The 56,439-nt window shown below is 35.1% G+C and carries 66 protein-coding genes (1 of these 66 cut by a window edge); 32 read left to right on the top strand and 34 right to left on the bottom strand.

Annotated features, from left to right (window positions below):
* Nucleotides 1-673: the end of a fibronectin type III domain-containing protein gene (locus tag OXQ85_RS19430; RefSeq protein ID WP_267406623.1), read on the top strand. Its footprint begins 3,830 nt before the window's first position; only the last 673 of its 4,503 coding nucleotides appear in the window; its start codon lies off the left edge, out of view; the stop codon is at nt 671-673.
* Nucleotides 674-843: 170 nt separating this feature from the next.
* Complete coding sequence (locus tag OXQ85_RS19425; protein WP_267406621.1) at nt 844-1,257, top strand: VOC family protein; 414 nt, start codon at nt 844-846, stop codon at nt 1,255-1,257.
* A gap of 255 nt (nt 1,258-1,512) precedes the next feature.
* On the opposite strand, the gene pgl is transcribed toward OXQ85_RS19425, so the two are convergent.
* The 3 genes from pgl to gndA are packed head-to-tail and all read right to left on the bottom strand — an operon-like array spanning nt 1,513 to nt 5,155.
* A complete protein-coding gene (gene pgl / locus OXQ85_RS19420) occupies nt 1,513-2,220 on the bottom strand; it encodes a 6-phosphogluconolactonase (protein ID WP_267406619.1) in 708 nt (235 codons plus the stop codon).
* A gap of 21 nt (nt 2,221-2,241) precedes the next feature.
* Entirely contained in the window at nt 2,242-3,723 is a 1,482-nt protein-coding gene (zwf, locus tag OXQ85_RS19415) for a glucose-6-phosphate dehydrogenase (protein ID WP_267406618.1), read from the bottom strand.
* Between the two features lie 13 nt (nt 3,724-3,736).
* On the bottom strand, nt 3,737-5,155 hold the full coding sequence (gene gndA, locus OXQ85_RS19410) for an NADP-dependent phosphogluconate dehydrogenase (RefSeq protein ID WP_267406616.1): 1,419 nt from the start codon (nt 5,153-5,155) through the stop codon (nt 3,737-3,739).
* A gap of 393 nt (nt 5,156-5,548) precedes the next feature.
* On the opposite strand from gndA, the gene OXQ85_RS19405 reads away from it, so the two are divergent.
* The 3 genes from OXQ85_RS19405 (at nt 5,549) to OXQ85_RS19395 (ending at nt 8,478) form a co-directional block, all read left to right on the top strand.
* Nucleotides 5,549-5,905 (top strand): prevent-host-death protein, encoded by a 357-nt coding sequence (locus tag OXQ85_RS19405; protein ID WP_267406615.1) that lies wholly within the window; start codon nt 5,549-5,551, stop codon nt 5,903-5,905.
* A 752-nt stretch (nt 5,906-6,657) separates the two neighbouring features.
* A complete protein-coding gene (locus OXQ85_RS19400; protein ID WP_267406614.1) occupies nt 6,658-7,239 on the top strand; it encodes a TetR/AcrR family transcriptional regulator in 582 nt (193 codons plus the stop codon).
* Between the two features lie 72 nt (nt 7,240-7,311).
* On the top strand, nt 7,312-8,478 hold the full coding sequence (locus OXQ85_RS19395; protein ID WP_267406613.1) for an MFS transporter: 1,167 nt from the start codon (nt 7,312-7,314) through the stop codon (nt 8,476-8,478).
* Nucleotides 8,479-8,714: 236 nt separating this feature from the next.
* Here OXQ85_RS19395 and OXQ85_RS19390 read toward each other — a convergent pair whose 3' ends face one another.
* The 11 genes from OXQ85_RS19390 to OXQ85_RS19345 all read right to left on the bottom strand — a co-directional run bounded on the left by OXQ85_RS19390 (nt 8,715) and on the right by OXQ85_RS19345 (nt 17,235).
* On the bottom strand, nt 8,715-9,362 hold the full coding sequence (locus tag OXQ85_RS19390) for a MarR family transcriptional regulator (protein ID WP_267406612.1): 648 nt from the start codon (nt 9,360-9,362) through the stop codon (nt 8,715-8,717).
* 40 nt (nt 9,363-9,402) lie between these two features.
* Nucleotides 9,403-10,101 (bottom strand): SDR family oxidoreductase, encoded by a 699-nt coding sequence (locus OXQ85_RS19385; protein WP_267406611.1) that lies wholly within the window; start codon nt 10,099-10,101, stop codon nt 9,403-9,405.
* Between the two features lie 12 nt (nt 10,102-10,113).
* Nucleotides 10,114-10,395 (bottom strand): TIGR03643 family protein, encoded by a 282-nt coding sequence (locus tag OXQ85_RS19380; RefSeq protein ID WP_267406610.1) that lies wholly within the window; start codon nt 10,393-10,395, stop codon nt 10,114-10,116.
* Entirely contained in the window at nt 10,395-11,873 is a 1,479-nt protein-coding gene (locus OXQ85_RS19375) for a cryptochrome/photolyase family protein (RefSeq protein ID WP_267406609.1), read from the bottom strand. The genes OXQ85_RS19380 and OXQ85_RS19375 overlap by 1 nt, the downstream gene beginning before the upstream one ends.
* A gap of 19 nt (nt 11,874-11,892) precedes the next feature.
* Entirely contained in the window at nt 11,893-12,036 is a 144-nt protein-coding gene (locus OXQ85_RS19370; protein ID WP_267406608.1) for a DUF2256 domain-containing protein, read from the bottom strand.
* The gene (locus tag OXQ85_RS19365) at nt 12,037-13,359 is read right to left on the bottom strand and encodes an AarF/UbiB family protein (RefSeq protein ID WP_267406607.1); all 1,323 of its coding nucleotides are present in this window, start codon (nt 13,357-13,359) and stop codon (nt 12,037-12,039) included. It lies immediately after the preceding gene.
* Complete coding sequence (locus OXQ85_RS19360) at nt 13,360-14,019, bottom strand: TetR/AcrR family transcriptional regulator (RefSeq protein WP_267406605.1); 660 nt, start codon at nt 14,017-14,019, stop codon at nt 13,360-13,362.
* A gap of 485 nt (nt 14,020-14,504) precedes the next feature.
* Nucleotides 14,505-14,765, bottom strand: coding sequence for a helix-turn-helix domain-containing protein (locus OXQ85_RS19355; protein WP_267406604.1), 261 nt, complete (start codon nt 14,763-14,765; stop codon nt 14,505-14,507).
* Between the two features lie 191 nt (nt 14,766-14,956).
* Nucleotides 14,957-15,328, bottom strand: a complete 372-nt coding sequence (locus tag OXQ85_RS20735) for a hypothetical protein (RefSeq protein ID WP_346659722.1) — start codon at nt 15,326-15,328, stop codon at nt 14,957-14,959.
* A 57-nt stretch (nt 15,329-15,385) separates the two neighbouring features.
* Nucleotides 15,386-16,324, bottom strand: coding sequence for a helicase C-terminal domain-containing protein (locus tag OXQ85_RS19350; RefSeq protein WP_346659721.1), 939 nt, complete (start codon nt 16,322-16,324; stop codon nt 15,386-15,388).
* 314 nt (nt 16,325-16,638) lie between these two features.
* Nucleotides 16,639-17,235: an NAD(P)H-dependent oxidoreductase gene (locus OXQ85_RS19345; RefSeq protein ID WP_267406603.1), complete on the bottom strand. Its 597-nt coding sequence runs from the start codon at nt 17,233-17,235 to the stop codon at nt 16,639-16,641.
* Between the two features lie 125 nt (nt 17,236-17,360).
* Here OXQ85_RS19345 and OXQ85_RS19340 point away from each other — a divergent pair, with 125 nt between their 5' ends.
* The 4 genes from OXQ85_RS19340 to OXQ85_RS19325 all read left to right on the top strand — a co-directional run bounded on the left by OXQ85_RS19340 (nt 17,361) and on the right by OXQ85_RS19325 (nt 19,576).
* A complete protein-coding gene (locus OXQ85_RS19340) occupies nt 17,361-17,534 on the top strand; it encodes a hypothetical protein (RefSeq protein ID WP_267406602.1) in 174 nt (57 codons plus the stop codon).
* Nucleotides 17,503-17,706, top strand: coding sequence for a helix-turn-helix domain-containing protein (locus tag OXQ85_RS19335; protein ID WP_267406601.1), 204 nt, complete (start codon nt 17,503-17,505; stop codon nt 17,704-17,706). Before OXQ85_RS19340 ends, OXQ85_RS19335 begins: the two co-directional genes overlap by 32 nt.
* Nucleotides 17,707-17,828: 122 nt before the next feature.
* Nucleotides 17,829-18,602, top strand: a complete 774-nt coding sequence (locus tag OXQ85_RS19330; protein ID WP_267406600.1) for an SDR family NAD(P)-dependent oxidoreductase — start codon at nt 17,829-17,831, stop codon at nt 18,600-18,602.
* Between the two features lie 53 nt (nt 18,603-18,655).
* Nucleotides 18,656-19,576: a helix-turn-helix domain-containing protein gene (locus tag OXQ85_RS19325; RefSeq protein ID WP_267406599.1), complete on the top strand. Its 921-nt coding sequence runs from the start codon at nt 18,656-18,658 to the stop codon at nt 19,574-19,576.
* A gap of 186 nt (nt 19,577-19,762) precedes the next feature.
* On the opposite strand, the gene OXQ85_RS19320 is transcribed toward OXQ85_RS19325, so the two are convergent.
* Nucleotides 19,763-20,536, bottom strand: coding sequence for an SDR family oxidoreductase (locus OXQ85_RS19320; protein ID WP_267406598.1), 774 nt, complete (start codon nt 20,534-20,536; stop codon nt 19,763-19,765).
* Between the two features lie 118 nt (nt 20,537-20,654).
* On the opposite strand from OXQ85_RS19320, the gene OXQ85_RS19315 reads away from it, so the two are divergent.
* The 3 genes from OXQ85_RS19315 to OXQ85_RS19305 are packed head-to-tail and all read left to right on the top strand — an operon-like array spanning nt 20,655 to nt 22,177.
* Nucleotides 20,655-20,981, top strand: coding sequence for a helix-turn-helix domain-containing protein (locus tag OXQ85_RS19315; RefSeq protein ID WP_259113264.1), 327 nt, complete (start codon nt 20,655-20,657; stop codon nt 20,979-20,981).
* Between the two features lie 14 nt (nt 20,982-20,995).
* Complete coding sequence (locus tag OXQ85_RS19310) at nt 20,996-21,760, top strand: AraC family transcriptional regulator (RefSeq protein ID WP_267406595.1); 765 nt, start codon at nt 20,996-20,998, stop codon at nt 21,758-21,760.
* Between the two features lie 30 nt (nt 21,761-21,790).
* Complete coding sequence (locus OXQ85_RS19305) at nt 21,791-22,177, top strand: VOC family protein (RefSeq protein WP_267406593.1); 387 nt, start codon at nt 21,791-21,793, stop codon at nt 22,175-22,177.
* A 107-nt stretch (nt 22,178-22,284) separates the two neighbouring features.
* Here OXQ85_RS19305 and OXQ85_RS19300 read toward each other — a convergent pair whose 3' ends face one another.
* Nucleotides 22,285-23,064, bottom strand: a complete 780-nt coding sequence (locus tag OXQ85_RS19300) for an AraC family transcriptional regulator (RefSeq protein WP_267406592.1) — start codon at nt 23,062-23,064, stop codon at nt 22,285-22,287.
* A gap of 92 nt (nt 23,065-23,156) precedes the next feature.
* Between OXQ85_RS19300 and OXQ85_RS19295 the strand changes: the two genes are divergently transcribed.
* From OXQ85_RS19295 to OXQ85_RS19270, 6 genes are read left to right on the top strand one after another with little or no spacing between them, the layout of a single operon-like run.
* Nucleotides 23,157-23,414: a hypothetical protein gene (locus OXQ85_RS19295; RefSeq protein WP_267406591.1), complete on the top strand. Its 258-nt coding sequence runs from the start codon at nt 23,157-23,159 to the stop codon at nt 23,412-23,414.
* Between the two features lie 13 nt (nt 23,415-23,427).
* A complete protein-coding gene (locus OXQ85_RS19290) occupies nt 23,428-24,735 on the top strand; it encodes a TolC family protein (protein WP_267406589.1) in 1,308 nt (435 codons plus the stop codon).
* Between the two features lie 10 nt (nt 24,736-24,745).
* Nucleotides 24,746-25,792, top strand: a complete 1,047-nt coding sequence (locus OXQ85_RS19285; protein WP_267406588.1) for an HlyD family secretion protein — start codon at nt 24,746-24,748, stop codon at nt 25,790-25,792.
* A gap of 2 nt (nt 25,793-25,794) precedes the next feature.
* Entirely contained in the window at nt 25,795-27,384 is a 1,590-nt protein-coding gene (locus OXQ85_RS19280; protein WP_267406587.1) for an MFS transporter, read from the top strand.
* Between the two features lie 14 nt (nt 27,385-27,398).
* On the top strand, nt 27,399-27,602 hold the full coding sequence (locus tag OXQ85_RS19275) for a winged helix-turn-helix transcriptional regulator (RefSeq protein WP_346659720.1): 204 nt from the start codon (nt 27,399-27,401) through the stop codon (nt 27,600-27,602).
* Between the two features lie 31 nt (nt 27,603-27,633).
* Complete coding sequence (locus OXQ85_RS19270) at nt 27,634-28,302, top strand: hypothetical protein (RefSeq protein WP_267406584.1); 669 nt, start codon at nt 27,634-27,636, stop codon at nt 28,300-28,302.
* A gap of 12 nt (nt 28,303-28,314) precedes the next feature.
* On the opposite strand, the gene OXQ85_RS19265 is transcribed toward OXQ85_RS19270, so the two are convergent.
* Nucleotides 28,315-28,536 (bottom strand): hypothetical protein, encoded by a 222-nt coding sequence (locus tag OXQ85_RS19265; RefSeq protein ID WP_267406583.1) that lies wholly within the window; start codon nt 28,534-28,536, stop codon nt 28,315-28,317.
* A gap of 265 nt (nt 28,537-28,801) precedes the next feature.
* On the opposite strand from OXQ85_RS19265, the gene OXQ85_RS19260 reads away from it, so the two are divergent.
* From OXQ85_RS19260 to OXQ85_RS19245, 4 genes are all read left to right on the top strand, one after another.
* On the top strand, nt 28,802-29,812 hold the full coding sequence (locus tag OXQ85_RS19260; RefSeq protein ID WP_267406581.1) for a serine hydrolase: 1,011 nt from the start codon (nt 28,802-28,804) through the stop codon (nt 29,810-29,812).
* A 351-nt stretch (nt 29,813-30,163) separates the two neighbouring features.
* Nucleotides 30,164-31,975 (top strand): glycoside hydrolase family 95 protein, encoded by a 1,812-nt coding sequence (locus OXQ85_RS19255; protein WP_267406579.1) that lies wholly within the window; start codon nt 30,164-30,166, stop codon nt 31,973-31,975.
* Nucleotides 31,976-31,999: 24 nt separating this feature from the next.
* On the top strand, nt 32,000-32,245 hold the full coding sequence (locus tag OXQ85_RS19250; protein ID WP_267406578.1) for a hypothetical protein: 246 nt from the start codon (nt 32,000-32,002) through the stop codon (nt 32,243-32,245).
* Nucleotides 32,242-32,559: a glycoside hydrolase family 95-like protein gene (locus OXQ85_RS19245; protein ID WP_267406577.1), complete on the top strand. Its 318-nt coding sequence runs from the start codon at nt 32,242-32,244 to the stop codon at nt 32,557-32,559. Before OXQ85_RS19250 ends, OXQ85_RS19245 begins: the two co-directional genes overlap by 4 nt.
* Before the next feature lie 241 nt (nt 32,560-32,800).
* Here the strand turns inward: OXQ85_RS19245 and OXQ85_RS19240 are convergent, their stop codons facing one another.
* The 3 genes from OXQ85_RS19240 to OXQ85_RS19230 form a co-directional block, all read right to left on the bottom strand.
* Nucleotides 32,801-33,829, bottom strand: a complete 1,029-nt coding sequence (locus OXQ85_RS19240) for a hypothetical protein (RefSeq protein WP_267406575.1) — start codon at nt 33,827-33,829, stop codon at nt 32,801-32,803.
* 1,322 nt (nt 33,830-35,151) lie between these two features.
* Nucleotides 35,152-35,571, bottom strand: coding sequence for a LysR substrate-binding domain-containing protein (locus OXQ85_RS19235; RefSeq protein ID WP_276590742.1), 420 nt, complete (start codon nt 35,569-35,571; stop codon nt 35,152-35,154).
* Nucleotides 35,572-35,614: 43 nt separating this feature from the next.
* Nucleotides 35,615-36,031 (bottom strand): LysR family transcriptional regulator, encoded by a 417-nt coding sequence (locus OXQ85_RS19230; protein WP_267406574.1) that lies wholly within the window; start codon nt 36,029-36,031, stop codon nt 35,615-35,617.
* Nucleotides 36,032-36,147: 116 nt separating this feature from the next.
* Here OXQ85_RS19230 and OXQ85_RS19225 point away from each other — a divergent pair, with 116 nt between their 5' ends.
* From OXQ85_RS19225 to OXQ85_RS19210, 4 genes are all read left to right on the top strand, one after another.
* Nucleotides 36,148-37,218, top strand: a complete 1,071-nt coding sequence (locus OXQ85_RS19225) for a nitronate monooxygenase (RefSeq protein ID WP_267406572.1) — start codon at nt 36,148-36,150, stop codon at nt 37,216-37,218.
* Nucleotides 37,219-37,685: 467 nt separating this feature from the next.
* Nucleotides 37,686-38,030, top strand: coding sequence for a DMT family transporter (locus OXQ85_RS19220; protein WP_267406571.1), 345 nt, complete (start codon nt 37,686-37,688; stop codon nt 38,028-38,030).
* Between the two features lie 225 nt (nt 38,031-38,255).
* Entirely contained in the window at nt 38,256-38,879 is a 624-nt protein-coding gene (locus OXQ85_RS19215; RefSeq protein WP_267406569.1) for an alpha/beta fold hydrolase, read from the top strand.
* Nucleotides 38,876-39,112, top strand: a complete 237-nt coding sequence (locus OXQ85_RS19210) for an alpha/beta hydrolase (protein ID WP_267406568.1) — start codon at nt 38,876-38,878, stop codon at nt 39,110-39,112. The genes OXQ85_RS19215 and OXQ85_RS19210 overlap by 4 nt, the downstream gene beginning before the upstream one ends.
* Nucleotides 39,113-39,292: 180 nt before the next feature.
* On the opposite strand, the gene OXQ85_RS19205 is transcribed toward OXQ85_RS19210, so the two are convergent.
* The gene (locus OXQ85_RS19205) at nt 39,293-39,649 is read right to left on the bottom strand and encodes a hypothetical protein (protein WP_267406567.1); all 357 of its coding nucleotides are present in this window, start codon (nt 39,647-39,649) and stop codon (nt 39,293-39,295) included.
* A gap of 79 nt (nt 39,650-39,728) precedes the next feature.
* Here OXQ85_RS19205 and OXQ85_RS19200 point away from each other — a divergent pair, with 79 nt between their 5' ends.
* Nucleotides 39,729-40,085, top strand: a complete 357-nt coding sequence (locus tag OXQ85_RS19200; protein ID WP_259113298.1) for a helix-turn-helix domain-containing protein — start codon at nt 39,729-39,731, stop codon at nt 40,083-40,085.
* A 96-nt stretch (nt 40,086-40,181) separates the two neighbouring features.
* Here the strand turns inward: OXQ85_RS19200 and OXQ85_RS19195 are convergent, their stop codons facing one another.
* Entirely contained in the window at nt 40,182-40,367 is a 186-nt protein-coding gene (locus tag OXQ85_RS19195; protein WP_267406565.1) for a hypothetical protein, read from the bottom strand.
* Between OXQ85_RS19195 and OXQ85_RS19190 the strand changes: the two genes are divergently transcribed.
* Nucleotides 40,362-40,841: an NmrA family NAD(P)-binding protein gene (locus OXQ85_RS19190; RefSeq protein ID WP_346659723.1), complete on the top strand. Its 480-nt coding sequence runs from the start codon at nt 40,362-40,364 to the stop codon at nt 40,839-40,841. The genes OXQ85_RS19195 and OXQ85_RS19190 overlap by 6 nt on opposite strands.
* A 226-nt stretch (nt 40,842-41,067) precedes the next feature.
* Nucleotides 41,068-41,724, top strand: a complete 657-nt coding sequence (locus OXQ85_RS19185; protein ID WP_267406564.1) for an alpha/beta fold hydrolase — start codon at nt 41,068-41,070, stop codon at nt 41,722-41,724.
* Nucleotides 41,725-41,869: 145 nt separating this feature from the next.
* Here the strand turns inward: OXQ85_RS19185 and OXQ85_RS19180 are convergent, their stop codons facing one another.
* From OXQ85_RS19180 to OXQ85_RS19140, 9 genes are all read right to left on the bottom strand, one after another.
* A complete protein-coding gene (locus tag OXQ85_RS19180) occupies nt 41,870-42,094 on the bottom strand; it encodes a TRIC cation channel family protein (RefSeq protein ID WP_267406563.1) in 225 nt (74 codons plus the stop codon).
* Between the two features lie 42 nt (nt 42,095-42,136).
* The gene (locus tag OXQ85_RS19175; RefSeq protein WP_267406562.1) at nt 42,137-43,267 is read right to left on the bottom strand and encodes an L-dopachrome tautomerase-related protein; all 1,131 of its coding nucleotides are present in this window, start codon (nt 43,265-43,267) and stop codon (nt 42,137-42,139) included.
* Between the two features lie 24 nt (nt 43,268-43,291).
* Nucleotides 43,292-44,227, bottom strand: coding sequence for an NADP-dependent oxidoreductase (locus OXQ85_RS19170; protein ID WP_267406561.1), 936 nt, complete (start codon nt 44,225-44,227; stop codon nt 43,292-43,294).
* A gap of 60 nt (nt 44,228-44,287) precedes the next feature.
* Nucleotides 44,288-45,361 carry an L-dopachrome tautomerase-related protein gene (locus OXQ85_RS19165; protein ID WP_267406559.1) on the bottom strand — a complete coding sequence of 358 codons (1,074 nt, stop codon included), beginning with the start codon at nt 45,359-45,361 and terminating at the stop codon, nt 44,288-44,290.
* A gap of 166 nt (nt 45,362-45,527) precedes the next feature.
* Nucleotides 45,528-46,418: a helix-turn-helix transcriptional regulator gene (locus OXQ85_RS19160; protein ID WP_267406558.1), complete on the bottom strand. Its 891-nt coding sequence runs from the start codon at nt 46,416-46,418 to the stop codon at nt 45,528-45,530.
* Between the two features lie 127 nt (nt 46,419-46,545).
* Nucleotides 46,546-47,190, bottom strand: coding sequence for an alpha/beta hydrolase (locus OXQ85_RS19155; RefSeq protein ID WP_267406557.1), 645 nt, complete (start codon nt 47,188-47,190; stop codon nt 46,546-46,548).
* 254 nt (nt 47,191-47,444) lie between these two features.
* The gene (locus OXQ85_RS19150; protein ID WP_267406555.1) at nt 47,445-48,269 is read right to left on the bottom strand and encodes an SDR family NAD(P)-dependent oxidoreductase; all 825 of its coding nucleotides are present in this window, start codon (nt 48,267-48,269) and stop codon (nt 47,445-47,447) included.
* 189 nt (nt 48,270-48,458) lie between these two features.
* Complete coding sequence (locus tag OXQ85_RS19145; RefSeq protein ID WP_267406553.1) at nt 48,459-48,998, bottom strand: carboxymuconolactone decarboxylase family protein; 540 nt, start codon at nt 48,996-48,998, stop codon at nt 48,459-48,461.
* 31 nt (nt 48,999-49,029) lie between these two features.
* Nucleotides 49,030-49,764 (bottom strand): hypothetical protein, encoded by a 735-nt coding sequence (locus OXQ85_RS19140; protein WP_267406552.1) that lies wholly within the window; start codon nt 49,762-49,764, stop codon nt 49,030-49,032.
* Between the two features lie 213 nt (nt 49,765-49,977).
* Between OXQ85_RS19140 and OXQ85_RS19135 the strand changes: the two genes are divergently transcribed.
* Together OXQ85_RS19135 and OXQ85_RS19130 are read left to right on the top strand one after the other, a co-directional pair.
* A complete protein-coding gene (locus OXQ85_RS19135) occupies nt 49,978-50,781 on the top strand; it encodes an SDR family oxidoreductase (protein WP_267406550.1) in 804 nt (267 codons plus the stop codon).
* A 206-nt stretch (nt 50,782-50,987) separates the two neighbouring features.
* Nucleotides 50,988-51,905 (top strand): helix-turn-helix domain-containing protein, encoded by a 918-nt coding sequence (locus tag OXQ85_RS19130; RefSeq protein WP_267406548.1) that lies wholly within the window; start codon nt 50,988-50,990, stop codon nt 51,903-51,905.
* An 11-nt stretch (nt 51,906-51,916) separates the two neighbouring features.
* Here the strand turns inward: OXQ85_RS19130 and OXQ85_RS19125 are convergent, their stop codons facing one another.
* From OXQ85_RS19125 to OXQ85_RS19115, 3 genes are all read right to left on the bottom strand, one after another.
* Nucleotides 51,917-52,825, bottom strand: coding sequence for a helix-turn-helix domain-containing protein (locus OXQ85_RS19125; protein WP_267406547.1), 909 nt, complete (start codon nt 52,823-52,825; stop codon nt 51,917-51,919).
* Between the two features lie 57 nt (nt 52,826-52,882).
* Entirely contained in the window at nt 52,883-54,109 is a 1,227-nt protein-coding gene (locus OXQ85_RS19120) for an MFS transporter (protein ID WP_267406546.1), read from the bottom strand.
* A gap of 97 nt (nt 54,110-54,206) precedes the next feature.
* Nucleotides 54,207-55,028 carry an SDR family NAD(P)-dependent oxidoreductase gene (locus tag OXQ85_RS19115; protein WP_267406545.1) on the bottom strand — a complete coding sequence of 274 codons (822 nt, stop codon included), beginning with the start codon at nt 55,026-55,028 and terminating at the stop codon, nt 54,207-54,209.
* A gap of 709 nt (nt 55,029-55,737) precedes the next feature.
* Between OXQ85_RS19115 and OXQ85_RS19110 the strand changes: the two genes are divergently transcribed.
* The gene (locus OXQ85_RS19110; RefSeq protein WP_267406544.1) at nt 55,738-56,103 is read left to right on the top strand and encodes a helix-turn-helix domain-containing protein; all 366 of its coding nucleotides are present in this window, start codon (nt 55,738-55,740) and stop codon (nt 56,101-56,103) included.
* Nucleotides 56,104-56,439: the final 336 nt, after the last annotated feature.

Here is a 56,439-nt window from a genome sequence, read left to right as displayed (position 1 = left end):
ATTTATTTCTAAAGTAACGGCAAAGCCAAATGGCAAACCAGAAATGATTAATGAATCTGTGGCATCAACTTATTCTGATTACACCGGAAACAATTTGAAATTTATTGAATTAATTCAAGGTTCAACAGGAAATCAGCTTATTATTGATAAAAAGCTTGCAGGAAATGCCGAAGCGGGAGTCGCTGTTTGGATTGATTTTAACAGAAACGGCGAGTTTGATATTGATGAAAGAATTTTGGCAGACGGCCCGAATAATAACCCGACAGCAAGTACGCTTTTCAATGTTCCGAATGATGCTTTCATCAGCTTGACAGATCATAAATACGTAGTGATGAGAGTTGCTTTACAAAAAGACGGAATACCTGTAAACTGTACTAATTTCCAAAGTGGTGAAGTAGAAGATTATACCGTAAGAATTTCTAAAAATAATATTCAAAATAATGTAAATCAGGATGATATTCATATTTATCCAAATCCTGTAAGTACAACTTTGCATATTACAAACATTAGTGCAAAAGCAAATTATAAGATTTACGGAGCTTCGGGAAGATTAATATCAAACGGAGTAATTCTTAACAATTCTATTGATGTAAGCAATCTTATAAAAGGTGTTTATATTATTGATATAGAAGATGATCAAGGCTCAGTTCAGAAGAAATTTATTAAACAATAATTGATTTTCATATTCAAATTATTCTCATATTATTAACCAAAGCGGATTCTTTTTTATAAAGGATTCGCTTTTTTATTTTTATTAAATGTGGATACAATAATAATCTCTACTGACAAACTGTTGTCTTAACAACACATTACATTTGTTTCATAATTAAAATATTATTTAAAATGAATGTTGCTTCACTAAGAATTATCACGGCGGATATCGAAAATTTGGTTAAATTTTACGAGCAAATAATAGCTACAAAAGCCATACAGTACACTCCTGATTTTGCGGAAATTCAAACACCAAATGCCACAATTGCCATAGGAAGTGTAAAAACATTACAGCTTTTCGGAGGAGATCATGTGGCAAAATCTGCACAAAACCAAAGTGTTATTATAGAATTTTTAGTTCACGATGTAGACAAGGAATTCGAGAGATTAAAAGAAGTTTTATCATCTAAAATTGTTCAGGAACCGACAGTTATGCCTTGGGGAAATAAGTCTTTATTATTCAGAGATCCGGATGGAAATTTAGTAAATTTCTTTACACCAGTTTCTGAAGCCGCAATTGAAAAATTTAAATCGAAAATGGTTTAATAGTTTATTTTAAACGCAAAGTTCGCTAAGATTTTGGCTACTCTACTTTTTTATTTTTCGCTCGCAAGGGCACTTCGTTCAGCAAATGATAACAGAAAGCCTTAGCTGAGTGAAACGCCTTTGCGAACGAAAAATATGCAGAATGAATTTAAAAATTTCTTAGTGACCTTTGCGCTAAAAACAAAAACAGCATCATTATTATTTTAATGATGCTGTTTTTATTTTTATTAATTAAATTTTCAGGTTTAATGAAAATTAGCCTTTTGCTTTTTCATCTGTAAAAAACTGAAAACCTTCTTTTCTTTCGATAAGTTGTAAAGGATATAATTTAGGATTATATTTCCCGTTTAAAACTTCATTTAAAGCGTGCTTTTTAGACTCTCCGAAAGCAACCACTAAAATATTTTCTGCTTTATTAATAATTGGAGCCGTTAAAGTAATTCTGAACATTTCTTGGGGTTTCAGATAATAAGCATCAACCCATTTTTCTTTTTCGTCTAAAATGGCTTCACCAGGGAATAACGAAGCGGTATGGCCGTCATCTCCCATTCCCAAAAGAATAAAATCAAAAACACCTTCTTCACCAAGAATATTTTTAATCTCTTGCTCATATTCTTTAGCATAATCTTCAGGCTCTACACCATCTTTATACATCGGGAAAATATGATCTTTATTCACCGGAACTTTATCAAAAAGAGCTTCAAAAGTCATTTTAGCATTACTTTTCTCATCATTCAGAGAAACCCATCTTTCATCGACCCAGAAGAAATAAATTTTACCCCAGTTTATTTTTTGCGAATATTCTTCAGTTGCTAATAAATTGAAAATAGCTTTTGGAGAAGAACCTCCGCTTAATGCTACAACAAATTTATCGTGCTTTTGAATTGCCTTTTCTGAAAGTTCAACAAAAGTATCTGCCGCTTTTTTATATAATGTATCTAAATTATCAAATACTGTAATCATTTTATTGATTTAATTAAAATTTTAAACCCAATTATGCCCTTGTCTTTCCGTTAAAGCAAAACTGTCTTGTGGCCCCCAGCTTCCCGCTTCATAATTCGGGAAAGCAGAATCTTTGGTATTTTCCCAAGCTTCCTGAATTGTTTTCACAACATCCCAAGCCTCTTCCACCTGATCAGAACGCATAAACAGCGTAAGATCTCCTAAAAGTGCATCTAGCAACAACGTCTCATAAGCTTCCGGAGTATCTTCCTGACAGGCAAAATAATCGAAAATCATTTCTACAGGTTTTAAATCTAATGAAAGACCTGGCATTTTAGTCATAAACTGCAACCTGATATCCATCAAAGGCTGAATATTGATAATCAGTCGATTAGCTGATAAAAGCTGAGAGCTTTCTGAAAAAGTAGAATGCGGAAGCGGTTTGAACTGAATCGTAATATAAGAATGTTTTTCTTTCATTTTCTTACCTGTACGTACATAAAATGGCACATCTTGCCATCTTTCGTTATCCAGATAGAATTTTACAGCAGCAAAAGTTTCTGTATTAGAATCCGGAGCAATTCCATCTTCCTGACGATAACCTTTAGCTTTCACTCCATTTACTGTTCCTTTTCCGTACTGACCTCTCACGGCATAATGATCTACTTTATCAGGAGAAATTCTGCGAATAGCTTTCAAAACATCAACTTTACGATCTCTGATTTCGCCAGACTCCAACGAAGCAGGAGGTTCCATGGCAACCATACATAAAATCTGAAGCAAATGGTTCTGAATCATGTCTCGTAAAGCTCCTGTCTGCTCATAAAAGCTTCCTCTGGTTTCTACACCAACCTCTTCAGCAACGGTAATTTGCACAGATTCAATATGTTCATGATCCCATAAAGGTTCAAAAATAGAATTCCCGAATCTGAAAGCTAAAATATTCTGCACCGTTTCTTTACCTAAATAATGATCGATACGGTAAATTTGCTCTTCCTCAAACGTTTCTGCTAAAAGACTGTTTAATTCGATAGCCGATTGTTTATTATGACCAAATGGCTTCTCAATAATAATACGATCTTTCTGAGGATCAGATGCTAACGATGTATTTTTAATATGATTTGAAATCGTGGAAACAAAATTCGGACCTATAGAAAGATAGAACAACCTGTTCCCTCTTGTACCGTAAACTTTGTCAAATTTCTCCAGCTTTTCATGTAAATTCTTGTAAGAAGCTTCTTCATCTAACTGATGTTGAAAATATGTGATATGAGCCTGAAAACCAGCCCAATCTTCTGAAGTTATTTTTTTTCTTGAAAAGTTTTTAAGACTATCTTTGATATAATTTTTAAAATCTTCATCAGTATTTTCTGCCCTTCCTAATGCTACAATATTGAAGCCTTTAGGCATTCTGCCATCGATATATAAATTATAAAATGCCGGAAAAAGTTTTCTTTTTGCCAGATCTCCTGTAGCTCCAAAAATAATAATGGTTGTAGGCTGCAAGATTTTATTGTCGTTCATTTTTTTCCGAATTTTAATTATTTACGCTTTGCCAAATAGTATGGAAAACCCCTTCTCTGTCTGCTCTTTGGTAAGTATGTGCTCCAAAATAATCACGCTGAGCCTGAATTAAATTCACCGGCAGAGATTCTGTAGTATAAGCATCAAAATATCCTAAAACCGTCTGAATTCCTAAGCTTGAAATACCGTTTGAAACAGCAAAAGAAGCCGTATTTCTTAATGATTGCACTTTTGATTTAACAATTTCTGAAATTTCTTTATCAAGCAAGATATTCGATAAATTAGGATCCTGAGTGTATGCAGAGTAGAATTTCTCTAGCAATACTGAACGAATGATACAACCGCCTCTCCAGATTTTTACCACATCTTTCAACGGAATATCAAAGCCGTATTCATCAGAAGCTTTTACCAATAAAGCTAAACCTTGTGCATAGCTAATTAATGTAGATAAATAAAGTGCTTCACCTACTTCTTTAATGAATAACTCTACATTTTCAGGCGTAGAAATTTCGTTTTTAGCATATAATTGAGAAGCTTTTACCCTTTCATCTTTATAAGCCGATAAAATTCTTGAAGTCACCGCAATATCAATAGTTGGGATAGAAACTCCGATTTCCATCGCCTGCTCAGAAGTCCATTTTCCTGTACCTTTTGCTCCGGCTTTATCTAAAATTTTGTCAACCAGATAGCCTTCTTCCAAATCATCTTTTTGCTGAAAAATATCTCTTGTGATTTCAATTAAGAATGAATTCATCTCACCATTATTCCATTCTTTGAAAACTTCGTATAGTTGATCGTTATTTAAATTAGCTCCTTTTTTAAGCAAATCATACGCCTCACTTATCAATTGCATGATGGCATATTCAATTCCGTTATGCACCATTTTCACATAGTTTCCAGCAGAACCTTTGCCCATATAAGCTGTACAAGCCTCTCCTTCTACTTTTGCCGAAATAGCTTCCAGCATCGGCTGAAGAAGATTAAACGCTTCCTGATCTCCACCCGGCATAATGCTCGGCCCTCTTCTAGCGCCACTTTCACCTCCGGAAACTCCAATTCCCATGAAATGTAATTTTTTTGATGCTAAATCAGCAATACGTCTGTCAGTATCTTTAAAATAAGAATTTCCTGCATCAACCACGATGTCGCCTTCGCTTAAAAGAGGTGTAATATTTCCCAAAACAGCATCTACAGGTTTTCCTGCAGGCACCATAAGAATTATTTTTCTGGGAGTTTCTAAAGCGGCTACAAATTCTTCTAAAGAACCCGTACCCTTTACTTTCATTTCTGAAGTAGCTTCGTCACCAAGTTCTTTTATTTTTGCAGCATCGAGATCAAATCCAGCGATTGAAAAGCCGTGATCGGCTATATTATAAAGAAGGTTACGCCCCATGACACCGAGCCCCACCATACCGTAGTTATATCTTTCCATTTTGCTTACTTTAATATGAATTCTATTATACGGAGTATAAAATTACGTAAATACACTTAAGTAAAAAAATAAATTGAAGGAAAAAATAAAGTCTCGATTAGCATCTATCTCATTTATAAGCTCATACCTTATATTGATTTTTCTAAGTTGAAAATCATTGATTTTATTTTTATGTAAAAAAATCCTGATTTTTATCAGCTCTCTCATAAAGGATATAATTTTTTAAGAAGCTAAATTTCAACAGGTCAGGTTCATAAAAAGCATTTATAACACTATTAATATTCCCAATTATGTGACTTTAACATAACTTTAATACTCAAAAACTATAATAAAATCGACCTAGAAAGTGGTTATTTGTTAGAATTAAACCTATATTTGCGGAAATTTAAATTCATGAACTATAAACTTGAGCTTAATACTCAGGAACCAAACTCTAACATTGTTTTTAATACAATTATATTTGATTCGTTCAAGGTTAATATAGTAGAAAGATATGCTGGGCCAGCGAGGTCTCGTAAATTATGCGAAGCATTGTTTAAAGTAAGAACTTTAGACGATCAACTCATGGCAAAAAGAGATGGTAATTTTAGAGTAAAAATTAAAGGAGATGAGTTTGAGGCTTATCTGCAGTTAAGAAGACAATTAGATTCTTACGAATACAAAAACAAATTAATCAACAGAAAAGATGTTGATCAGAACTACGTTCACTTCTTTTTAAGCCTGTTGATTGCTAATTACGATCTTAATTAGTTTTCAATAAACTTTGAAACAATATAAATACTCTTTATTATATTTTATACAAATATGATAAAGAGTATTTCTGTTATTATTATATTTTAATTGGGTATACTATGGATCAATCCTAAAACTTTTTGCTTAGTTCCCAAGTTGTATGATTATTCTGAAATAGGACATATAAATAGTGACCTATTTTGGTTTTTTAATACCCGAGCTAAAACAAAAAACGCTGTAAACATTGATATTTACAGCGTTTTAGCTTATTTTGGTTTCCCAACTGGCGGAGAGTGAGGGATTTTGTAACCTCCCTTCATCCCTTTATTGATAAGCATTTCGCTGTAGCATCTTTTGAAAGGCCCTCAATTTGCAAATAAGATTACTAAATTTTGAACAAGCTTTTTAGAATTTGTATTGGAAATTTAATATCCTTTTTTCTTTTAAGAAATTCCTTAGATGAAATATTTATGTAAGAACTCGAAGAAAAACTTGAAATTAAAATAAACCCTTTTATAAAGGAAATTGAATGTAAGATTTATAAGTGGAATTAAGAAATAAAGAATTCTGTCAAGTGAATTTAACAGGACTCTATTCAAACCATTTATTAGCAGATATAGATAATATTTTGATGGTGTTAAGTAGTATTAAATTATACTATTTAAACTTGGGAAATTGTTAAAGATGGTTCTTTGGTAGGTTTATAGTATATAAAAATAATTTAATATTTATTTTAAACCGAACAGTTTATTATTTACCTTTGCAACATTATGGGAAGGAACAAAGAATTTGATTACGAGCAAAAATTGGAAGTTGCGCTGGAACTTTTCTGGAAACATGGATTTCATCCCACTTCTATCACAGACCTTGAAAATGGTATGGGAATCAACCGAAGCAGTATTTATCTTACTTACGGAGATAAGAAAACACTGCTCATTAAATGCCTGACCAAGTATATGAAGTCTAAGGTTTCAGAATATGAAAGTGTCTTAAATGATTCGCAATCCGATGCCATTGAAACATTAAGAAAGACATTACGGTTAGCAATTGACCAGAGCATAAGCGAGGAAAGAACATGTCTGGCTGTTAAAATAGCCTTTGAAGTAGCTTTGACTGATGAAGATGTCAGAATGTTGTTGGCTGGCAATGAAAAAAAGATCGAAAAGATCTATTTTGAAATTATAGAGAAAGGGCAGGAGCAAAGTTGTATAAAAGGTGATCTCGATCCAAAATTGACGGCTGCTTTTCTTTCCGGTTCTTCCAGCGCACTTTTCAAAAATTATGCTTTGAACAAAAACCGCAAGACCATCTACGATATGATTGAAACCTTGATCAAAATGATCAAAGCCTAATTATAACAGCATTTTCCAGTAAATAATAACAAACAATATTTTTTTAACCTTTTTTAAACCGTTCAGTTTAATATGAATTTAAGTCTCAATAAAAAGATAGCCTATATGGGATGTCTAGGCGTTATCGGAATTATCAGTACAGAATTTGGTGTCATCGGCATCTTGCCTCAGATCGCTGACTATTACAAAATAAATATAGCAACGGCAGGCTACTTATTAAGTGCATTCGCATTAACAATTGCGCTTACAGGGCCATTTATGGTCTTGTATCTTTCAAAATTTGACAAGAAGAAAATTATGATGTATGCTCTTGGATTGTTCTTGATCTCAAATTTCTTCTCAAGTTTCAGCCCACCCTTCTGGTTGCTGATAATACTTAGAATATTGCCAACATTTCTGCATCCGGCTTTCTTTTCAATGGTCATTGCAGCTGCGACCAAAGATGCTTCTCCTCAAATGCAGATGAGATTGACCAGTATTATTATCGGTGGAATTGCACTTGCTCAGGTAACTTTGATCCCTTTTACCACATTTATAGCAAGTATCTATTCCTGGCTGTGGAGTTATGTTATTCAAGGATTATTGATCTTGATAACACTGATCAGCATTTATAAATATTTGCCTTCGATGCCTGATCAAGAAGTGAGGTCTTATAAAAGCCAATTGGGTATTTTGACAAGACCAAAGTTCATTGCTGGAACGGCAGTAAATCTACTGCTAATCACTGCATGGTTCTGCTCATACAGTTATTTTGCAGATTATTTGTCGAAAGAGAAAGGATTAAGTACACAGGAGATCAGTTATATGCTTTTATTATTTGGTGTAATGGGTGTGATATCAAACTTTTTGGCAGGTCGCTTATTAGGGAAGTATATGATCTGGACCACTTTGTTTTTCCTTGCCGGTACGTTTCTTCTTCCATTTGCATTTCAATATACAGATGGCTCAATGCTCAGCATAGCAGTAGTGGTGGGATTTTGGGGAATTATGTACGGACCTTGTTTCCTGATAGGTGTCGGGCACATGGTCTCGGCAGCATCTGACGCCAAGGAATTTGCGAATAGTTTGCAGACCTCATTTGGAAATCTGGGAGTTTCATTAGGCACTGCTACCGGAGGTTGGTTTATTGGTCAGTATGGAATATCCGTTACACCTTGGATAGGTGTTGGATTTGGTCTGCTGGCGCTTATTGTAATTTTTTGGAGAGCCTGGCTTGATCGAGACGTAAGTGAGAAATAGGTATCATTTACTAAAAATTATTTTTTGATGTTTCGTACCTAAATTTATTAAAGCAATAAAAATGCTAATCTGGATTATTATGGAATAAAAAACAAAAAAAGGCTCAATTTGGATTAAATTGGAGCCATTTTTAGCGTTTATGAAATCGACAGGAGTATATATAAATCATTTAGTTGCAGATAAACATAATATTTTAGAGGTACTAAATGCCATTTGAGTATATAGCTAATTAAAATTTATCCAAAAACTTTGATAATCTCTCCAATATCAGCGCTTTTGTAATCAGTATAAATATGAGAATGAAATTCATTCAGCTTTTTCAAAATCTTAAGGAATTCAGACTTTTCAGAATCATTTAATTTCCCGGATAAAATTTTTGAAGTTAAATTGACATTAGAAACCGAGGCGTGGAACATTTCTTCGCCTTTTTTGGTCAGATTTAATCTTTTACTTCTCTTATCGTCTGCATCATTTTTTTCTTCTAAAAATCCTGCTTCCAATAATCTTTTGATAATTTGAGTACCGGTTTGCTTCTCGTGACCGTTTCTTTCAATCAACTGAATTTTTGTTAAATAAGGCTCATCTTTCAATCGATACAAATAAGTGAATTCCTCATTAGCCAACTCTGGAAATTCTCCCAAACCTTTTCTTATCAATAATTTAGAATATCGACCCAATAAGAGAACTTGCTTGCAAATTTCGTTTTCGGTAAAAGAAACCTGATGATTTTCATTTTTAAAAAGTTTTGTAGGACTTTCATTGGCATATTTTTTATCATTCATCCACACACGAAAATCGTCTACATTCGCATTGGGTTTGTAAGCGCCGGAATTTTCAAATTCTTTGACTTGATGAAGTAATTCTATGATAAAATCAGTTTGCATTGCTGTAATTTATGGTAAAGATATTAGTTTTTGAGAATGATTACAATTTGATGTTACTCATACCACCGTCAATCCCAATGATCTGTCCCGTAATCCAAGCTGAATTTTCAGATAATAAAAATTCAACCATTTTTCCCATTTCTTCCGCATTTCCAACTCTTTGCAACGGATGTCTCTTCCCTGAAGCTTCCCGTTTTTCAGGCGTTGAAAGGAGTTGTGAAGCAAGGTTAGTATCCGTTAAAGATGGCGCAATCGCATTAACTCTGATTTTCTGAGCAGATAATTCAGCCGCCAAACTTTTCGTCAAACCTTCAACAGCACTTTTGCTCGCAGAAATCGATGTGTGAAAAGGCATTCCCAACTTCGCAGCCACCGAACTGAACAATACAACAGAAGCACTTTCTGATTTCTTCAAATTAGGCAATAGTTTCTGAATCGTTTTCACGGCACCCAAAACATTGATTTCAAAATCATTCTTAAAATCATCAACCGAAAATCGGTTAAATGGTTTTAAATTGATGCTTCCCGGCGCATAAACCAATCCGTCAATTACATCCGGAAAGTTAATTTCATCCAGATTTCCCGAAAGAATATCCATTGGATGAAATTCAATAATTAAATTTTTAACTTTAGAATTTTCAGTTTTTGAAATACCAATGACGTGATGGTTTTCTGACAATATTTTCGCAGTGGCAAATCCAACTCCCTGTCCACAACCGATAATGACTATGTTTTTCATATTATTATGTTTTTATCGTTTCGAAATTTTATTATGACTGATTGTTCGCTGTCTCGAACATTTAAACCGTTCAATTTCAGGATTTCTCTTTATCAAATGTTTCTGGCTCATTCCCGAATTTACCCTTTTTCTCCAAAGTCTGAAACTCGATGGTTTCAGTTCTCTCCTCATTACTTCAATCACTTCAGATTCGGTAATTCCAAACTGAAATTCTATTGCTTCAAACGGCGTTCGGTCTTCCCAAGCCATCTCAATGATGCGGTCTGTTTGTATTAAATTAAATTCTTTCGTCATTATTTTAAATTTTTAATCGTCTGTTTTGCAATTTTAAAATGTTCAGATTTCTTTTCGTCCGTCATTTTATCTAAAGTCCGCAACATCATTCCCAATCTTGGATTTGTTTTGAAAAAATCTTCATTGTCGTTCACAAAATTCCAAAAGAGAGCATCCCATTTTTCCGTCCAGTCGCCATCGGCATAATCACTCATTTTTTTAATGTAATTGCTTCCGCTGATATACGGTTTTGTACTCATTTTTCCGCCATCAGAAAAGCTGCTCATCCCATACACATTCGGAACCATCACCCAATCGTAAGAATCGATGAACATCTCCATAAACCATTGGTAAACATCATCCGGATTGAGTTTCAGAAGATTCATAAAGTTGGCAAAAATCATTAACCGCTCGATGTGATGGGCATAACCTGTCTCCAAAACCTTCAAAATCGTGCTGTCAATTGGTTTGATTTCTGTCTTTCCGGTATAAAAAGATTCGGGAAGCGGATGATGATGTTTCCAATAATTTTTGTTCCGCTGATAAGTTCCCTGATAGAGATAAATTCCTCTCACAAATTCTCTCCATCCCAAGATCTGACGCACAAATCCTTCCAGAGAATTGACAGGAATTTTGTATTCTTCAGCATAATTTATGGATTCTTTCAAAACATATTCCGCAGTCAAAAGTCCAATATTCAGCAATGGAGACAAAACGCTATGATGTAAAAAATGTTCCCGCTCAACGATGCTGTCTTCGTAGACTCCAAAGTCTGCAAATCGCATTTCCAGAAATTGATTGAGCCAATTTTCTGCTTCCTCAAAGGTGATGGGATAGAGTTGATATGACGTTAAATTGCCATAATTTTCAGTAAAATTTTTCTCAGTATATATTTTTGCTTCTTTGTAATATTTACTGTTTTCAGGAAAATGAACGGATGGCGCTTTTTTGTTTTTAGGATACTTTTTACGGTTTTCTGTATCGTAAGTCCATTTTCCACCAATTGGTTTTCCGGCTTTCATCAGAATATTTCGGGAAATTCTCTGTTGCTTGTAAAAATCGGTTTGATGATAAGATTTTTTTTCTTCAAAATACTCTTTCAAATCTTCCCGGGTATTGATGAATAAAGGACTTTCAAGAATTTCTAATTCCAATTTCGTTTCCTTGATTCTCTTTTCAAGCCAATTGTCACAAACATCCGTAATGAGAATTTTCTCAAATTTTTCTTTTTCTAAATATTCAATTAAATTCCGAACATCAGAAAGTGGAGAAGTGCTTTCAATATATTCAACCTTGAATTTTTCTTTGGTCAAATATTCTTCATAAAACTTCATACTTGCTCTATGCAAAGCAATCTTCTGTTTGTGAAATTTGTACTGTTTAAAAAACAGGAACTCTTCCACCAGAAAAACACGTTGATTTTTATCCAGATAATCCGTGTCTTTGAAAAGCTGATGCGGAAATATCAATTGCGCCGTACTTACTTTTTTGGATGGCATATTTTTCAAATTTTTATATTTAATCTGAAGATTTTGAACATTTATTTCTTCGGCATTTTTCGCTGCAATATTTTATGTCGTCCCAATTTTTCTTCCACTTTTTCCGCCAATTGAAGGACAATCCGCAGACTTCACAAATCTTCGAAGGTAGGTTGGCTGGCATTTATTCAATGAAATTTTTGTACTGATTGATGATGATATTTTTCGCTCTCAAATCGTGCATCATATTGTACAAACCAAAAAATGTTCTGTTCAGATATATAAAGTGTTTTGAACCTCGGTTGGTGTTCATCCCATTCATATCGCTGATTTTGGCATATTTCTGACCCAAATCTGCAATTTCCTTAAAGAACGATTCATCAGAAAAATCAAAAATTTCTACGTTGAAAGGTCTTGTGAACAATTCCAGCAATTCATAGAATAATTTGGTAAAAAATTCCTGTTCCTTTGCAGAATCATTATCACTCAAGATTTCAAGCTCGTATAATTTTTCTTTATAAAATTCAGGATTATTCAAATTTTCACGTTTAGCCAATTCAAAATAAGGTTTATAAAAGCCATTCGGAATTTCCTTAATGCATCCAAAGTCAATCACAAGCAATTTTTTATCTTCCGAGACCAGAAAATTTCCGGGATGCGGGTCGGCGTGAACCTTCTTCAAAACGTGCATTTGGTACATATAAAAATCCCAAAGTGTCTGTCCGATTTTGTTTAAATCTTCCTGAGAATTGTCCAATTTTGTGAATTCTGAGAAATGTTTTCCATTCATCCAATCCATCGTAATAATTCTTTCACAAGAAAATTCAGAATAATATTTAGGAAAATCAAGATTTGGAAGATGAGCGCATTTTTCAGATATTTCCTGGCTTCTTTTCAGTTCCAAATCATAATCCGTCTCTTCAAACAACTTATTTTCCACTTCCTGAAAGTAAGATTCCGAACCTTCTTTTTTGATATTGAACATTTTCATCGCAATCGGTTTTACCATCTTCAAATCACTCGAAATGCTTTCTCTCACTCCGGGATATTGAATTTTTACGGCAAAATTCTGACCGTCTTTCTTCGCTTTATGAACTTGTCCGATGCTCGCTGCGTTGACAGATTCATTCGTGAATTCATCAAATAGATCCTCAGGATTTTTTCCGAAATATTTTCTAAAAGTCTTCTTTACCAAAGCTCCCGAAAGTGGCGGAACTGAAAATTGCGACAAAGAAAATTTTTCAACGTAAGCCTGCGGAAGAATATTTTTTTCCATACTTAGCATCTGCGCAACTTTCAATGCAGAACCTTTCAATTCTTTCAGAGAATCGTAAATGTCGGTCGCGTTGTCTTCATTTAAAGTTTTTCTTGCCTCGTCCTCATCTTTATCTTTTGTTATTTTGTTTCCGTAATATTTGATGTAATTGACGCCAACTTTTGCGCCTGCTTTCAACAAACTACTGGTTCTTTCTAATTTTCCGGTTGGTATTTTATTGAGTGTCTTCATCTAATTCTTTTTAAATTTTTCTTTGAATAAAAACTTCCCGAGGTCAACTACTTTTCTCAAAGGTTCGTTATCCATCAGTTCAAATCCGGTATCAATGGTTTTTTCAATGAAAATATCTGTCTTTTCGAATGCTGGCGAAGTGTCTTTTTTCCAAAACTCAATGGCGGAAACCAAATGAAGCCAAAATGCTTCTTCACGAGCCTTTTCGTGGAAATTTTTCACGTCATCTTTCGCTTTTTGAATCATTTCACAATCGTTAAAATCTAAAGTTTTGATAAAATGTCGATGCGTTTCCTTAAGCTGATTTAAGATTTTTACGGAATGTAACTTGTCATTTCCTAAAATCATTAAAACCAACGAACGATTCATCGTCATATTTTCAAAAAAGATAAAATAGATGTTTAAAAGTTTTTCTTTCGACGTGATCTCATCAGAACTGTTAACTTCTGAAGCCAATTCTACAGACTTACTGAAAAGATTGACCAACATTAATTTTTCAATCTGTTCAAAGCTTGAAAAGTAATCGTAGAAGTCTTTTTCTTCAAACTCATTGTCTTTTGCGAAACGGTAAACATTTTTTGGTCTTTCGCCGTGATTCAGAATGTAATCGCCGTACAATTCAAATATTTTGTCTTCTGTAATTATATTTTTTGGTTCCATTATTGATTTTATTTATCAACAAATTTAGTAATAAATTTTACTAATTAAATAAATAAAGTATAAATTTGTACTATAACAATGATTCAAAATATAACTAATGCTTACAATTAGATTTTAGTTTTTTATTATCTGGATTTTTTTCCTGAAACATGTGACAATTTAAATCTTAAAATCACTTTTTTATAATGGTTAACTATTTCCTTTTACTGATTTTGATGTTGGTTTTAAATTTCCTGCAAAATCAAACATAATTACCTGACTCCCTTTAAAAGGATTGTATGAAGGTTGGTAATCAATATAACCTAAAGAATGTAGGTTCTTCAGACATTTATGATAAGTCGCTTTTGAATTTATTTTACTGATCCGCATAACCTCATCTCGAGAGTAGGATTAAGAGTATTATCAAGAAGTAATTTTTCGTAAAAGCCAGTAAGATGTTTTATATAATTCATTTCTATAAATTTAGATTGTAAGTAGAAAGCTAATTACTCCTTATTCTCCAACATTTTTTCGATATCCTTATAATTATAATATAATGTACCACCAATACGGGTAAAAGATAAGCTACCATTAATGCGTAGATTTTGTAATGTTCCGGTAGAAATTTTCAGAAGTTCTTTAACCTCTGATGATTTTAACCATAATTTCTGCTCTGAATTTTTAATGTAAAAAAGATTTTTAATTTCTTCAAGTAATTCGGTTTTGAACTCCTGAAGATCTTCTATTGTAATAAGATTTATTTTCATAGACTCCGGATTTGTATTTACTAATTGTTTTACAAATTTGATACATCAATCTATTGAAAACAATAGCATTACGGATTAGTGGCCTAATTAAGAATTTTCAGGAATGATGTGGAAATTATGACGATTAAAGAAGAAAGAATTAGTCTAAATTGGAATTATCAACCCAGTTAAATGCTTAAAAATTCATTTGTCTATCGCCTTTTTTGTCCAGTATTATTTTTTATTTCGTCATAATTTAATCTCAAATTGCTTTGCGACCTAGCTTGATGACTTATACCATTGTAATTATTGAGTTCTGATTTATTAATGATTTTAAATAATCTCAAATTTTCATCCAGCCTTTCTTTAACGTTATCAATATTTTGATTCTGTTTCAATTTTTCATTTTTTTCTTTCTTATACTTCACAATTAAATTCGATTTAGTATCAGGAAGTTCTTCTAGTTTTTTATCTAACTCACTAATTTTATCATCAGTGGTTTTTGTTTGGGCTTCTATTTCTGCAACATTGACTCCTTTTTCAGCTAACAATTCAATTGTTTTTTGCACTTCGGCTTTAGCCAAATCAATTGTTTTCTGGTAAGAAGAAAGTTGGTTTTTCCAATATCCCGAATTTTCACCTTAATCATTTGAATATCCCAAAATCCTGTTATAAGATAGCTCTGCTTTGGTTACCATCTCTTTCACTTTCAGAAATTCATTATGCTTCCTCAGCACCAAGGCTATATCTGCCAAATGCTTATTTTTCTCCATTTCTATCTTTTTCTTCAGGAGTTCAATTTCAATGTTTGCTCTCGTTTCAGGATCAGTTATAATAGAAGTTTTGAGTTCCTGTGTACTTATATCAGAAACATCTAGAACATTCGCCCCTCTCTTCATTGCTTCCAAGTATCTTGCTTGTTTGGATTGTAACTTTTGAAGCATACAAACATCAATACTGTCATTAGTAAGCATAAAGTTTACCCTAACATTTTCGTGCTTATTTCCTTGTCGCCAGGCACGACCTTCAACCTGTCTCAAAGTTGTAAAATTATAGGGAAGAGAAAGCATATACAGATCAGTTGTGTTTTCCTGAAGGTTCATTCCTTCCTGAATCGCTTCACTACCAATGATGATTTTAATTTTTCCTAAATTAAAATCATCCTGAATTTTCAATCTGTTGGGCTTAGTAGTTGCCCCTGTAATCACACCTACTTCTTCTGGTTTATAACCTACTTCAGTTACAAGATAATCCTTTATTTTAAGGAATTCTGAGACCGCTAATTCAGAATAAATGATCTGACCTGAATCAGGAATATCCATTTTATTCCGTCGTATGAGATTAATTGTTTCATTCAGCTTAGGAGAATTTTCAATAAATTCTTTTACTGAAGGTAATTCTCCATTATAATAGGGTGACAGGTATGGTGAAATTGCTATAAGCCTCGCATTTAGAATATGAGTTAAAATTGCACCTTTTTGAGTATCATCAAAGTTATCTGTTAGTAAGTCATACTGTTCTTCGGTTAAATCATTTTGTTCAATTTTATATTCTTTGTTGATTTTATTGGGACGAATCAATTCAGGGTTATCCTCCTCCCCCTTTATATCAATAAACTCAGATAATACCCAAAAAGATTTTTTTCAGCCTTGACAACGGAATAGATTTGCTATAGAAAATCTGATAAGCTACCAAGTCACATTGAAATATTGTCTGCTTGCAGAATAATATTAAAGTGTAAAATATTAGAACTAAGGATAAATAGTTGAAAACCTTAAAAAAAGAGCGGTAATTAAGATTAAATCAATTCATTTACGGCAATAAAAAAAGCTGCCCATTTATTTGGACAGCTTTGTATATCATCTTTCTAATTATACGGATGAATCATAATAATTTAATCAATTTCAATACTGCTAAATGCTTTCTCCATAGCAAAATCTTTAACATCAGGTACTTTTAACCCTTCTGCCCTGATTACGCTTACATCGGTCATCCCCAGAAATCCTAAAAAGGCTTTAAGATAAGTGGCTACAAAATCGTTGTCTTTCCCGGGTCCTTCAGAATAGATACCTCCTGAAGACATTGCGATATAGACTTTTTTACCTATAATCTTCCCTACGGGACGACCATCATCACCGTAACCGAAAGTAATCCCAGCTCTTGTTATATGGTTTATCCAGGCTTTCAATGAACTGTGGATGGTAAAGTTGATTAAAGGTGCTCCGATGACAATGATATCTGAATTTAAAAGCTGTTGAGTGAGTTGATCTGAAAGATGAATTAACTCCCTTTGCTCTTCTGTTAACTGGTTTGAAGGAATAAAAAAAGTCTGAAGAACCTCAGGAGTCAGATGCGGCATTTGTGTTTCTACCAAATCCAATTCTTCTACTGTACTTCCTGGATATTTGCTGATAACTTCATTAACGATTTCATTGCCTAATTTAATGCTATACGAAGAGTTGCCCAAGAGGCTTGATTTTAAATGTAACATACGTTTCATTTTGATGTAATTTCTAAAATTTTAATGGGACAAAGTTAGGTTGACCCGCTATATTTTAGATAGCAGTTACCTAAAGGAAAGTAGTTACTTTTAGGAAAGTGATTATCTTTGCATTAATGAAAACAACAGAAAATCAAGCTCTTCCAAGTCCTGCGGAATGCCAGTCTTCACTTAAAAATGTGATTGATGCCATGTACGTTTTGAACGGAAGATGGAAACTGCCGTTAATTCTCTGCCTTATTAATAATCCAAAGAGATATGGAAGGTATTTCCCCGAAGGTTTTGTCTAATGAACTCAAATCTCTTGAGCTCAATTTCTTTATTGAAAGAAAAGTATATCCTACAACTCCTGTAACGATCACCTACGAAGCTACTGAGTACACAAGAACATTAAAAAATGTACTCTCAGAATTAAGTATCTGGGGAGAACAGCACCGAAACAAGCTTAAAGAAACTCTTTGATACAAGGTCTAAAACAATAAATCTAATAATCTTCAATTGGGCTTCAACTAGTCTTGATTGGGATACACCCGTTGTTATTTTAATATCCAACTTTGCTTCATCAATTTTAAAACATTAAAATAATGCAGAACAATGAAAATAAAGTAGCACTGGTATCGGGTGCCAATACCGGTGTGGGATTTCAAATTGCTAAAGCCCTTGTAGAGAACGGTTACATTGTATATGTAGGTTCTCGTGACCTTAGAAAAGGTGAAACGGCTGTTGAAGAACTGGGTGGATCAGCAAAAGCGATTCAGCTGGATATTACAGATTCAGATTCTATCAATGCAGCTGTGAAGATCATCGAAAAAGAACATGGCTATCTAACCTTGTTGGTTAACAATGCTGCAGTCTCTCATACTGGATTATCAGGACGCACGATGGAGGAAATTTTGGGTGCGCAACGTGCGAGTATTGCACCAATCAGCGAGCTTAAGACGGTTTGGGATACGAATGTATTCGGAACATTAGCATTGACGCAGGCATTTTTGCTTCTGTTGCATCAAGCAGACAGCGCAAGGATTGTAACCGTTTCCAGTGCTTTAGGCTCACTTGGCATTAATTCTAATCCGGAAAATCCTTACCGCTCAAATTTTGATGCAGTCTATGGCGCATCGAAAACGGCACTTAATGGAATTTTTCTTTCGCTGGCTATAGAATTGGAAGACACTAATATCAAAGTTCATTTGGTAAGCCCTGGATTTACGGCCACAGCGCTTAATAATTTTCAGGGAACGGATTCAGTAGAAGAAGGCTCAAAAGAACCGATCAGAGTTGCTCTGGCTGAATATCTTCCGACCGGAAGCTTTACAGGTCCTGCTGATTTCAGTGGAGAAGATAATGTTCTTCCGTGGTAGTTTTAACATAAAACCTATGATCTTTGGTCATAGGTTTTTTATACATTTATAGTATGAAATCCAAAGACGATAAATTGGTACACTTCATCTCGATATCAGAAAGCCATCAGGCTTTCGGACTGCCTGCACCGCAACATCCGCTGATCAGTCTTGTCCATTTTAACAAGGATAATCCTTTTAATACGGCTATGGCACCAATCTATGATATCCTGAGCTTTTATAAGATCACCTTCATCACCAGGAATAAAGGAAGATTAAAGTATGGCAGGAATTACTATGATTACGATGAAGGCAGTATGTTGTTCCTCGCACCTGACCAACTGGTGGGAAGCACCGATTACAATAGTGAGACCTATTGCTATATTTTACTGATCCATCCTGACTTCCTATTGGGTCATCCCATCGCACGAAAAATAAAACAATACAGCTACTTTTCTTATGCCTCCAACGAGGCGCTTCATCTTTCGGACAGTGAAAAGGAAATCATTCTATCAGTTTATCGAATCATGGAGCAGGAACTGAACAGCCGCGTAGATGAGTTCAGTCAAGAAGTAGTAATTGCCCAGTTGGAATTGTTGCTAAGCTATGTCAACAGGTTCTACAAAAGGCAGTTTATCACCAGAAAAGTGGCTAATAACGATATCCTTCAAAAAACTGAAAGTATCCTTGAGGATTATCTCAATAATCAACTATCGTTGCACCAGGGTCTTCCAACTGTGCAATATGTGGCGGATCAGCTTAAAATCTCATCCGGATATCTGAGCGATCTCTTGCGCTCACTAATTGGACAGAATGCCCAGCAGTATATCCGAGGTAAAGTCATTGAAAAAGCAAAGGAGCGATTGACCAACACCAATCTAACAGTAGCTGAGATCGCTTATGAATTGGGATTTGAGCATCTACAGTCTTTCAGCAAGATGTTCAGGGTAAGGACGGGTCTCTCGCCTTTGGAATTTCGAAATTCATTTGAATGATATATATTTTGAAATCCATACTTTTTGGTAATATATTCATTATAAAATTATAAGTAAAGAGTTCTTCATCTGATGGCATTACATCTTACCATTACTAAAAAAGCATTGATTTAACTGTATTGTCAAATCAATGCTTTGATAGATTAAATTATACAAATTGTATTTTATCTCTAATATTTATAACAATTAAACTGTTGGTGACGCCCCGCCATCGACAGAAATATTAGCACCTGTTATATACAATCCTTCTGAAGAAGCCAAGAAAGCCACTGTATTGGCAATCTCTTCAGGCTCAGCCATTCTTCCAATTGGCACACCAACAGCATCAATCACATTCTGGAAAGATTCTTCAAAAGTAGTTCCTGACTGCTGAGCAATATTTTCAATAAAATCATTCATTAACGGGGTTCTTACAACACCCGGGGATACACTATTCACTCTTATTCCTTTAGACCCTACTTCATTTGCCAATGCTTTACTATAAGCATTTAATGCAGCTTTCGCTGATGAATATGACATGGTCATTTCCCAGATGGGCTGTTTGGCTGCTCCTGTCGAAATATTGATGATGATACCTTCCTTTTGTTCAAGCATTGTGGGTAGTAAGGCTTTGTTCATACGAACAACTGACATGAAATTAAGTTCCCAGTCTTTTAACCAGTGCTCATCTTCCAATGTATTAAAGCCTCCACCGGGGCTTAAATTAGCTCCGGCATTGTTAACGATAATATCTATTTTACCGTATTTTTCCAGGATCTCCTTTGCAATTTTTTCTGCGCTGTCTGCCTGAGTAAGATCAGCAGCAATAAAATGATAGCTGTTAGCGTTGTCGTTTGCTTCTGTACGGGCAGTTGTTATAACAATTGCTCCACTAGCACTAAGTTTATCCGCAATTGCTTTACCTATCCCTTTAGTTCCGCCTGTTACTAAGGCTACCTTTCCTTTTAAAGAATCATACATAATTAATTATATTTAAAAATTATGTTGCAAATCTATTTCCATTACTTTACTTTTGCAAGTAGTTACACGATTGTATATTAGCAACACCAAAGTAACTTTTACTGGAAATCATACAGTTATGGAAAAAGAAATTATTGAAAAAACGGAAAATAAATGTGAGCTTCAGAAAATCCTTGATATTATTGGCGGAAAATGGTCAATGTCCATTATTTATGCGCTGATTCCTGAAAAAAGGCGTTTCAAAGAACTGGAAAGAATGATTCCTGGTATCAGTACAAGAATGCTGGTGAAAGAACTAAAGAATATGGAAGAAAACGGCATCGTAACCCGTACAGCTTTTGCTACTGTACCACCGACCGTTGAATATAATTTAACTGCTAAAGGAAGAAAACTTGAGCCTATTATTAATGATCTTTATCAATGGGGATTGGAGTATATCAATTAGCATCCTGATTAAAAATGTATTTGCCAATAAATAAATTAGAATATATCTGTATTCAACCCGATGAACCGCTAACCAATATCGTGGAAAGTATCTGGATGGCAAAAAACCATTCTGATGAAGAAAAAGAAGGTATTATAGTTCCAGATGGAAAAATAGATTTATTTCTGTTAGCCGATGAAAATGGAAATTTTGAAATTTTCGTTTCCGGAGTATGTTCTGCTCCGATCACTAAACCTCCATTTCCCAAATCTACAATGTTTGCAATCAGCTTTTATCCCATCGCTGCCGAACATATTTTCAAACAATCTTTTGCGGATTTAAATAACACGAAGAAAACACTGCCGTCAGATTACTGGGGATTTTCAAGAGATGACCTGAACGATTTCAACCAATTTTACCATAAAACTTTTAAGATCATTTCTTCGCTATTATCTAAAGAAATAGACGACAGAAAAAAGAAATTATTTAAACTCATTTATGCTTCTAAAGGAGAAATTACTGTAAAAGAACTCGAAGAAAATGTTTTTTGGAGTAGCAGACAAATGAACCGTTATTTCAATAAATGGTTAGGCGTAACGCTTAAATCCTATCTCAATATTATCCGTTTCTCCAACTCATTAAAACAATTAAAAAATGGGGATTTCTACCCTCAACTCGATTATGCAGACCAATCTCATTTTATCAGGGAAGTAAAGAAGTTTGCAGGAGTAAAACCAATTATCTTAAATAAAAACGAAAACGACCGATTTATCCAATTGAGTCTGATGCCTGAAAAGTAATTTTGCTCTGTAATTAAGAACAAGAACAAAATGAATTTAAACCACATCAACATCGTTGTACAAGATGTAAATAAAGCTGTAAATTTATTTACAAAAAATTTAGGTTGTAGTTTAATTGTCAATCGAAACAACAAAATGGCAGTTCTGGAAAACGACCATAATTTTGCATTAGTTGTTTGGGGACAGGAATTGAACCACAAGGAAAATATGCCTGAATATCCGGAGAACTTCCACATCGGATTTTATCAGAATGATGAGCAAGCAGTTTGGGATGTCTATGAAAAGCTAAAAACAGAAGCTGACTTACAATTTGAAAGTGAACCTAAGAAAATCAGGAACACGTTCGGTTTCTATTTCTTTTTTGAAAAGTTGCTGATAGAAATAAGTGTTAATCCAATCAAGGGTAATATTGCATAATATAGCTAACAGCTGCCAATAGACCACCGAATTTAAGATCACATAAATAAAAATTACTATCTCTATTTTAGGGAAGATTATAGACAGGACGACTACGGTCGTCTTTCTTATTTGGTTTTAAATTCAGTAGGTCTCATATTGGTCAGTTGGTGAAAATTATTGCTAAAAGCAGATATGTTCGAATAACCGATTTCATAGGCAATCTCGGTAATGTTCAGATCTGTATCTTTTATCAATTCCATCGCTTTGATAATACGCAGCATCTTTAAGTATTGAACAAAAGTAATATGTAATTTCGTTTGGAATAATCTGGTCAGACTTCTCACACTCATTCCTGATTGCTGAGCAATACTATCTAAATTTAGATTTTCATTTAACCGATTTCTAAAACTGTCTATTATGACATTGAGCCGTTGATCGTCCGTTGTGGGAAGTTGAATGGAGAATTTTTTGAGATTTTCCTTTGATAATACATTCTTAAGCATGGATAGAAATTCAAATTCCCACGAACCTTTGTAATAATCACCTTGCCATTTCTCACTAAATGAGAGCATCTCCGCCAGCAACTTGCTCACAGGATAAATACCCAGTTCATCATAAAAACCGCTCACTTTTTTTTCTGGAAAGTAAATATTGATGATATACAGATCCTGTGTGTTGAACATCAGATTGTGCGGATAGTTTTTGGGTATCCAGATATAATGATTGGATGGAATATAGAAATCCTTTTCGGCTGTTTGCAAGTAAGCAATCCCACCATACACTAATAATAACTGAGCCTTATCGTGCTGATGAGCAGGTAAACGCTGTTCCGTCTGTTGTCTCATCACGAGGATTGAATCGGGATTTTTATCCACACTACTTATTAATTGACTAAGTATATCCATATGGCCAAATATAGCAAATATTAGGCTAATTATATAAAAATGAAGCGGAGTGTGTTGAATAATTTTGCAGTATTAATAGTACCAGAATTATTATGAAACGTAAAATCATAAAACCCGACAAAGATTTTGAACTTGAAGCACAAGTCAAAAAATCCGAAAATAAATTACCTCGTACAAATGAAGAAATTGATAAAGCCAACATTTACTGGCTGTCTTGTGCTTATTCCAGTCCATTTATGCCAATGGTCGATTTAAGCTTTGCTTTTGAGGAGTTGAAAAAGATGCTAAAGCAATGGTTAGCAAAGAAAGATACTATCATTTATAAAAAGAAAGCTCATGAAACGATATAAAACTACCCGGATTTTGAGCATACTGTTACTGTTATCTACACAGTGTATTTATGCTCAGTATACAGAAAAAGTCCAACCCTTAAGTTTGGAAGAAATATGGAAAGTTGCGGAAATAAATAACCGACAACTGAAACTATCTGACATGAATTATCAGCAAAGTAAAATAGAAATATTGGAAGCCAAAGACCGTTTATTACCGGAACTTTCAGTCGGTGGAGACGTAAAACTCAACTCCAAATTTCTGATTTATGACAATGGATTCTTCTCTTCTCCGCAGAATGTGCCTATAAAAAGATATGGATACGGAGTAGGTTACAATTTAAACTTTACCCTATCCAATGGTGGTAAGGATAAAAGGAACATCGTCATGAAAAAGGAAGAGGAGACACGGAAACAATATGAAGTGGATCTGCAAAAGCACAGTGTAAAATACAATGTTACAGTTGTTTATTTTGATTTATATAAGTTTTTGCATTTCTATGATTTTCTTAATGCAGAGATTGAAGCAGAAAAAAAACAATTGAGATTGATAGAAAGTCTGCATAAAAACGGTATCGTTCTAAAAAGTGATGTACTGAGAACTTCCGTGAAATTGTCTCAACTGGAACTTAATCTTTCCGATGTGACGAAGAAGATTGAAATAGCTAAACAAAGGCTCAATATACTGATGGGGCGTGTAAATGATACGGAGCTGGTGATCAAATACGAAGATGCAATTGAATTAAACGCTATCACAGATGGTAACTACAATGATTATGTAAACATTGCTTTCAACAAATCTCCAGAGTTTAAAATGGCTGATAGTGATATCAAATGGAGTGAACTGAATGTAAAGCAAATGAAAGCTACACTATTGCCCAAAGTTTCTTTGTACTCTAATTATAATTACAACTATCCACAGATTTCCTTTTATCCGTACTCAAATGACCTGTGGGGATTTGGTCAGACAGGAATTAAAGTACAGTATTCGATTGATAATTTGTACAAAAGTAAACATACCATTGCTCGTGCCCAGGTTCTCAGCAATCAGGCTAAGGAAAAAGCTGAAATAAAGAAGGACGAAATCTCCCTTCAGGTAAAAGAAGCTTATTTACAGCAACAACAGGCTTTGGAGAGCGAGGAAATGGCAGAACAAAATATCATTAAAACGACTGAAACTGTCCGTGTTATCAGAAGTAGTTACTTAAATCAGGAATCGCTACTGACCGATCTTTTGGAAGCAGAAAACGCTTTATTAGAAGCAAAATTTAATCTGACAACCGCACAGACAAACGTAAAAGTAACCCATATCAAACTATTGGCAATTATAGGAATTCTTTAATACAACTATTATGAACAAAAATAAAACAGATAAAATTATTGTAAGCCTAACCAAATGGTTTGGTATCGCATTATTCGTAGGGATCATTATTTGGGGAGCTACCTATTTCTTTAAAGGATATCGCTATGAACAAACTAATGATGCACAGGTAGATGCTTATCTCTCTCCGATAAACGCAAAAGTGGGTGGCTATATAAAAAAAATATATTACAAAGACAATCAGCTTGTTAAAAAAGGGGATACGCTTGTTGTCATTGAATTGGACGAGTATGGCCTGAAAAAAGAGGCTGCATCAGCAGAGCTTATGAGTTCATACGCCAAATTACCTATTTTGACCGCAAACGAAGAAACACAACTTAAAAGTATTGAGGTTATAAACGCACAATTGGCAGGAGCGAAAGCGAGATTGGACCAGCAGCAAAAAGAATTTGACCGCTATAAAAATCTACTGGCGGATGAATCTACCACCCAACAAAAATTCGACAAAATCAGTGCTTCTTTATCCATTGCACAGTCAGATTATGATCAGGCTAAAGCTTCTTTACAAGTAGCAGAATCCAAATTGAATGATTTTAAAGCTCAACAGCATGCGATACAGACAGAGATAAAAATCAAAGAAACACTTCTTCAAAGACAGGAATTGGAAATTGGATATACGGTTATCACTGCACCTTTTGATGGACAAATTGGTAAAAAGACCATTCAGGAAGGTCAACTGGTACAAGCTGGACAAACATTGGCATTTTTAGTGAACAAAGCGGAGCAAAAATGGGTGATTGCCAATTTTAAGGAAACACAGATTGGCAACTTCAAAATCGGGCAGGCAGTATCCATAGAAGCTGATGCTTTTCCGAATGAAAAATTCAATGGTACCATCGAATCACTTTCCCCAACTACAGGTTCACGTTATTCATTGTTACCTCCAGATAATGCTACAGGTAATTTTGTCAAAATCATCCAACGGATTCCTGTAAGAATTAAACTGACTGATACGCCTGAAAAATTAGGAAAACTCTCTGCCGGAATGAATGCTAATGTTTATGTTTTAAAAGATTAATAATGCAAGCACATAAAATACCTATTTTCAAATACTGGGTATCAGAATGGGTGGCGAGATCCGTCATATTTTCTATCCTGATGACCTGTCTGTTTAGCTTTTCTTTTTACAGCAGTCCTATTGCAACGATGGGATTTTACGGCATACAACCTACAGATGTGCAATATGGTATGGTAGTCATGTATGGTTCTACCGTTGCTTTCTTAGCATTGGATTTCCGTATAGTAAAATATTTTGCGCCAAGGAAATATTTACTGATTGCTATTTCTGTAAATGCAATATGCTCCGTTATTTGCTTTCATTTCAAAAACTGGACATTGTTTGTTATTTGCCAGTTTTTTCAAGGGATTACCTGTGCATTGATGTCAGGTATCGTCTTACAAATGATTTTTCCAAGATTACAGTCTGTACGTGCCCGTGTAATTGCTTTTAGTCTACTGTATGGCAGCATACAGATTGCCGTTCCTTCTTATTCTATTTTTACCAGCGTTGTTATTCATTTCTTTGATTTTAACTGGCTATTCTACGGATTTATTGTCATACTCATGATTCTAACAATTACTGTATTGCTAACAATGAACAGTAAAGCCAGGTTTACCAAAAAGATACCACTTTATCAGGTAGATTGGATGGGCTATCTGTTTTACGTATCTTTTATCTTAATCATGGGATACATTCTAGTGTACGGACGACAATTAGGATGGTTCGGTAGTTCATTAATTACTAGTCTTAGTGTAATCAATCTAATTATTCTTTCGCTTTTCATCATTAGAGAATTGAAGCTTAAACGACCTTTAATTAACTTACAGATTTTCAAGACAAAGAATTTTGTCATTGGCCTATTACTACTTTTTACATTTTATATTTTTAAAGGAAGTACAGGACTTGCTTATGGCTATCTTGAAGTAATTTTAGGAAATGACCCACTGAGCACCATTCCTATATGGACGGCTGTAATTTTTGGAACTACACTAAGTATGTTCATTACTTCCAGATTTATCTTGATGGGTTACAACTTGATAAGAATGATTATTATTGGCTTTGGAATAATGGCGATCTATTATGTTTATATGATACTATTTGTTTCTGTACAGGGCGAAACAATTGATTTCATTCTACCGATGTTTATTTATGGTGTGGCAACAGGAGTCTTATTTGTTCCGATTGTATCATTTACCGCTTCATCGGCGCCTCTCAAAATTGCGATCAATGCATCGCTTGTTGGTATATTGGCTAGGTTTATAGGGTTTACGGCTAGTCTGGCATTGAATAACGAACTTCAATTATTTGCAAAATCAGGAGTTCGAGAAAAGATCCGGGAATCACTCACGGAAACCAACCCTCAATTACCAACTGTCTTACTGGATATTCAAAATCAATACATGAATGCAGGTAGCGATATCTATACCTCAAAAGCAGTATCCACAGGCTATTTCAATCAAATGGTAGGACATCAGATATTGGCTCGTGCTACTAGAGATTATTATGATTTGATGCTAACGGCTGTGATTTTCGTCATCGTTATTTTACTATTATTACCTCACATTCAAAATGTTGTTTTGAGATTAAGAAAAGGTAATATGCCTTATTGAAAATCATATTTTGAATGTATTTAAAGTTTCTTATGGATGAATTTAAGATCAAGACAAGAATACGGGTAAAAAAAAAACTGAAAAACATGGAAGAAAACGACATCGTAACCCGTACAGCTTTTGCCACTGCTCAACCGGCCGTTGAATATAATTTAACTGCTAAAGGAAGGAAACTTGAGCCTATCTTTTTTCTACCTGCCCAAAAGTTCGTATTTTAAACAATAAATAACTTTAATTACATTTCTATCTATGAATTTTTTATATCCTTTTGTAGTTCTAATTTTATTAATAGTGGTTTTTCATGCTGTACTAATATATGGAAGACCACAATCGAAAAAATTTTGGAAGAGAATAGATTATTTTTGGGTCTCCTTAGGTTTCATTGGTATCATAGGTTCTATGACTTCTCTTAGAAAAGAATTTTCAACAGCCCGAACAAATTATTTTGAGCAACCACTAATATTTAGTTACGATGGTTTGACAGAAAGTGCAGGAAATCAATATAAATATTTTTCCGATACCATAAACGGTTTCAAATATTCAGAATTTAATGATCAAAAGCAAGCTAAAAGTTTTATAAAAGCCGGACAATTCTTTGAATGGTATTCAAAAGATATTTTAAGATACCGGGATACTATTTTGGTTGATAAATATCTTAATTATATTGATACTTTATCACTCTCCTATGATAAGTTCTTAAATTCTACAGATGATCGTTATGTACAACAGGTAAGAAAATCTACGGGTTTTTATTTGGATGAACTTAAAGGTTCAAAGAAAGAATACCTTGAGAATGATGATCTATTGCATAAAAGTAGTTTAGAATGGATATTACTATTTATCGCTCCTTATTTACTGGCTGGAGCAATTGATATTCGGCTAACAAAAGTTACCGCAGAAATTAAAGAATTAAAATAACCTTAAGAACTTTTAAAAAGCTTTAGCCAATGCAAAACCAATAACAATAGCTACAATAGCAGCGATAACTACTTTTGTATAATTATTTTTGCTTCGCTCTATTTCGGCACTTAATTTTAAATTTTCTTTTTGCAGAGATTCCATTCCTACTTTCAATGAAATTGTCTTTTCATTGATAGCAGACTGCATATTCCTCTCATGAAGGGTATGCATCTCCTTTTTGTAGCTTTCCAATTCTTCCTTTCGTTGCTTTTCCTGCTCGCTAAAGTTCTTCTGCGTGTCCTGAAGCTATTTGACTGAAGATTCCTGAAGTTTCTGGAATTCTTCGTTTCTTTTAGATAACTGTTCGGTTAAAGTTTTGACCTGCTCGGAAAACTGTTTGGACACATCTTTCTTAACCTCATCGATTAAAAGAGCTCTTGAATTGGATCATTCATGAGACAGTTTTTCTGCCATGGCATGCAATCCTGCTCCATAATCGTGGGGTAAATGAAAACGTTTGTCTGCAAGTTTGTCAAGCAAGGTTTCATCGACCGTATGTCCAATTGCAGTTATTCACAGTCTTCTCATACTTAAAGATGATAATTTGGTATATGAAAATTATTTTGACGGAACAGATGAAAAATTAGGTAAAAAACTGGGATATATAACGCATTCAAGAGATGATCTGCATGATTGCCGAAGCATCACTAAAAGCATAATCTCCGCTTGTATAGGTCTCGCATTACAGAAAGGATTAATTAAAAGTATTGACACTCCCATTTATAATTATTTCGCACAGAAATATGAAAATAAATTTGATAATAACAAGAAGAAAATAACAATCCGTCATCTATTGACGATGACCAGCGGATTGGAATGGAATGAAGATGTTTCTTATCGTGACCCACGAAATACAGAGTTAAGAATGGATGAAAGCTCCGATCCGATCGGCTTCATTCTAGGAAGACAAATGATAACAGAACCAGGTAAAGTTTGGAATTACAATGGAGGCAATACGCAATTATTAGCTGAAATAATAAAAATTGTAAGTGGTGTGCCAATAGATCAATTTGCTGAAAAAGAATTATTCAAACTTTTAGGCATAAATAAATTTACTTGGTCATCGCTAGGTGAAAATATGCCTGCCGCCGCATCAGGTCTCCGCTTGTCTTCCAGAGACCTGCTTAAATTTGCGATGCTGTATATGTCAGATACAAAAAATATTATCTTAAGCAAACAATGGATTGAACAATCCTTAAATCCATCAGTGAAAAGACCCTCTGGAAAAGACAAAAATGCAGGGTACGGTTTTCAATTTTGGACCTACACAGAATCTGTGGGCAATAAACAAGTAGATATTCAGGAAGCTAAGGGCAATGGAGGCCAAAGGATATTCTTTTGCAGTCCACTAAATCTACTGGTGGTAATAACAGCAGGTAATTATAATAATTGGGATATTGAAAATGACTCTAAAGAAGTATTAATCAAATATATTATACCTGCTTTAAATTCTGGTAGCCAAAAATAATCATTTCGCTAGTTTTTGGATTCAATACTTTCTGTGCAAGTACTGCTTATCTTAAATTATTCAGTAAGGTTTTGTGGCTGATAAGGATTTTTTGATATAAGTATCCGTCTTTTCTTCTAATTCAACGATGGTAAGCACTATTGAATAATTGTATATAAAATTTCAAGAAAAAATTTTCGCAAGCCAAAAGTACAGGATACTTTATTTTGTCGTTTGCAGTAATTTAGCTAAAAGCTAAAATTCTATTATACCTGATTAGATTTTAAGTTGGATTTACTGTCTATTCATTGAAAATAGTCTCTTATTTGAAAATCCATGTATTTAAACATTGTTAATTGCTAATCTTCCCGCATGATCTTCTATAATATTACAAAGAAAATGATCAGACAAAGCAGAACTTACAGTATCGTTGCTATTTTGATTTCAATTAATTTCACCGCACAACAGAATTTAAAATTAACCTATAATAAACCAACAGAAAACTGGAACGAAGCTTTGCCTATCGGAAATGGCAAACTCGGTGCAATGGTTCGTGGCGGCGCCATTCAGGAACATCTTCAACTGAATGAAGAAACCATTTGGGCAGGTGAACCGGGAAATAATGTTCCGAAAAATACTTTCGACAGCATCCAGAAAATCAGAAAACTGCTGAATGAAAACCAGTTTCCGGAAGCTCAGAATGTTTCCAACAGAACGTATCCAAGACAGGCTCCGAAAGATCTGAATTACGGAATGTCTTACCAAACGATGGGCGATTTATTTCTGGATTTTAAAGATCATGAAAGTTTTAAAAATTATAATCGAACTTTAGACATTGAAAAAGCAATCAGCACAGTTTCTTATGAAGTGAATGGAGTGACTTTCAAACGTGAAATTTTCTCCTCTTTTGCCGATAATGTGATTATGGTAAAATTATCTTCCAGCAAAAAAGGAAGTTTAAATTTTTCATTAAATGCTTCGACTCCACATAAAATCAATTCGATTTTTACAGAGAAAAATCAGTTGATGATTAACGGAAGGAGCAGTTCGATTGATAACAAAACTGGAAAAATAAATTTTAAAATCGTTGCTCTTCCAGTTTTAAAAGGAGGAAAATTAACCTCATCAAAAGATAAAATTGAAATTTCAGGAGCAGATGAAGTGGTCATTTATGTTTCTATCGCCACGAATTTTAAAAAATATAATGACCTTAGTGGAAATCCTGATGAGAGAGTTTCAGAGTATTTGAAGTCAGCTTTAAATAGAATCAAAGAGTTCGAAAATTCCAGCGACCCGGATTTGGTGGCTCTGTATTTCCAGTTCGGAAGATATCTTTTGATTTCCTCATCCCAACAGGGAACGCAACCCGCAAACCTTCAGGGAATCTGGAATTATCAACTAAATCCGGCTTGGGACAGCAAATACACGGTGAACATCAACACAGAAATGAATTACTGGCCGACAGAAAACACCAATCTTTCCGAAATGCACGAACCCTTGTTTGATATGATTCAGGATCTGGCGGTTACCGGACAAGAATCTGCCAAAGAAATGTACCACGCAAGAGGCTGGAATATGCACCACAACACCGACCTTTGGAGAATTACCGGCATTGTGGACGGCGGCTTCTACGGAATGTGGCCGATGGGCGGTGCGTGGCTGACCCAACACGTCTGGAATCACTATCTGTACACCGGAGATAAAGAATTTCTAAAGAAAAACTACGAAGCTTTGAAAGGATGCGCCTTATTTTATTTGGATGTACTCCAACAAGACCCTTCGAAAAAATATCTCGTTGTATCGCCATCAATGTCTCCCGAAAATAAGTACTTTAAAAATGTAAGCATCACTGCAGGAACGACGATGGACAACCAGTTGGTTTTTGATGTGTTTAATAATTTCATCAATGCTTCCAAAGCCTTAAATCTGGACAAAGGTCTTTCGGATAAGATAAAATCGGCGTTAAACAAACTTCCGCCAATGCAAATCGGGCAACACTCCCAGTTGCAGGAATGGCTCACCGATATGGACAGAACGGATGATAAGCACAGGCATATTTCTCATCTGTACGGTTTGTTTCCATCAGGTCAGATTTCGCCGTTCAGAAACGCGAATTTAGCGAAAGCAGCAAAGAATTCTATGATTTACTGTGGTGATAAATCCACAGGTTGGTCGATGGGTTGAAAGGTAAACTGGTGGACAAGATTATTGGATGGAAACCGTGCTTTTAAATTGATTTCAGACCAGTTGACGCCAACGCCGATGGAAACCAAAGGACAATCCGGGGGAACTTATCCTAATCTTTTGGATGCGCACCCGCCGTTTCAGATTGATGGCAATTTTGGCTGTACGTCAGGGATTGCTGAGATGCTTTTACAAAGTTATGACGGCTATATCTATCTTTTGCCTGCCCTTCCCGATGCATTACCAAACGGCTCTGTAAAAAAGGATTGAAAGCAAGAGGTGGCTTTGAAATCGATATGGACTGGAAAAATTCCAAGCTGACAAAACTGACCATCAAATCTACTTTAGGTGGGAACGCAAGACTCAAATTAGATTCTACAGTTTCTTTAAAAGCTTCAGGTTCAACTAAGACTCAATTAAACCCTGCACAAGGCGAAAATATGAATGAATATTATCAGGTTAACGCCATCAAAGCACCTCTGATTTCTGACAAAGCTGATCTGACTGAAAGCACCGTGCCGGCAACAAATGATTTTGACTTACTGACAGAGAAAGGAAAAACTTATATTTATGAAGTGAAATAATTTTTACAGTGCCATTGGGGAAAAGGACACAACACTTTGTTGGAACTTTTGGTTGGGTTGTGTCTCGGTGTTTGGTGCTTTCATTAAATTCCATACTGAATCCTATGTCTTCCAACTTTTCATTTCTAATCAATGGATATTTGCCAGTCGAATCTTTTTAACCCTTAATATAATTTCAACAATGCATATCTTTATTAAATCAGAAAGAGATCCTAACGGATCTCTTTCTGATTTAATAATCTTATTTTACAAGTAAGATCAGGTCGCGAATGTCGTCTGAAAATTCTTTACTTGTTTTACCTATGTACAACATATGGCCTGATTTGTAATTTTTAAATATTACCCTGTTTTGATCAACTGATGAATTTTGTAATACATTAAAAGCTGCGGAAGGAGTGGTAATCAAATCATAATACCCAGATGCAACAAGCAGTTTAAGGTATTTATTTGTTGCCATCACATCACTCAGATCATCTACAAACCTATGTTTATCAGATACATTGCTCCTATTGTAGTCCCAATTAAAGTTAAGGTTTTTCCAGCTTATGATCTTGTATGGATCACTAATATCAATTGAAAGGTCATTCTGGAGATATTTATTAAAACTTCCGACAAAGACCGGGGTATATTGAGCCATAGCTGCATCATTTGCGACAGGATCATTGATGGTCTTAACTGTATTGGTCCAAGTGTATCTGCTGTCATACAGTCCTATCTGAGTGCCGGATATCAAGTTCGTTGCAAATTTTTCTTTTGATATGTACAGTTCATCTTTGAAAAGTCCTTTTTCCAAACCTGTAAAATAAGCTAACTTTTCAATGATCTCTTTTCTCTTTTCTGCTGAAATCTCTTTCTTGTTTAAAATGGTCATCAACACTTTGCGGTACTCATTGTCAGCAAAGCTCTTGGCTTCCTTGTAAAACACATCTAAAGCTAAATGTTGACCTGCCTTTTGATGATACCAAGCCGTCGATGCTAAACTTGGAAGTTCATCAGCTAGAGTACTTATTCTGGAGTCTGTATTCTGCACTGGTTTGACATATACTAAATTGTTGCCTAACATGATGATCCCATTGATTGTTATTCCTCTTAGTTTTCCTGGATACAAAGGACCTCCTGTTAGGTTTTTTGCTATCAGTGACACCCTGCCGCTTCCATAACTTTCACCTATCAAATATTTTGGTGAATCCCAGTGTTTATGCTTTATTAACCAACGCTCTATAAATTGAGAAAGGCTTTCCGCATCTTGCTCTACACCATAAATGGCCATATCCTAAGATTCTACTATAGCCAGTGCCTATGGGATCTACAAAAACAAGAATACAAAGGTGACAGGCCGTTTTTCATCTGCATCTCTTTTCAAATAGGAAAAGCTGTAAATGGTACCAATAAGTTGATTTTCATCATTTTTTAGAAGGATGTCCTCTGATTTGACGAAGTAATCAAAGCTGTCAACTTTCACCGTTTTTAGACTTCTATTAAATGTAGAACTACGTTTGTAGAAGGCCTGCTGCTGTGCAATGTTCTCTGATTCACTTTGAGCAGGGATAATTCCGTACATAAAGGTGAGTAAAAAGACTTTAGTCCTATTAAACAGATTTGTCAGAACTCTACCTTTAAGGTCCTGTATATGATTATCTACTTCTTAAGCCTTCTACCTATCAGATATTTGTATATAATCAGTGACCTGGGGTACTTTATTATCTACTATATGATCAGATACAGGAGAGATATCGTTATACAAAATATAGCCCGGTCGTTTCCTGATCTTCGCTACAATTAGATCCAAAGCATATCTAAGAAGTTTTATGGACACTTTACAGGACATTTTATTGAACTTATAAAAACTATCTGCTCCTGTAGATGTTTTAGATAAAAAATTGTATTCGAAAACTTAGAGATAATAGAAGAACACCTCAACTCCGGAAATAATGTGATTGCCTGCATGGGACATTGTGGTAACTGGGAAATGATGAATCTTATGGCTCGTAAAGTAAAGTACGATCTTTATGCGGTGTACAAGCCGCTCAATTCTAAGGTGATCAACCGATTGATGATTGCGCTGCGTTCACGCTTTGGAATGAAATTAGTATCAGACAGATCAGTAGTCAGACATTTTTTGTCACACCGTTCCACCTCCGCGATCTATCTATTTCTTACAGATCAATGTCCACAGATAACAGATGACAAATATAAATTTAAGTTTTTAAACCAGGATACCTATATCTTCTCAGGTATGGAAAAATTGGCCAGAGCAAATAATGCAGCAGTGGTCTACTTAAATGTTAAGCAATCATCCAAAGGATATTACAGGGTGAAATTCATTCCTATATGCTCAGGTTCAGTAATTTTTTTTTAACGAGGGGGGAAATAACAAGAAAATATGTAGAGTTGCTTTCCCATAATATCATTGATGAACCACATCTTTGGCTATGGACCCATAAGCGTTGGAAACGTTGATGCTTGAACAGAAATCTTTATCTCTTGTCTAATATCACTTAATCGTTGATAATATACTCCTTGGAAATATCGACCGTCTGGTTGCGAATTGTTATTTAATGGGTGCATTAGCATGCATCTGTAAATTATAATTTAGAAATCTGCAGTTTTAGAATATCCCTTAACGATGCTCTCGAAAAATAGCTCATATATGGGCTCCATGGGAAAATCTTTTCGCTTAATGAATTGTGTATGACAATTCAAAAACCTTTTTATCGGGCTGATCATATTCAAAGATCTGTATGAGTAATTTGTTTTGATCAGCTCCGTCGGCAGAAGTGTAATTCCAACACCGGCCTCCACGGAGTTTATAATTCCTTCCAGAGTATCTATCTCAATGATTTTATAAGAATCTATTTTTTTTTGCTCCAGAATTGAGACAAGAATCTCCCTGTACGAACACCCCTTGCTAAAAACGATCAACTTAACAGGTAGTTTGCCAAATATTGACTTTCCATCTAGGTTGGACGTCACAATGCTGAGCTCTTCCATAAAGACATTCTGAATTTCCAGATCTCTATGATCGACGTTTCCAGAAACAAAGGCACCATCCAGCTTATAGTTGAGTACATCTTATCAGATCTTCTGATGTACCCGTCTTTAGCCTAAAAGATACTTCAGGGTAGTCATCGGAAAAATTCTGTAAAATCCCCGGTGTACGAAATGCGGCTGTAGTTTGTAGACATCCTATCTTTATAGTGCCGTGTAGTGGAGAAGATAATTGGGTGATAGAATTTTTAGCCCTGTTGATGACCAATTGAATCTCTTTTGCACTTCTTAACACCTCCATACCTTCGTCGGTCAGCTCAATTTTGCGAGTCGATCTGATGAGCAACTTTGTTTTAAAAAACTCTTCCAGATATTTGATACGAGCAGAAACATTAGACTGAACAGTATTATTGATAGCAGCAGCTTTTGTAAAGCTACCATACTCAGCAACGGCTTCGAATAATTTAAGATCATTGATATTCATTGGATATATTTAGCATTAATAATGAAATACCTATCATTATTAATCGTTTGCAACAATGCAAATTTATAAAGAAATTTGTATACACGATTCACTAACAAATTATTATATAAGAAAAAATGAATTGGCAAAATAAAGTTACAGAGATTCTAAAAACACAATATCCGATCATTCAAGCACCAATGTTTGGAGTCTCCACACCGGAAATGGTTGTCTCTGCCTCAGAGGTGGGATGTCTCGGGTCTTTACCGATGGCGGATCTACGAGCGGACAAATGCATTGAACTAATAGAGTTAGTCAAAACACGTACTGACAAACCATTTGCAGCTAATATTTTTGTATATGATCTACCGGTGATCGATCAGAAATTAAAGGATAATTATAAACGGGTAAAATCCTTTATAGAAACTTTAGCTCAACAGCACCAGCTGGATGTAGTACTTCCCGAAATCGATGATCTGAAATTCTCAGGATATAGGGATTTGATCGATGTCATTATTTCAGCAGATTGTAAAATACTGAGTTTTACATTCGGAATACCCGATAAGGTTAGCCTCCAAAAACTTAAGGAAAATAAAGTAATACTTATAGGTACCTGCTCAACAGTGCAAGAAGCTGTAAAACTTGAAAAATATGGTATAGATATCATCTGTGTTCAAGGATCAGAAGCCGGAGGGCACAGAGGTAACTTCTTAGCCGAAAAACCGATTGGTGATCCGGGAATTGCGCTTTTACAGAAGGTTTCAGCAGTTGTTTCAATACCTCTGATCTACGCTGGTGGTGTTTATACAGGTCATCAAATCATAAACTCCCAAAGCAATGGTGCTCAAGGCTATCAGGTCGGAAGTTTACTATTAGGGACACCAGAAAGTGCTTTAACCAAGGTAGAAAAAAGCAGGCTCAAAGCTATTGGTGATAACGATATTGTTCTTACTAAGAGTTTTTCAGGTAGATATGCAAGCGGAATTAAAAATGTTTTTACACAAGCCATTGATGATACGGTAAACATCCTCCCCTTTCCCTTTCAGAATAAATTGACCGCGGAATTAAGGAGAATATCAAAAATCAATCATAATACAGACTTTGTCAATATTTGGGCAGGCAAGAACTTCAGGAATTCTAGTGAATCATCTACTGCTGTTCTTTTGAGGCGTTTGATTGAAGAAACGGAAGAATATAGTAATAATTAAAATAAAGAATAATAGAAACTTTTGAAGCTCCAGAACTGGATCGGTACCAGATTATTCACGAGCATAAAAAGCACTTATAAAAGCCTTAGACACAGGACTTGGTTACCAACGTTCTGATAAAATAGTAATTCTTCAGATTACCCATCAGGGTCGTAATCGAGAACAAAAGGAGAAAATGTATGCCGTAATGAGCCAAAAACTTGAGGAGATTGGTATCTCTCCCACGGATCTTATTATTTCACTGAGTGAAAATACAAAGGAAGACTGGTCGTTTGGTTTGGGACGCGCGCAGTTTCTAACAGGTGAGCTGTGAAAAAGCCTTTATAATATAATCATTAAGTTGATTAGATCTAATAGATACTGGTCTGTCACATCAACGACATTCCATTTAATTGGAGATTTTGAAGGTCAGATGACTGGAACTGGTAAATTTTAAAAGTTTTACCAATGAATTGAAAAACTGTTGTATGAAAAATGAAATTGCCTATTTAATTCTAGCTTTATTCACAGGTACTCTTATTCCTGTGCAGGCGGCTGCAAATTCCGCATTCACTAAGAGTGTCGGTCATCCTTTTATAAACGCACTGATGATATTTACAGTGGGTTTTGCCGGCATGCTGATCTTTTTTTTACTAAGCAGAACAGCGTTCCCTTCATCTCAACAGTTACTGTCTGCCATCCTAGCGGGTATTCAGGTGGATCATTATAGCTTTTTATGTCATAATGATAACGATCTTAACACAGAAATTGGGTGTAGGAACTTCAATAGGCCTTATTGTAACAGGTCAGATATTATGTGCAGTGCTAACTGATCATTATGGATTGTTTAATGCAAAGGTAAAACTATCCAACCACAACGCCTAGTAGGACTGTTTTTTATGATGACAGGTGTATTTCTAATAATGAGAAAATAAATATTAAATTTAAATGAAGAAAATTGTTCTTTGCTTTTTTTTACTCACTTTGGTATTAAGCAATGTAAAAGCACAGCAATCTATGAAAGCTAAAATTGAAAAAAAATTAAGTCTGCTGAAGTTTTGTATCACACTGTTGAAATTGATGGACAGACAGTCTTTTACCGTGCAGCCGGTGATCCTAAAAATCCGACCCTGCTACTATTACACGGTTTTCCGTCTTCCTCTCGTATGTGGCAGCCTATGCTTGAAGGGCTGTCAGATAATTACTATGTTGTAGCACCAGACTACATTGGTTTTGGACATAGCAGTCAACCACCCGCAAATGATTTCAATTATACGTTCGATAATTTAGCATCATATGTAAATGATTTTATTGTAGCTCTTTCAATAGATAAATTCATATTGGTTCAGCAGGATTATGGAGGTCCGATAGGAATGCGAATTGCGGAGAAAAATCCTGATAAGATACAAGCCATTATCGTACAAAATGCGGTTTCTCACATTGAGGGACTCTCTCCTTTATGGGAAACAAGGAAGGCTTTTTGGAATGATAAGGAAAAGTACTATGATGCTGTAAAGAAAAACTTTATCAGTTTCGAAGCCACCAAACAAAGGCACATTGGAAATACACCAACACCCGAAAAAATAGACCCGGATTCATATACGGATGAATATCTGTTTCTTAATAAACCAGGAATGGCAGATATTCAGCTGAACCTTTTTCACGATTATCAAAGAATGTGAAATTGTATCCCGAATGGCAAAAATGGCTGAAAAAGAATCAGCCAAAGATGCTTGTGATCTGGGGAAAATATGATCCCTCATTTACTGTTGCTGGAGCATGGAAGTATAAAGAAGATGTTCCGTCTGCAGAAGTGCACATCGTTGACGGTGGTCACTTTATTTTGGATGAAACAAAAAACAAAGTTATCAGCTTAATGAGAAGTTTCCTAGCACGGATTAATAATGAAGATTAATCCATCTTCATTTGCAGCCCACTGTCAATAGCTATTACTAAAGGACCAATTATTAGTAATACATTTCTTTATATAGTATTAATAATCTACGAAGTTAATTAAAAACTCCACAATTATACCATTAACCAAATCTCTAAAATATCCTAAAAAATTAAATTAGAGTTTAACGATAAATTTTTATTATCTATTAAGCTGAAGATACTCAACTACTTTTCCATCATTTTGTTCAACAATGAAACGGATACCAGTACTGACTCTATTGACAGGTATAATGATCTTTTTTGACTCTTTTTCAAGTATTCTCCAGTATGCATCGAGATCATCCACAACAAAAATTGCATCTACCAAACTGGGTATCTCCAAAGCTTCTGGACCATCAACTGCTCCCAAAATAACAAAACGATCAACCATTTTTAATTGGTACCCATCATGCGAAGCGGAAACGCTGACCTCTTTACCTGTAATTTTTTTATAAAAATCTACTGTGCCCTCAAAGTTATCTGTAACTATTGGCATTGCTAGTGTTATTATTTCCATTTTCTATTTATTTAACTTTGTTACAAATGTATATCGGAGACATCTCATTTACAATAACTCATTTTTTTATTAGTTACTTATGAAAAATTATACAAAAGAAAGCTCTACAAATCAAGAAAATAAAAAAAATCTAACAGCCAGCTGTAGTGTGAATGATACTTTCAGTTTTCTCGGAAGACGATGGCTCATGGCAATACTATACGAAGTCTCATTGGGTCATAACCAGTTTTCAGCTCTTTTAAAAAAAGTTCCTGGCGTATCTGAACATATGCTGGCATCAAGAATTGATGACCTTGTTAAAAAAGACCTAATTATCAAAAGACCTATTGAAAACACTATACCAGTACAAATTGTTTATTCTGTCACAAAAAAAGGGGCTGAACTTCTATCCATAGCAGAAGTATTAAATACCTGGACTCGAAATTGGGAGAATTAAAATAAAGACTATCGGACACAAAGATGATTTTGTAAAAGCATTTCGTGAATCTGATGGTGTTTTCATAGTAACACCCAATATTACTCCTCCTGCCAATCACGAGTTTGAATTAGGAAAAGAATTGGCAGATGCTGCTGTTGAAGCGGGTGTTAAACATATAATTTTCAGTAGTCTGGAGAATGTGGAGGAAATCACAGAAGGAAGATTATGCGCACCACACTTTACCAATAAAGCCAAAGTGGAAACATATATTCGAACACTGCCGATTAAAAGTTCATTCATACTTATGTCTTTCTTCTTTACCAACCTGTTAGAATTTTATATTCCAATGATAAAAGAAAATACACTGTTTTTCCGATTTACTTGCCGAAGGATTTTCGTGCACCTTTCGTTGATCCTTTAACAGCGACCGGACCAGCTGTTTTAGAAATTTTTTCAAATCCTGAAAAATATATAGGACAATCATTACCTGTAATCGGAGAAATTATTTCCCCTCAGGAAATAGTTGAGACATTTGTAAAAATCACAGGAAAAAAAGCAATATACAGCTCAACCTATAATCATCAAGAAATGATTGATCATTTTCCGGAATTGAGTTCTAATGAAATTCTGGACATGGCAAAATATGCGGTGGAATATGGTTATTTCAGTAAAGACCATGATTGGGAATGGAGTCGAAAAATAGATCCAAATGCTTTAACTTGGGAACAGTTTCTTCTTAATACTTCTTGGAAAGGCGAAAAGATTTTATTCTAGATCTCCGCTTTTCCACTACATTTCATTAAAAGTCCAATTACAACAGAATTTTCTTAAAGTAACAAATAGCTGTCAACAATAGATCTGTTATTAAGCTTCCTGCAGTAATTTTGGAATGACTCACAATTTTGTTAGTTATTGTAAACTTTTAAATGTCTTCAGAATTTTGTGCAAACCTAAAAAGTATGGACAAAAAAAATTAATACTGCTGATATTATTGAATTTTATGACTTCATTATGTGCACAACAGAAATGGACTTTAGAATCAAAGTTTTTATCCGAACCTGACACTATTTTGATTTTCAAACCAAAAACATATACCGAAAATAAATTATATCCTTTGGTATATTTGCTTCATGGCTATAGTGAAAATTATAAGCAATGGTCTCAGACAACGGATTTACAAAAGTTGTCGGACCAATATGATTTTATAATTATTACACCTGATGGATTTACTTCGTATTACTTGAACAGCCCATTTGATAAAGCCTCTCATTATGAAGACTTTTTCTTTAAAGAGCTTGTTACAAAAGTTCATAAGTCTTTTAAAATAGACAATCGTAATATTTTTATAAGCGGTCTAAGTATGGGTGGATATGGAGCCTTGCGCTACTTAATTATGCATCCGGATTATTTTAATACCGGAGGTTCAACAAGTGGTGCATTAGAAATCGATTTTATTTCTTTTCAGAGAACCAGCCAGCAATTTTGGAAATCGAACAGAATGTCGGATGATTTAATTAAAAATATTGGAGATCCCAATAGACTGGATTGGAGTAGATACAGTATTTCAACATTACTGAAACAAAATAAAAACTTCAAAAAACCATTTATTTTTGATTGTGGCACTGAAGATATACTGTATAAAAATTCTGACAATTAAAAAAAACTGACAGATGAACTAAAAATTCCGACTACTTTTATTAGCCAGTAAATCTATCGAACATCATTTCATATATTTCCAACAACACCTGCAAAAGCAATAGAATACTTAAATCAGTATTCTATTGTTTAAAATAGTTTAGAAGCTATTTGGCAACTCTAAACTTGGGCAGGCTCCAATTGAAATAAACAGCTAAACATCTGTTAAGTACAATTAAACTTCCTGAAAGAACAAGATTCCAGTCATGGTCTATTCCGAAATTATTTAATACTAAGTACAACAGGGCTCCAAAAAAACATGCTGTTGCATATATTTCTTTATGAAATATAATAGGAATCTCATTGGTCATCATATCTCTTATAACTCTCATTAATAATAGATTCTTCATTTTTATAATTGATTTGATTGAGATTTAAATTTTAATTCTAAACACCTTAAAAGGCTTTTTAAACTTCTCTTTTCCGTCGTGAAACCAAGGCATCAGCTGAATCTGAGAATTGGAAATGTATAAATATCCATCATCTGAAATACTGTAACTGTCAGGCCAGATCAGTTTTTCATCGTCTTTTACAATCGTCTGCATTTTCAGATCCAGAGTGATTTTTACAATTGAATTTTTCTCCAAATCTCCCAAATACAGGTTTCCTTTTTTATCGAAAATCATCCCATCTGTTGTGATGAATTTGCCCAAGTCTTCTACACTTTTGTTTAAAACAGCTTCATCAGTTTTAAAATCTCTCAACAAATTTGTTTTAATTCTATACAAACGATTATCTGTAAGCGGTTTGTAGTATAGATATTGATTATCGGGAGTCAGCGCAATACCATCTGAATTTACTTTCAGCAAAGAGCCGTCACCTTTTTTAAGTTCAGTTCCCAATGGAGAAAAATGATAATTCGGATCAGATTTAACAGAAGGAGAATTGGCTAAAACCAATCTTGATTCGCCGGTATTAATATTCAAAACTACGATTCCACCTGTATTTGAATTGCTTAAATAGGCAAAACCGTTTTCATTATCTATGCGGATATCATTGATATAAACATCTTCGTTTACCACATTTTCAGGAAATCTGTAGATTTTCTCAATTTTGTTGTTGGCTAAATTGATTTTAACTACTTTACTGCTGTGTTGATAGACTTTTCCAAGTCCGATTCCTGCTGCATCTACTACCCAAAGAAATCCTTTGTCATCGGTAACTACAGACTGTACGGTCACAAATTTGTTTTGTCCATCTTCGCCTTTTTTGAAACTATTCCATTCTGCATCAGGATAAGGAATCGGTTTCCCATCTTTCACCTCAACCACGGAATAAGAATGGGTGTCCAGCCAATAAGGATAATTCACAAAGACCCTGTTATCTTTTGCCACGGCAACACCCGTTAACTGATACTTGCTGTCAGAGAAAACCTCTTCTAACTGTGCATTTTTTTCGGTAGAAACTTCGCTATTAGCCACTTGTTTCGGCTGTTTGCAAGACTCTTTACAAGAGGCTAATGACACCAATGCCATTGCCAATACTGCAATATTTTTTAAGTTCATTTTGATAATTTTAAATGATAGATTTTACAAAGTCACCACGATTTTACCAACTGTTCTGCCCGTTTCCTGTTCCAGATGTGCTTCTCTCATTTGCTCGAAAGGAAATATTTTTGAAACGTGAGGTTTTACAGCACCGCTTTCCAACAAAGAAGCAATCTGTTTCATATCTTCACCATTGGATTGCACGAGAATGAAATAGCCTTTTACGCCTTTAGATTCTGCTTTTGAAGTCACCTGTTCATTCAAACCTGTCGGAATACTGATGATGGAACCCCCTTCTTTGGTCACTTCAAGGGAATGGTCGATATTGTCTCCTCCAATCGTGTCCAACACAAAATCAAAAGTTCTGCCTGCTGATTTCCAGTCGAAACCGTGATAATCGATATGTGAATCTGCGCCTAAACTCAGGACAAAATCTTTATTTTTTGCGGAAGAAGTTCCCGTCACTTTTGCGCCCAAATGTTTGGCAATCTGCACCGCGATATGCCCAACTCCACCCGAAGCTGCGTGAACCAAAACGTTTTGCCCTTCCTGAATATTCGCATTGTGAACCAAAGCCTGGTATGCTGTAAGCGCAACCAAAGTGGAAGCTGCAGCATCTTCAAAAGAGATATTTTTAGGTTTTAAAGCCAATTGATTGGCCGGAGCAGCGACAAATTCTGCGTATGCTTTTCCGTGTCCGGGGAAATTGACCATTCCGAAAACCTCATCGCCCACTTTAAAGTCTGGGCTCTTAGTTTCTTCGACTATTCCGGAAATATCCCAACCCAAAATCAAGGGATTTTCTGTTTTGATTCTTCCGTAAACGCCTTTTCCGGCACGGCTTTTCACATCTACCGGATTGATGCTGATGGCTTTTACTTTTACTAAAACTTCGCCTCCGTTAATGGTTGGTTTTGCTAATTCTACGTATTCCAAATTATCTACGTTTCCGGCTTCTTTTAATACAATTGCTTTCATAATGTTGGTATTTTTTAATGTTTTTTATTTTTGTTTTTTAATCTAAATCTTGAAATAATTTTAATTTCGTAGTGGTTTTGCATTGATTTTCAGCTTGTAAATCACAACTGGAAATTTCACTTTACTTTTTCCGTTTTGAAATGCTGCCAAACGGTTCAGTTGACCTGTCGGAATCCACAGATATCCCTCGTCATCAATCCATAAAGCGTCTGCCCAAAGCAATCTTTTATCTTTAATGACCAGGCTTTCTTTTCCGTCCCGTGATATTTTGACGATTTCACTTGTATTGACGTCGCTTACATAAATATTTCCGTCTGCATCGATGGCTGTTCCTCCTGTTGATGGGGTTTTATAGAATAATTCAACTTTGGATGCCAAATCTTTTTCGGGTAGGTTTTCATCATTTAGATATTGAGTTTCAACTCTCCAAAGCGGGCCGCTTGCAGGTTGGAAATACAGCCATTTTCCATCGGGAGAAACTTCCAGTTGGTCTGCGTGGATTCTCACTTCATTTCCCTTTTCATCTTTCATTATTTTTCCTTCCGCTTTTATGGGTAAATTATCAGTGGTTGAAGGTTGATTTTCCAAAACTCTCCTACCTTTTCCTGTCGTTTTATCCAAAATAATTAATGCCGGTTCGCCAGCATCTGTCAGATAAATCGTATTTCCCGAAATTCTGAGATCATCAATAAAAGTCGAAGGTTTTGCGATTCCGGAAAGTGGAATAATCTGCTGAACGGTATTGTTTTTAGTATCGATAGAAACCAGTTTCAAAGCATTTCTTGATAATGGATTTTGTCCCATCGAAGGCGTTCCCGTATCGACAATCCAAAGTAAACCGTCGGGTCCGATTCTCAGTGAATTGGTTCTCACAAATTTCTCATTCACATCTGCTCCCGATTTCCAATTGTTCCAATCTTCATTTGGATAGGGAATGATTTTTCCGTTTTTCAGAACTTCTCCGATTCTCATTCCTTTATCGCCTTCAATTCTTGGAAAATTAACGAAGATTCTTCCGTCCGAGCTTGTCGTAACGCCATTCCAAACTACATCTGATGTTGCTACTTTTTCTAATTGTGCATTTGCTAATCCGAAGAAAAGAAATAAGGAAATAAGGTTGAATTTAGTTTTCATTTTAAATTGATTTTCGATGATTTTGATAAGTCAAAGGTAGAAGCATTCCGGCTGAATAAATAGTCCATTTCGGGGGAAGAATAGCACAGATTTACAGTACAGAAATAAAAAAAAAGACTGTTCCATTTTCTGAAACAGTCTTTTCTAAAATATGATGATTTGAAATTTAATTCATCTGCGACTTCCTGAATTCCAAAGGTTTCATTCCCGTCTGTTTTTTGAATAATCTTGTGAAATAAGACGCATTTTCAAAGCCTAATTCATAAGCGATTTCAGCAACTCCTTTTTCTCCCAACCTCAACAGATTTTTTGCTTCGGAAATCATAAAAATATGAATCAGTTCCATTGCGGTTTTTCCTGTTTCCTGCTTTAATAAATCACTCAGATATCTTGGCGAAACAAAAAGTTGGTCGGCCAAAAATGCAACATTTGGAAGTCCGTTTTTCTCCAACAAACCGTCGCTGATGTATTTTCTCAGTGCGTCATTGAATTTTGAAGCCGTCTTTCCGGTCACCTGCGCTCTGTCGATAAACTGTCGTTTGTAATATCGTTGTGCGTATTTTAAAATCGATGAAATATGACTTAAAATAATATCACGACTGTATTCATCAGGATTATTAAAATATTCACTCTGAATTTTCGAATGAAGCTCCAAAATAATCTGTTCTTCTTTTGGCGAAAGATGCAAAGCTTCCGTCACTTCATAATCGAAGAAACTGTATTTTTCAATTTCCTTAAAAAGCTCGTGGCCGTTCAGATAATCTTCGTGAATCAACAGCATATAGCCTTTTTCTTCAAACTCAAGATTTTTCATCTCGATAATCTGTCTTGGTTTTGCAAAAAACAGACAGCCATTGTCGTGGTCATACGGTGTGCGGCCGTACATAAAAATCCCTGATTTTATTTTCTTGAAAGCAATCACATAACAATCTGTGGTAAACTCTCTGTTCCCCAATTTGCACTCCGACTGACAGCCGATCATACTGAAAAGCGGATGTTCCGGAGCGTCCCAATGATTACCCAAATGTAATTCGGTAAGGGTTTTGTAATGTTGCATCGGTTTAATTTTATCTAAGTTAAATTAATTTTACCGAAACTAAAAACAGAAATTATACTATCCTAAAAAAAGGTTGATGTATCCTGCCGTAAGCTCCGGATATTGATGTTGAGGACCGTGTCCCGCATCATTCAAAATAATATGCTGCATTGTAGGTGCATTTCTCAACAGCGGAAAACCAGTTTTCTGTCGCAAAGCTGATGTCGTGGTCCCCGGAAATAACCAAAACGGGAGATTTCAGGGTTTTATAGCCTTCTCTGAAGTTCAGTTTATCTTCTTTCATTGTTCCCGAACCCGCAATATATCTTTGGAAAACCTCCATTGTAGAAGGAATTATCGAACGTTCTAATCTCTGCGCTATTCTGTTGTGAGATTCTTGGGCTGCCTGTCTGCTTTTTTCGGAAGCCGGCTCAAAGAACAGATAATATTCATCTTCCAGATCGTTAATTGGTTTTAAAGCGTGGTCAAAAAACACCTGCTCAATTGGAATTACATTTTCTCCCGGAGGATTGGTTCCGATTAAAACAGTTTTTAATACTCTTTCCTGATTCTGAAAAGTAACAGCCTGCGCCACCAATCCGCCATAAGACCAACCCAACACATTAAACTTATCGATTCCCAAATGGTCTGCCAAAGCCGGAACCGTATTTGCAACTTCTACAATATCCAAAGGCAACTCACCTTCTGAACTTCCGATTCCCGGATAATCAAAAAGAATGACTGTATTTTTTTCTGCCAAAGAATCTAAAAACAAGGGGTCCCAAGTATCCATAATTCCTCTGAATCTGTTGACAAAGAACAACGGAGCGCCGGTTCCGAATTGTCTGTAAGCAATTTTGTTATTGTTGATTTCTGTAAATTATGTTTCTGCGTTTAAAGCTGTCGTTTTCATAAGTATTGAGATTTTGTTTGTTATTTAATGATTCAAAGTTGAGAATATTGGGTTGAAATTAATTTCACAAATCAGCGGAACATTAGCACGAAAAAACGTTATTATTTATCCCGCCGATTTGGATTTAAATTTAATTAATGACCGTGAGCGGCGATACTCACTTCTTTCCAGTTTTGGATTTCGTCTAATCTTTTTGTGTAAACCTCATTCACAACGTGATAAGCAATTTTACCAAACAATAATCTTTGCGGAGGATTTTGGTTGTCGATAAGGTTTAAAACAGGTTCCACTGTCGCTTCCGGTTTTCCCCAGGTATCCGGATTTTCTCCACTTTCTGCAAAAGCCGCCCGCACCGGATTATAATCTGCAATATCCGAAGAAGTCTGAACTGCAGAAGCTCCCGCCCAATCTGTTGCGAATCCGTTAGGTTCAATTAAAGTGGTTTTGATTCCCAAATGTGCGGTTTCAGAACCGATGGTTTCAATTAATCCTTCTACTGCAAATTTTGAGGCGTTATACAATCCTAAAAGTGGCAAAGTCGTTAATCCCAAAAAGCTGGAAATCTGAATAATATGCCCGCTTTTCTGTTTTCTCATCACCGGTAAAACGGCCTGTGCTACCCAAAGCGAACCGAAAAAGTTGGTTTCCATCTGTTCTCTCGCCTGTTGTTCCGTAGTTTCTTCCGTCGTTCCGAATAAACCAAAGCCTGCATTATTAATCAAAACATCAATTCTTCCGAAGTGTTTTTCTACTTGTTCCGTTACTTCAAAAACTTCTGAACGGCTATTGACATCAAGCTTCAAAGGAAGAATATGGTCTCCGTATTTATCTTTCAAATCCTGTAATGCAGAAACGTTTCTTGCTGTTGCCGCTACTTTGTCTCCTCTTTCCAAAAGTGCTTCAGCCCATAATTTTCCGAATCCTTTTGATGCTCCTGTGATAAAAACTATTTTACTCATTGTTTTAATTTTTTATTGTTATTGAATGAAGCAAAGTTATCATCAAACCCATCCGAATAGGTAGCCCATTTTAGCTGAAAAATAGCACAGAAATACGGTTTGGAAAAAATTTCTCAATAAAAAAAGCCTTCCGAAAATACATCCGGAAGGCTTTCACTTAAAACTAAATACTTATTATTAAAACACTTCTTAAATAGCCTGTGCCAAAGGAAAATCAATAGGAATCTGAGTGTTGGCAAATACATAGTTGGTAAAGCTTCTCAGCGCCACCAAAGCCGTCAGTTCAATCAAAGCTTTTTCGTCGTATCCGGCGTTGAAGAAATTTTCTAAAGCTCCGTTTCCTGCATTGCCTTTATTGTTCGCAATAGACTGAGCCAACTTAATCGCAGCGTCTAATTTTGCCTCTGAAAAACTTCCTTTTCTGATTTCCAGCGTATCTTCTTCTGTGAAACCTCTCATTTTTGCCAATGTCGTGTGTGCTGCCAAACAGTAATCACATTCGTTGACTTGAGAAACAATTAGATTGATAGCTTCTCTTTCTTTTGCGGTAAATGATGAATCGTGAGCCAGAGAAGCTTCAGTTTCCAACATTGATTTTAAAGCGGATGAAGAATAACCGATAGTCGCATAAAGATTAGGAATTTTCCCCATTTTTTTCTCTACAGATTCTAAAATGCTCTGTGCACCAAAACTTAGCTGCTCTTTTTCAGGTACTGAAATTGTTTTCATTTTTATGATTTTTAATGTTATTTTTTATAATTTATTTTTCAAATTTTACATCCAGAATATCGATGGAAACCAGTACAAAATCTTTGTTGTACGAATTATCTTCATCATTCAGAACATAAATATTTCTTTTTGTTCCGGTTTTTATGCCTTCAAATTCTTTATAATCTTCAATAATCTGAGTCGCTGAAGAACCTCCTAACACTTCTGGCCAATAGTCGTGACGTCTTAAAAGTCCGTCTTCATTAAAATAAAAGAGCTGTCTTTTGCTGTGCGTAGCGAAGCCATCGGGATAAATCACTTCCAGTCTATCCAATATTTCACCGTTTTCATTCCAGGATTCAAGCTGATTGATTTCCACTTCTGGAACCAGAAAATTAAAAGGAGCCGTTGCGTAATTCCAGGTTGCATAGCTGGAGAAATAAATAAGCTGGGCTCTTGTCCAAGGTGTTTCAACCGTATGACCTCTGAATGATTCTCTAGGGTTTTCCAAAGATTCTAAAAGTTGTCCGTTTTCGTCAAATAACTGAACCTTTCCGGGCTCGAAAGATGAAGTATAGTTTTCTTTAAAAATATTTTCCCATATGCTTTTCTGCTCTTTTAAAGAACCGATAAACTGTACATCGCTTAAAGCGTTTTCTTGTCCTTTCATTCCCCACACTGCACCACCGATTCGGGTATGGATTTTTACCGTCTGAAATTCTGCAGCATTATTGATTCCGTGAGCGGCTAAAACTTTATTGACCAATGTTTGAGTTGAAGTTTCCATTTTTTTAATTTTTAAGTGTTATTAAATTGTTTCGTTTTGTTGATACAAAGTTAAATCCGCTTCAAGCCTAAAGTGTAGTTCATTTCAGCGGAAGAATAGCACAGAATTACCCAACCGAAATCGTAGAAATGTATAAGACATTCCGTAAAATCGACAAGCGATTCGTCTTTGCTTATCGGAACTTTGTCTGAGAAATTCTAAAACAAATTCATTATGAAAAATACAGTATTGATCACCGGAGCCTCATCGGGATTGGGAAAAGCAAGCGCTAAATTATTTCAGCAAAACGGATGGAATGTCATCGCCGCAATGCGTTCGCCGGAAAACGAAAAAGAACTGAATCTTCTTGAAAATGTTCTGTTGGTAAAACTGGATGTCACCAATCCACAGCAAATTCAGGAAGCGATAACAAAAGGAACAGGAACATTCGGCTCAATTGATGTTTTGTTGAACAGTGCAGGCTACGGATTGATGGGCGTTTTCGAATCTTCAAGTCCCGAACAGATTCAGAAACAGTTTGAAGTCAATGTTTTTGGTCTGATGAATGTTACCAAAGCCGTTTTACCGATAATGCGAACCCAGAAAAAAGGAACCATCATTAATATTTCTTCGTTCGGAGGAATTACAGCTGGACCTTTTGCAAGTTTGTACAACAGCTCGAAATTTGCAGTGGAAGGATTTTCAGAAGCTTTACATTTTGAAGTTTCGGCGTTTGGAATTAATATAAAAATCGTAGAACCGGGAAGTATTGCGACCAATTTCAGAAGCGGAATCGAAATGATTCAGAATACGATTGAAGAATATAATACGGAACTGGCAGCATTTATCCCGAAATTCACCAAACGGACAGAAGATCTTCCGAAAGCAAGCGCAGAAGAGGTTGCGGAAACTATTTTCGGAGCTGCAACGGATCAACTTCCAAAATTAAGATATGTAATTGGCGAAGATGCACAGTTTTATATCGATTTGAAAAACAAAAATTCTGAGGAAGATTTTTTGAGACTGATGCAGAATTAATCATTGTATTTTAAACCTCAAAAGTCACAAAAGATTTTAATATTGAATAAGCTTTAAAAAAGCTAACAAAACTTTAATAAAGTAAATCAATTATAATATTTTGTAAACTTTTGAATTCAATTTTTTCAAATATTTCTTTTGAGACTTTTGTGGTAAAAAATGTCGTGTAATGAATATTATCTTTAATTTTAACTAAAATCAGAAAAATGTCAGAAGCTTTTATTTCCATAAAATCTGTTGCAGACCTTCATCATTTTTACAATTACAGAAGTCCAAAACATCCTTTGATTACGGTAATTGATTTGAAAAATGTAAGCCGTTCCGACGAAAATTTTGCAGACTATCTGTACAGCCTTGATTTATACACGATTGTTTACAAAAAATTTAAAGGAAGTTTAAAATATGGACGCTCAAATTATGATTTTCAGGAAGGAACTTTGATGTTTACCGCTCCGAATCAGGTGATGAGTCCGAGTGCGGATACAGAGATTGAGGAAGGTTGGTTTCTGGCATTTCATCCTGATTTTATTTATGGTTCAGATTTAGGTAAAAAAATTCAGAAGTACAGTTTTTTTCAATACGAAAGCAATGAGGCGCTTCACATTTCAGAAGATGAAAAAGTTTTGCTTGATGAAGTGATTGCAAGAATTAAAAAAGAATATTCCCAGAATATTGACCGCCATACGCAGGGATTGATTTTAAATCAGATTGAAATGCTTTTGAACTACTCCGACCGATTTTATGACAGGCAGTTTTTCACCCGCAACAAAACAGGAAACGATATAACACAACGTTTTGAAAGTCTCCTTAATGATTTTTTTAATGATGACCATTTGATAGAAAAAGGGATTCCCGAAGTAAAATATTTCGCCGAAAAACTGAATCTTTCTTCTAACTATTTATCAGATTTGCTCAGTAAATTTACAGGCAAAACGACGATAGAACACATCCATTTGAAGTTGGTCGACAAGGCAAAAAATATCCTCTTGGGAACCACAAAATCGGTAAGCGAAATTGCTTACGAACTCGGTTTTGAACATCCCTCCCATTTCACCAAAATTTTCAAAACAAAAGCCGGAATTTCTCCATTACACTTCAGAAAACAGTTTCCTGAGCAAAATTGAAACATTCAAAATTACTTAAACGCTTCCTTTTTATACTGAACAGGCGTTACCCCCACCACTTTTTTGAATAATCGGGTAAAGTAAGACGGACTTTCGAAGCCTAAATCGTAGGCAATTCCTGCGACATTACTTTCTGAGCTCAATAAGAGATTTTTTGCTTCTTTAATTAAGTAAATATGAACGTGCTCCAATGCCGTTTTTCCGGTTTCCTGTTTTAGAATATCACTTAAATATCGGGGCGAAACTGCTAATTCGTTTGCCATAAAATTGACGGTAGGCAGACCATCTTCCACGTGTTTATTTTCCTTAAAATAATTATCTAAAACCGTAAGGAATTTTTTAACCATTGTTCCGGAAACGTTGGAACTTCGATCGATGAACTGTCTTTTATAAAAACGGTCAGAATATTTTAAAATAGAATCGATATGCGAAAGGATAATTTCCCTGCTGAATTCATCAGAGTTTTCTTCATACTCTCTTCTGATTTTCTCGTAAAGTTCCCACATAATCACTTCTTCCGAAGGCGAAATATGAAGGGCTTCATTAATTTCATATTCAAAATAGCCGTATTTTTTGATCTGTTCATTCAACGGATGTCCCGACAGGTAATCTTCGTGAAAAAACATTACAAAACCCTTTTCGGCAAACTGTACATTTTGCACCTCAATAATCTGTCTGGGCTTCATAAAAACCGCAGAACCGTTATTGTGATCGTATTTGGTCTTTCCATACAACACGTAACCGGATTTGATCTTCTTTAAACCAATCATATAAAAATCTCCTGTAAAACGGTCTTCCCCTACAGAGTACGTCATCAGTTCTTTACAGGTCATCAAACTCAAAAGAGGATTTTTCGGAGGCTCGAAACCGCTTTTTTCGTGCAGCTCTGTGATACTTTTATAGTGATTGATTTTTTCCATATTTATTGGGGTTAGAAGTTTTAAGTATGATCAAATTTAGTAAATAAAAAGGAGCTTTTATATCTTGGATTTTATAAGATGAGAAGGAATTTCTATATTGCTGACAATTGCTTTTCTAAACAGTAAAATGACAATAAACAATGTTGTAACAATAATAAAATTAACCAGCGAAAATGCCTGAATATCTTTAATTTCAAATACATTGATTAATCCGTAACCTGCAACTGAGCTTACCACATACACACCACCGCCCGTCAAACCGCTTGCAATACCTGCATTTGCCGTGAATCTCTGCAAACTGTACGCATAAACATTGTTGAAAATGAAACCCGATAAAAGATGTAGTGATAAAGTGAATGCGAGTAAAAATACCAATCCGTCATACTTTGAAGTGACGGCAAACATTGCAAAAACAATGAGTAGCTGTAAAATTATTGCCGTATTTATTTTCTTGAAAAGTCCTTTCTTAATCATTAATTTAGAAATAATTCCGCCACTCATCAAAGCAATTCCGGAAGCCAACGAACTGTATCCTGTAACGACAGGTGAAAATCCGTATATTTTTTCGATAATAAACGGGCTTACCATTCCATAAATTACCAGAAGTGAATAACTTAAACCAATAATGATTAATCCCAAATAAAAATCAGGCGTTCCCAACATTTTCCTGTAAACTGCTGCGATTTCTTTTCTTTTAAATACCTGAAAATTCTGTAGAGATTCTCCTGTAAACCGAAGTTCAAAAAATAAAATAATAACGGTAAGAATTCCCAAAAGATAAAAGTTAGACCGCCATCCGAAAAGCACCTGCAAGTAACCTCCGATAAACGGCGCAACAATAGGTGCAGTCGCCCAGACAATCGAAAAAAGACTGGTGTAGTGTTTCAGTTTTTCACCTTTGTAGAGGTCAACAAAAAAAGCTCTTTTCCCAACAATAATTAATGAAACCGTGATTCCCTGAACGATTCTCATTAAATAAATCACATCAATTTCCGGAACTAAAGCAATAATAAAACTTGCCAAAGAAAAGGTAATCAACGCAAAAATATTGATTCTGTACCTTCCAAAACTGTCGAGGATACTTCCGATAAAAAGCTGGCTGAATCCCGAACTTACCATAAATAAAAGCAACGAAATCTGCACTTTTTCGACCGGAACATTCAGATCTTCTGCCATTGCCGGAAGTGACGGAATGTAAATATCCGTTGTCAACCCACCCAACGGAATGAGTATAAATGCCAGCAATGTACTGATGTATAAATATTTTGTATTTTGAAATTTCATCGTGATAATTGATTTTATGTGGAAAAACCCTTACATTTTTAAACAAAAAAGTAAATCCAATCTTAAGTCGGATTTACTTAATTTTTCACACTTGAAATTATCCGTGCGCAGCTTCGGAAACCTCTTTCCAGTCGTTCCAGACCTGGAGTTTTTCTGCGTACACTCTTTCCGTTTTTCTCAATCCTACTTTTCCTAAGAATAAACGAAGGGGTGGATTCTCACTGTCAATTAATTTCAAAATTGCAGGAACCGTTGCTTCCGGCTTTCCATAATCTTCCGGTAATAATCCTTCAGCTTCTCCCAAACTTGATTTCAAAGCATCGTAAGCCGGAATGGCATCGCCGTGAACGGCTGAACTTCCACCGAAATCGGTTGTATATCCGTTGGGCTCAATCATCGTTACATTAATTCCGAACGGTTTTACTTCTGTTGCCAAAGCTTCGCTGAAGCCTTCTACTGCAAATTTTGTCGCATTATAAATTCCTAAAGTCGGCAAACTCCAAACACCCAAAACGCTCGATAGCTGAATCACATGGCCGCTTCCCTGTGTTCTGAAAATTGGCAAAGCCGCCTGTGTTACCCAAAGTGTCCCGAAAACATTGGCTTCAAAAACATCTTTTGTTACTTTTTCTCCCACTTCTTCCACTGCTCCGAAAACACCGTAGCCGGCGTTATTGATGATAACATCTAAATTTCCGAAGTGATTCTTCGCTTTATTTACCGCTTCAAAAACCGCTTCTCTGTTGGTAATATCTAAAGAAATAGGGAGAAAAGTTTCGGGATATTGTTCTGCCAAATCTTTATAAGCTTCAATATTTCTTGATGTTGCGGCTACTTTATCACCTCTTTTAAGGAATGCTTCTGTCCAAAGTTTTCCAAATCCTCTTGATGCTCCTGTGATAAAAATTGTCTTTTCCATTTTTAAAAATTTTAATTGTTTTGTTTTTTAATTTTATAGGACAAAGTTATCTCGCATCGAAGCCAAACTTGTAGCTCAAATCAGCGGAAGAATAGCACAGAATTACGGAATGTTTTTTAGTTTTAAACTTTAAAATAAAATCGGAAGAAAATTCTGCCTATTAATTCAATCACAAATATGAAATAAAGCTTACATATAATTTTATGTATTTCCAAGCCAAATTATCCCGCAGTAGTCTATTTCACATGCGAAGAATTAAATTGAAAAATTTTGCATTGTATCCATAAATTATGACTTAGCGATCAACATCTCAATGTCTGCTAATCGCTGGCTAAAGAGTTCTGTAACGTTTACAAACGCATAAATGACGTCAACTAAATACAGCGGATGCCATTTTAATTACTTTGAATAATTGTTTATTATTACTATATATTTTAAATATATCTGATAAAGTCTTTGATACATACCATATACTTTTGTACAGATTAATAATATTTTTTCAAATAGGAAAATTTAAACATGTAGTTGCATCAATTTATTTTGGTAGAAAATTCATTGATTGGCAAACGAGCCTTTGGAACCGATGCTAAATAATCATTGTCAGAATCCCGATAGCCCAATGACAAGATTACCGATGCATGCAGCCCTTGTATATTTGTAACCAAGTGACAAAAAGTTATAGTGACAAACGAGTAACCAAGTGAATGGTATGGAACAAGAATTTGATTTAGTTAAGGATTGCAGTCAAAAAATAATGGCAATCAGTGATACAATGGAAATTTTAAATGGAAAGTGGAAAATGTCCATTATTGCTTGCTTGTGCTATAAACCTATGCGGTATTCTGAGCTTCTGAAAGAGGTTAAGGGAATTTCCGGCAAGATGCTCAGTCGTGAATTAAAGGATTTAGAAATCAATGAATTAATTGAACGCAATGTATTGAATATGGCACCTGTAGCTGTAGAATATCAAATTACAGAATATGGAAAATCTCTTAAACAACTTACCAATACTATAGCAGACTGGGGATTTATACATAGAAAAAGGATCATATCCGGAATGAATAATAAAATTTAACAAGGAAGTGTAAAATAATTTTTATAAACGTTGATGTTCTAAATACTTTTTTTCTCTCTCTCAAATTGATGTAAAATGGTCATGGCAACAAAATTTGAATCTCCCAATTTAATTTCAATATGTTTTTAATGAGAAAAAATATCATAGTATTTTTTTCTTTATCAGAAAACTATTATACGCAGACAATTGTCTGATTTCATTTTTATAACTTAAATGTTAGTTAATACTTCCAAAATATTATTTTATATCTTCTAATAAATGGTTTTAATAGAGTCTTGTTAAGGTCACAAACGCCCAAATGGATGTAATATAAGCCATTTTTTATACCAGAATAAT

Source organism: Chryseobacterium sp. GM_Chr_2 (genome assembly GCF_026540445.1).
In the GTDB taxonomy this organism is placed as follows: Bacteria; Bacteroidota; Bacteroidia; order Flavobacteriales; family Weeksellaceae; genus Chryseobacterium.
Note: the sequence above shows the minus strand (reverse complement) of the source record. Positions and strands in the feature narration are given on the sequence as shown.

What these genes read in the sequence shown, in the direction of transcription:
- OXQ85_RS19330 (WP_267406600.1), top strand. Translation starts at nt 17,829, where the DNA reads ATGCAGAACAATGAAAATAAAGTAGCACTGGTATCGGGTGCCAATACC.
- OXQ85_RS19240 (WP_267406575.1), bottom strand. Translation starts at nt 33,829, where the DNA reads ATGGCCATTTATGGTGTAGAGCAAGATGCGGAAAGCCTTTCTCAATTT.
- OXQ85_RS19295 (WP_267406591.1), top strand. Translation starts at nt 23,157, where the DNA reads ATGAAACGTAAAATCATAAAACCCGACAAAGATTTTGAACTTGAAGCA.
- OXQ85_RS19125 (WP_267406547.1), bottom strand. Translation starts at nt 52,825, where the DNA reads ATGGAAAAAATCAATCACTATAAAAGTATCACAGAGCTGCACGAAAAA.
- OXQ85_RS19185 (WP_267406564.1), top strand. Translation starts at nt 41,068, where the DNA reads ATGACTTCATTATGTGCACAACAGAAATGGACTTTAGAATCAAAGTTT.
- OXQ85_RS19355 (WP_267406604.1), bottom strand. Translation starts at nt 14,765, where the DNA reads ATGAAAATAAATCTTATTACAATAGAAGATCTTCAGGAGTTCAAAACC.
- OXQ85_RS19275 (WP_346659720.1), top strand. Translation starts at nt 27,399, where the DNA reads ATGTATTTAAAGTTTCTTATGGATGAATTTAAGATCAAGACAAGAATA.
- OXQ85_RS19365 (WP_267406607.1), bottom strand. Translation starts at nt 13,359, where the DNA reads ATGAAGACACTCAATAAAATACCAACCGGAAAATTAGAAAGAACCAGT.
- gndA (WP_267406616.1), bottom strand. Translation starts at nt 5,155, where the DNA reads ATGGAAAGATATAACTACGGTATGGTGGGGCTCGGTGTCATGGGGCGT.
- OXQ85_RS19345 (WP_267406603.1), bottom strand. Translation starts at nt 17,235, where the DNA reads ATGTTACATTTAAAATCAAGCCTCTTGGGCAACTCTTCGTATAGCATT.
- OXQ85_RS19130 (WP_267406548.1), top strand. Translation starts at nt 50,988, where the DNA reads ATGTCAGAAGCTTTTATTTCCATAAAATCTGTTGCAGACCTTCATCAT.
- OXQ85_RS19400 (WP_267406614.1), top strand. Translation starts at nt 6,658, where the DNA reads ATGGGAAGGAACAAAGAATTTGATTACGAGCAAAAATTGGAAGTTGCG.
- OXQ85_RS19370 (WP_267406608.1), bottom strand. Translation starts at nt 12,036, where the DNA reads ATGCCAGCCAACCTACCTTCGAAGATTTGTGAAGTCTGCGGATTGTCC.
- OXQ85_RS19360 (WP_267406605.1), bottom strand. Translation starts at nt 14,019, where the DNA reads ATGGAACCAAAAAATATAATTACAGAAGACAAAATATTTGAATTGTAC.
- OXQ85_RS19270 (WP_267406584.1), top strand. Translation starts at nt 27,634, where the DNA reads ATGAATTTTTTATATCCTTTTGTAGTTCTAATTTTATTAATAGTGGTT.
- OXQ85_RS19155 (WP_267406557.1), bottom strand. Translation starts at nt 47,190, where the DNA reads ATGGATACTTGGGACCCCTTGTTTTTAGATTCTTTGGCAGAAAAAAAT.
- OXQ85_RS19195 (WP_267406565.1), bottom strand. Translation starts at nt 40,367, where the DNA reads ATGAATGAACTTTTAATCGGCAGTGTTCGAATATATGTTTCCACTTTG.
- OXQ85_RS19230 (WP_267406574.1), bottom strand. Translation starts at nt 36,031, where the DNA reads ATGAATATCAATGATCTTAAATTATTCGAAGCCGTTGCTGAGTATGGT.
- OXQ85_RS19320 (WP_267406598.1), bottom strand. Translation starts at nt 20,536, where the DNA reads ATGTATGATTCTTTAAAAGGAAAGGTAGCCTTAGTAACAGGCGGAACT.
- OXQ85_RS19220 (WP_267406571.1), top strand. Translation starts at nt 37,686, where the DNA reads ATGAAAAATGAAATTGCCTATTTAATTCTAGCTTTATTCACAGGTACT.
- OXQ85_RS19375 (WP_267406609.1), bottom strand. Translation starts at nt 11,873, where the DNA reads ATGCCATCCAAAAAAGTAAGTACGGCGCAATTGATATTTCCGCATCAG.
- OXQ85_RS19140 (WP_267406552.1), bottom strand. Translation starts at nt 49,764, where the DNA reads ATGGAAACTTCAACTCAAACATTGGTCAATAAAGTTTTAGCCGCTCAC.
- OXQ85_RS19175 (WP_267406562.1), bottom strand. Translation starts at nt 43,267, where the DNA reads ATGAACTTAAAAAATATTGCAGTATTGGCAATGGCATTGGTGTCATTA.
- OXQ85_RS19170 (WP_267406561.1), bottom strand. Translation starts at nt 44,227, where the DNA reads ATGAAAGCAATTGTATTAAAAGAAGCCGGAAACGTAGATAATTTGGAA.
- OXQ85_RS19305 (WP_267406593.1), top strand. Translation starts at nt 21,791, where the DNA reads ATGAATTTAAACCACATCAACATCGTTGTACAAGATGTAAATAAAGCT.
- OXQ85_RS19425 (WP_267406621.1), top strand. Translation starts at nt 844, where the DNA reads ATGAATGTTGCTTCACTAAGAATTATCACGGCGGATATCGAAAATTTG.
- OXQ85_RS19335 (WP_267406601.1), top strand. Translation starts at nt 17,503, where the DNA reads ATGGAAGGTATTTCCCCGAAGGTTTTGTCTAATGAACTCAAATCTCTT.
- OXQ85_RS19160 (WP_267406558.1), bottom strand. Translation starts at nt 46,418, where the DNA reads ATGCAACATTACAAAACCCTTACCGAATTACATTTGGGTAATCATTGG.
- OXQ85_RS19145 (WP_267406553.1), bottom strand. Translation starts at nt 48,998, where the DNA reads ATGAAAACAATTTCAGTACCTGAAAAAGAGCAGCTAAGTTTTGGTGCA.
- OXQ85_RS19300 (WP_267406592.1), bottom strand. Translation starts at nt 23,064, where the DNA reads ATGGATATACTTAGTCAATTAATAAGTAGTGTGGATAAAAATCCCGAT.
- OXQ85_RS19120 (WP_267406546.1), bottom strand. Translation starts at nt 54,109, where the DNA reads ATGAAATTTCAAAATACAAAATATTTATACATCAGTACATTGCTGGCA.
- OXQ85_RS19200 (WP_259113298.1), top strand. Translation starts at nt 39,729, where the DNA reads ATGAAAAATTATACAAAAGAAAGCTCTACAAATCAAGAAAATAAAAAA.
- OXQ85_RS19340 (WP_267406602.1), top strand. Translation starts at nt 17,361, where the DNA reads ATGAAAACAACAGAAAATCAAGCTCTTCCAAGTCCTGCGGAATGCCAG.
- OXQ85_RS19205 (WP_267406567.1), bottom strand. Translation starts at nt 39,649, where the DNA reads ATGGAAATAATAACACTAGCAATGCCAATAGTTACAGATAACTTTGAG.
- OXQ85_RS19380 (WP_267406610.1), bottom strand. Translation starts at nt 10,395, where the DNA reads ATGACGAAAGAATTTAATTTAATACAAACAGACCGCATCATTGAGATG.
- OXQ85_RS19165 (WP_267406559.1), bottom strand. Translation starts at nt 45,361, where the DNA reads ATGAAAACTAAATTCAACCTTATTTCCTTATTTCTTTTCTTCGGATTA.
- OXQ85_RS19180 (WP_267406563.1), bottom strand. Translation starts at nt 42,094, where the DNA reads ATGAGAGTTATAAGAGATATGATGACCAATGAGATTCCTATTATATTT.
- OXQ85_RS19255 (WP_267406579.1), top strand. Translation starts at nt 30,164, where the DNA reads ATGATCTTCTATAATATTACAAAGAAAATGATCAGACAAAGCAGAACT.
- OXQ85_RS19310 (WP_267406595.1), top strand. Translation starts at nt 20,996, where the DNA reads ATGTATTTGCCAATAAATAAATTAGAATATATCTGTATTCAACCCGAT.
- OXQ85_RS19150 (WP_267406555.1), bottom strand. Translation starts at nt 48,269, where the DNA reads ATGAGTAAAATAGTTTTTATCACAGGAGCATCAAAAGGATTCGGAAAA.
- zwf (WP_267406618.1), bottom strand. Translation starts at nt 3,723, where the DNA reads ATGAACGACAATAAAATCTTGCAGCCTACAACCATTATTATTTTTGGA.
- OXQ85_RS19315 (WP_259113264.1), top strand. Translation starts at nt 20,655, where the DNA reads ATGGAAAAAGAAATTATTGAAAAAACGGAAAATAAATGTGAGCTTCAG.
- OXQ85_RS19325 (WP_267406599.1), top strand. Translation starts at nt 18,656, where the DNA reads ATGAAATCCAAAGACGATAAATTGGTACACTTCATCTCGATATCAGAA.
- pgl (WP_267406619.1), bottom strand. Translation starts at nt 2,220, where the DNA reads ATGATTACAGTATTTGATAATTTAGATACATTATATAAAAAAGCGGCA.
- OXQ85_RS19115 (WP_267406545.1), bottom strand. Translation starts at nt 55,028, where the DNA reads ATGGAAAAGACAATTTTTATCACAGGAGCATCAAGAGGATTTGGAAAA.
- OXQ85_RS19385 (WP_267406611.1), bottom strand. Translation starts at nt 10,101, where the DNA reads ATGAAAAACATAGTCATTATCGGTTGTGGACAGGGAGTTGGATTTGCC.
- OXQ85_RS19280 (WP_267406587.1), top strand. Translation starts at nt 25,795, where the DNA reads ATGCAAGCACATAAAATACCTATTTTCAAATACTGGGTATCAGAATGG.
- OXQ85_RS19135 (WP_267406550.1), top strand. Translation starts at nt 49,978, where the DNA reads ATGAAAAATACAGTATTGATCACCGGAGCCTCATCGGGATTGGGAAAA.
- OXQ85_RS19395 (WP_267406613.1), top strand. Translation starts at nt 7,312, where the DNA reads ATGAATTTAAGTCTCAATAAAAAGATAGCCTATATGGGATGTCTAGGC.
- OXQ85_RS19110 (WP_267406544.1), top strand. Translation starts at nt 55,738, where the DNA reads ATGGAACAAGAATTTGATTTAGTTAAGGATTGCAGTCAAAAAATAATG.
- OXQ85_RS19405 (WP_267406615.1), top strand. Translation starts at nt 5,549, where the DNA reads ATGAACTATAAACTTGAGCTTAATACTCAGGAACCAAACTCTAACATT.
- OXQ85_RS19390 (WP_267406612.1), bottom strand. Translation starts at nt 9,362, where the DNA reads ATGCAAACTGATTTTATCATAGAATTACTTCATCAAGTCAAAGAATTT.
- OXQ85_RS19285 (WP_267406588.1), top strand. Translation starts at nt 24,746, where the DNA reads ATGAACAAAAATAAAACAGATAAAATTATTGTAAGCCTAACCAAATGG.
- OXQ85_RS19225 (WP_267406572.1), top strand. Translation starts at nt 36,148, where the DNA reads ATGAATTGGCAAAATAAAGTTACAGAGATTCTAAAAACACAATATCCG.